Here is a 57,671-nt window from a genome sequence, read left to right on the forward strand (position 1 = left end):
ACGCGGGTGAGCAGCCCGCCGTCCACCACGAGGTTGACCCCGACGCAGAAGGAGCCGGTCCGCCCGAGGAGGAACGCCACCGCGGCGGCCACGTCCTCGGCGGTGCCGTAGCGGCCGATCGGCAGCTTGGCGAGGACCTCCTCGTACACCTCCGGGCGGCTGGTGCGGATGGTCTCCCAGGCACCGCCGGGGAAGTCGATCGGGCCGGGCGAGACGGTGTTGACGCGGATGCCCTTCGGCGCGAGGGAGTGCGCGAGGGCCGAGGCGTGCTGGACGACGGCCGCCTTGAGCGCGGAGTAGGAGTTCGCTCCGGCCGGGCGCGCGGTGTCGGAGGCGTTGGTGGTGCCGATGGCCACGACGGCGGCCCGGTCGGAGGCCTCCAGATGCGGAAGAGCCGCCTCTACAAGCCCCGCGAACGGGATCAGGTCGCCGCGCAGGCTGGCTTCCCAGGACTCGGGGCCCTTCACGTTGCCCGCCGACACGTTGGAGACCAGCAGGTCCAGGCCGCCGAGTTCGCCGGCCGCCCGCTCCACGAAACCCGCGAGGGCGGCCGGGTCGGTGACGTCGACCGGCTCCGCGAACACCGTGGCCCCCTCGCCGCGCAGTTCGGCGGCGGCCTTGGCCAGCCCTTCCTCGCCCCGGGCACACAGGGCCAGTGCGCAGCCCTCGGCCGCGAGGGTTCCGGCGATCGCCCGGCCGATGCCCCGGCTCGCGCCGGTCACCAGCGCCTTCGCGCCTGTCAGTCCCAGATCCATCGATGTCACTCCTTTGTGATTGCCGGAACGGTCCCGGTAGCTCGGTAGCTGAGCAGTGGTCCTTCAGTTGCCGGGAAGCTGCGAGAACGGCGCCCGGTCCGCCCGCGGCTCCGGTGGCAGCTTCAGCACCCGCTCGCCGATCAGGTTGCGCTGGATCTGGTCGGTGCCTCCGGCCAGTCGGTAGCCGGGGGCGCCGAGCAGGTGCTGTGTCCAGGCGTAGGTGCCCGGTTCGCCGGTGTCGGCGCTGATGCGCGCCCCCATCAGCTCGGCGGCGACCTGTCCCGTGCGGGTGAGCAGGTCGGAGGCCATGAGCTTGGTCAACGACGCCTCGGGGCCCGGCCGTCCGCCGGCCGCGCTCGTCCTGGCGACGCGGTCCACGGTGGCCGCGCGCAGGGCGGCCCGTACGTACAGGTCGGCGAGGCGCTGGCGGACCAGCGGGTCCGAGGTGCGGTCGAGGGAGCGGGCGAGCGCGAGCACGTCGGCAAAGGTGCCGCCCTTGCGGCGGTTGCCGCTGCCGGAGGCGGTCCGTTCGAAGGCGAGGGTGGTGGTGGCGACCTCCCAGCCCTGGCCCGGCCGTCCGATCCGGAGCCGGTCCGGGACGCGTACGCCGCTGAGGAACACCTCGTTGAAGGAGGCGCCGCCGCTCATCTGCCGGATGGGGCGCACCTCCACGCCCGGGGCGTCCATCGGGACCAGGAAGGCGGTGATGCCGGCCTGTTTGACGACGTCAGGGTCGGTGCGGGCGAGCAGCAGGCCGTAGTCGGCGAACTGGGCGCCCGAGGTCCACACCTTCTGGCCGTCGATCACCCACTCGCCCCCGTCGGTCTGCCGTGCGCGGGTGCGCAGGGCGGCGAGGTCGGATCCGGCACCCGGCTCGCTGAAGAGCTGGCAGGCCAGCAGGTCGGTGCGCAGGAACGCGCGTGCGTGGTCGTGGAGTTGCTCGGCCGTCCCGAACAGGGAGACGGCCATCGCGACCAGGCGCACGGTGACGCTGATCAGCTCGGTGGAGGGCGGCACCTCGAAGGCGGACTCCTCCTCGGCGAAGGCGGCCGCGTGGGCGGCGGTCAGGCCCGCGCCGCCCCTGTCCGTGGGGAGGGTCAGCGCCTGGTAGCCGGCGTCGAAGCGGGCCCGCTGGTAGGCGCGGCAGCGCTCCAGCAGCAGGCGTTCCTCGTCCTCGGGGAGGTTGTGGAACACGGCGAGATCGGCGTCTTCTCCGGCGGACTCCGGCGCCCGCGCCGGTTCGAGCACGTCGGCCAGCCACTGCCGCACCTGCGTGCGCCATGCGTCCGGATCGGGCTGGGGCATGACTCCTCCTCGGACACTTACCAGACGAAAGATTCAGTAACGGCGGCGGCAAAGTGTGCTTGCCAGACCCCTTGAGCATGCGGGAACACCTCCGCTTGAGATCAGAGTGTTCCGTACTTTCTTGATAAACGCTACAGTCTCCGCATCACCTCTCCCCTCGATTCGGGAGAGGACCCAGGAGCCGCCGGAGGAGCCATGTCGCTGCTGCCACTCGACCGTCGCGCCCAGGAGACACCCGAGGACCCCGCCCTGGTGGACGACCTGGGCGTGCTGTCCTGGTCCGGCCTCGCCGACCAGGTGGCGCGGGCGGCGGCGCGGCTGCTGGAGTTCGCGCCCGGCCTCGACGACCGGATCGCCGTCCTCGGGGACAACGCCATCCCGACGCTGGTGGCCCATCTGGCCGGCCTGCGCGCCGGCGTCGGGACCGTGGCCACGTCCCGGAACCTCACCTCGGGCGAACTCGTCGACCAGATCATCGACGCGGGCGTGACCGCGATCGTCACCGGTCCCGCCGGGGCGGGTGCCGCCCTGGACGCGGCCCGGGAACTGGGCCTGCCGCTGGTGACGCACGGAACGCCGGCCGCCGGGCACGCCTTCGACTGGGACCTGTGGCTGGCGGCCGCGCCGGCCGGAAGCGACGTCCCGTCGGACCGGCCCGCCCGCCCTCCGCTCGTCTACACCTCGGGCACCACCGGACGGGCGCGCGGCACCGAGGTGCGCTGGGTGAGCGGCCCGGTCGCCGACAGCGCCGCCTACCTCGCCGCGATGTCAGCCCGGCCCGGATTCCCGCCGGGACCGCACCTGGTGTGCGGCCCGCTCCAGCACAACGCGCCGCTGACCTCGCTGCGGCACCTGGCGGCCGGTCAGCCGGTGGTCGTCCTCGGCAGGTACGACGGGGAGACCTTCCTCAGCAGGGTGCAGAGGTGGCGGGTCTCCTCGACGGTGATGGTGCCCACCCACTTCCAGCGGTTGCTCGCCCTCCCGGAGGAGGTCCGCGCCCGGTACGACGTCTCCAGCCTGCGGCAGGTCTCCCACACCGGCTCCGCGTGTCCGCCGGACGTGAAACGGGCCATGATCGAGTGGTTCGGTCCGGTGCTGACCGAGTCGTACGGCGCCAGCGAGGCGGGGACGGTGGCCCGCATCAGCAGCGCCGAGTGGCTGGCCCACCCGGGCTCGGTCGGGCGCGTCCGGGCCCCGTTCGAGGTCCTGGTCACCGATGACGACGGCCGGCGGCTGCCGCCCGGCGAACGCGGACTGCTGGCCTTCCGGGCCCCCGACGACCAGGGGGTCCGCTACCACGCGGACCCGGACAAGACCAGGTCCGCCTATCTCTCCCCCGGCGTCTTCACGCTCGGCGACATCGGCTACGTCGACGAGGACGGCTACATCTTCATCACCGACCGGGCTGCGGACGTGGTGGTCTCCGGCGGCGTGAACCTGTACCCGGCCGAGAGCGAGGCGGTCCTGCGGCGGCACCCGGCGGTCGCCGAGGTCGCGGTCGTCGGCGTGCCCGACCCGGACTTCGGCGAGTCCCTGCGGGCGCTGGTCGTGGTGGCGGCGGACGAGCCGCCGGCCGATGAGCTGGACCGGTTCTGCCGCGAGCACCTCGCCGCCCACAAGTGCCCGAAGTCGTACGAATTCGTGCCGGAACTGCTGCGCAACGCGATGGGCAAGCTCGACAAACGCGCGATGCGCCGCCCGTACTGGCACTCCGAACGGACCATCGCCGGCTGAGCCGGGCCCACCCAGTAAGGACCACCACCCATGACCGAACTCCTCCTCATCCGGCACGGTCTTCCCCTGGCGGGCGTGTTCGACCCCAGGCTGTCACCGGAGGGCACCGCCCAGGCCGAGCGCCTCGCCGCCTGGCTCGTGCACGAGGACGTCGACGCCCTGTACTCCAGCCCGTACCGGCGTGCCCGCGAGACCGTGGCACCCCTGGAGCGCCTCACCGGCATGACCGCCACCGTCCTCGACGACCTGCGCGAGTGGGACACCGACGTGACTCAGCCCTACATGCCGCCGGAGCAGATCGGCGCGGACGATCCCCGGGCGGCGGCGCTCGCCGAGGGACGCTACGAGGACTTCGTACCCGAGCTGGACTGGGACGCCTTCCGCGCCCGTGCCGGGCGGGCCATGGACACCATCCTCGACGCCCATCCCGGCGGGCGGGTCGCGGTCGTGTGCCACGGCGGCATCACCAACACCTACCTGGCGACGGTGCTCGGCCTGCCCACGATGTTCTGGTTCCACCCCGACTACACGTCCGTCAGCCGGGTGCGGCGCATGCCCGGCGGCCGGATCGTCCTGCACTCGGTGAACGAGACGGCCCACATGGTCGCCGAACGCGCCGTCGACGCGGTCGCCTGACCCGCCCCACACCCCAGGAGGTCCCGGCATGCCCGGATCCGTCATCGTCGCCGGAGCAAGGACGCCCATCGGCAGGCTGGCGGGTGCCCTGAGCACCGTGTCCGCGGTCGACCTCGGCGCCCACGCCATCGGCGCGGCACTGGCCGCCGCCCGTCTGGACCCCGCGGCGGTGGAAGCCGTCGTCATGGGTCATGTCGTGCAGGCCGGGGCCGGCCCGAACCCGGCACGGCAGGCCGCGATCGGCGCCGGCATTCCGTTCTCCGTCCCCGCGAGCACCGTCAACAAGCTCTGTCTGTCCGGTCTGCACGCCATCGCCCTGGCCGACCTCATGATCGCCTCCGGCCGCCACGAGGTGGTCGTCGCCGGTGGCATGGAGTCCATGTCGGACGCCCCGCACCTGCTGCGCGGCGCTCGCAGCGGCTGGAAGTACGGCTCCGCCGCGGCGGAGGACGCCCTCGACCGCGACGCGCTGGTCTGCGCCTTCGACGGCGTCTCCATGGGCGCGGCCACCGAGCGCTACCAGCGGCCGTTCGCCCTGACCCGGGAGGAACAGGACGAGTACAGCGCGCTGTCCCATCAACGGGCCGCCCACGCCCAGGAGTCGGGCGCGCTGTCCGGCGAGATCGCCCCGGTCACCGTGGCGGGACGCCGGGGCGAGACGGTGGTGGACACCGACGAGGGCGTACGGCCGGGAAGCACCGTCGAGAGCCTGGGGCGCCTGAAACCGGCCTTCTCCGGCGCGGGCACCATCACCGCGGGCAACTCCTCACAGCTCTCGGACGGCGCCGCGGCCGTCGTCGTGATGAGCGCGGAGCGCGCCCGGCGCGAGGGCCTGACCCCGCTCGCCGAGATCGGCGCCTACGGCACGGTCGCCGGCCCCGACCCCTCGCTGCTCGTCCAGCCGGCCGGCGCGGTCCGCGACGCCCTGTCCCGGGACGGCCGGCTGAAGACCGCCGACCTGGACCTGTTCGAGATCAACGAGGCGTTCGCCGGAGTGGCCCTGGCTTCCGTACGGGAGCTGGACCTCTCTCTCGACAAGGTGAACGTCAACGGCGGAGCGATCGCGCTCGGGCACCCGGTCGGCATGACCGGAGCCCGTCTGGTGCTGACTCTCGCGGCCGAACTGCGGCGGCGCGGAGGCGGCAGCGGAGCGGCTGCCCTGTGCGGGGGCGGCGGCCAGGGCGACGCGCTGTTGCTGCATGTGCCGACCCAGGACTGAACCCGGAGCCGAACCATCATGAACGTCCAACTGACCTCGGTCGACACGACCCTTGCCGTGGCGGCCCGTACCCTCGCCGCCGACGGCGTCGTCTCCCTCACCCTGCGCCGCCCCGACGGCGGGGTGCTCCCCGCCTGGACACCGGGCGCCCACATCGACGTACTCCTGGCCGGCGCCGACGGCGAGAACGGAGATCTGATCCGTCAGTACTCCCTGTGCGGAGACCCGGCCGCACGCGACTCCTGGCAGATCGCCGTGCTGCGCGAGCCGCAGAGCCGCGGCGGCTCCGCGTACGTCCACGACCACCTGCGCGAAGGCGCCGCCGTGCGGGTCCGCGGGCCGCGGAACAACTTCCCGCTGCGGCCCGCCGCACGCCACCTGTTCATCGCCGGCGGCGTCGGTATCACGCCCATCCTCCCGATGGTGGAGGCCGCCGAGGCCGCGGGGGCCGACTGGCGTCTGCTGTACGGCGGGCGCACCCGTACCTCCATGGCGTTCCTGGACCGCCTGGCCCCGCACGGGGACCGGGTACTCGTCCGTCCGCAGGACGAGTACGGCCTGCTGGACCTGGCGGCCCACCTCGGCGTACCCGAGGAGGGCACGCTGGTGCACGCCTGCGGTCCCGAGCCCCTGTTGCAGGCGGTGCAGGAACACTGCGGCGACTGGCCTGCGGGCACGCTGGGCGTCGAACGGTTCGCCCCGGTACCGACGGCCGCGACCGGCCAGGCCGAGTCCTTCGAGGTGGAGCTCGCACGATCCGGTCTCACCCTCACCGTGCCCGCGGACCGCTCGGTCCTCGAAACCGTGGAGCAGGCCGGTGTCGCGGTCGACTTCTCCTGCCGGGAAGGCACGTGCGGTACCTGCGAGACCGACGTGCTCGACGGCAAGCCCGACCACCGCGACTCGCTGCTGACCGAGGACGAGCGGGCCGCCGGCGACACCATGCTCATCTGCGTCTCCCGCTCCTGCGGGACCCGCCTCGTCCTCGATCTGTGACGGCGATCACTCCCAGCAATTTACTAGGACGTCCTAGTATCTCTTCTGTCGGCAGTACCTCCGCCCGTCCGGGAAGGCCCCCCATGAGTGATCTGCACCGACCCGTGCACCCCGTCCGCCTGGTCACGGCCTCGGCTCTGTTCGACGGGCATGACGCGTCGATCAACATCATGCGGCGCATCTTCCAGTCCCAGGGCGCCGAGGTGATCCACCTCGGACACAACCGGTCGGTGCGGGAGGTCGTGGACGCCGCTCTGGAGGAGGACGCCCACGGTGTCGCCGTCTCGTCGTACCAGGGCGGGCACGTGGAGTACTTCGAGTACCTGGTCGAGTCGCTGCGCGAGCGGGGAGCCGACCACATCCGTGTGGTGGGCGGCGGAGGCGGCGTCATCGTGCCCGAGGAGATCGCCCGGCTGCGCGGCAGCGGGGTGACCATCTTCTCGCCCGAGGACGGGCAGCGGATGGGTCTGGCCGGCATGGTCAACTCGGTCGTGAAGGACTGCGACTTCGACCTCTGGGACGGCAAGCCGACCGACGCGTCCGCCGTGCTCGCCGGTGACCGGTTCGCGATCGCCCGCGCCATCACCGGCGCGGAACTGGGCAAGCTGCCCCCGGATCTCCTGGAGCGGCTGCGGGCCGCCGCCGCGGCACGGGTCATGCCGGTGCTCGGCATCACCGGCACGGGCGGCTCGGGCAAGTCCTCACTGACGGACGAACTGGTGCGCCGCTTCCGCCTCGACCAGCAGGACAAGCTGCGGATCGCCGTGATCGCGGTCGACCCGACCCGCCGCCGCGGCGGCGGGGCACTGCTCGGTGACCGGATCCGCATGAACTCCCTGGACGGCAGCCGGGTCTTCTTCCGCAGCCTGGCCACCCGTGGCAGCCGCGAGCTGCCCGAGCACCTGACCGACGTCATCGACGTGGTCAAGGCCGCGGGGTTCGACCTGGTGATCGTGGAGACGCCGGGCATCGGCCAGGGCGACGCGGCGATCGTGCCGTTCGTCGACACCTCGCTGTATGTGATGACACCGGAGTTCGGTGCCGCCTCGCAGCTGGAGAAGATCGACATGCTCGACTTCGCCGACGTCGTGGCGATCAACAAGTTCGAGCGGCGCGGCGCGCAGGACGCGCTGCGCGACGTGGGCCGCCAACTGGTCCGCAACCGTGAGGCGTTCGGCATGCGGCCCGAGGACATGCCGGTGTACGGCACGTCGGCGGCGACGTTCAACGACGACGGTGTCACCGCGCTCTACCAGCACCTGAAGACGGGCCTGGCCGAGAAGGGGCTGCCGCTGTCCGAGGGCGCGCTGGCGCCGGTCGGGGTACGCCACTCCTCCGGCATCCGGCAGGTGGTCCCCGCAGGCCGGGTGCGCTACCTCGCCGAGATCACCGACACGGTCCGCGCGTACCACGCCGAGACCGAGCGCCTGGCCGAGGCGACCAGGCGGGTGCAGTACCTGGAGGCGGTCAGGGAGGAACTCGCCGAGGCCGGCTCCGACGCGGCGAACGTGCAGGCGCTCCTCGACGACGCCCGCAGGCAGCTCCCGCACCAGATCACGGAGCAGATCGGGAACTGGCCCGCGGTCATCGCCTCCTACTCCGGGGACGAGCAGGTGGTGAAGGTCCGGGACAGGGAGATCCGCACCAAGCTGACCCGGGAGTCCCTGTCCGGCAACAAGGTCCCGCGCGTCGCCCTGCCCCGCCTCACCGACCACGGGGAGCTGGTGCGGTTCTGGCGCGGGGAGAACCTGCCCGGCTACTTCCCCTTCACGGCAGGGGTGTTCCCCTTCAAGCGCGACGGCGAGGACCCGGCGCGGATGTTCGCCGGTGAGGGCGATCCGTTCCGCACGAACCGGCGCTTCAAGCTGCTCTCCGAGGGCCAGCCGGCCACCCGCCTGTCCACCGCCTTCGACTCGGTCACGCTCTACGGCCGCGACCCGGACGAACGCCCCGACATCTACGGCAAGGTCGGCACCTCCGGGGTGTCGGTGGCCACGCTCGCGGACATGAAGGCCCTCTACGACGGCTTCGACCTGACCTCACCCACCACCTCGGTCTCCATGACCATCAACGGCCCCGCTCCGACGATCCTGGCGTTCTTCCTCAACACCGCCATCGACCAGCAGACGGAGAAGTTCCGAGCCACCGAGGGCCGTGACCCGTCCCCCGAGGAGACGGCCGAACTGCGGGCCCACGCGCTCGCGAACGTGCGCGGCACGGTGCAGGCCGACATCCTCAAGGAGGACCAGGGTCAGAACACCTGCCTGTTCTCCACCGAGTTCTCGCTGCGGATGATGGCCGACATCCAGGAGTGGTTCATCGCCCACAAGGTCCGCAACTTCTACTCCGTGTCCATATCCGGCTACCACATCGCCGAAGCCGGCGCGAACCCCATCAGCCAGCTCGCCTTCACCCTCGCCAACGGCTTCACCTACGTCGAGGCCTACCTCGCCCGGGGCATGCACATCGACGACTTCGCCCCGAACCTGTCGTTCTTCTTCTCCAACGGCATGGACCCCGAGTACTCCGTCCTCGGCCGGGTCGCCCGCCGGGTCTGGGCCGTCGCGATGAAGGAGAAGTACGGGGCCAACGAACGCAGTCAGAAGCTGAAGTACCACGTCCAGACCTCCGGACGCTCCCTGCACGCCCAGGAGATGGACTTCAACGACATCCGCACCACCCTCCAGGCCCTCACGGCCATCTACGACAACGCGAACTCGCTGCACACCAACGCCTACGACGAGGCCGTCACCACCCCGTCCGAGGAGTCGGTGCGGCGGGCGCTGGCGATCCAGCTCGTCATCAACCGCGAGTGGGGCCTGGCGATGAACGAGAACCCCCTCCAGGGGTCGTTCATCATCGACGAACTCACGGACCTGGTGGAGGAGGCCGTACTCCAGGAGTTCGAGCGGATCAGCGAGCGCGGTGGCGTGCTGGGCGCGATGGAGACCGGCTACCAGCGGGGCCGCATCCAGGACGAGTCGATGCTGTACGAGCAGCGCAAGCACGACGGCACCCTGCCCATCATCGGCGTCAACACCTTCCTCCGACCCGGGGGCGACAGCCGGCCTCAGGAGCTGGAACTCGCCCGGGCCACCGAGGAGGAGAAGCAGTCCCAGCTGGAGCGCGTGCGGGACTTCCACACCGGCCACCGCGACCAGGCCCACGACGCCCTGGCCGCGCTCAAGAACGCGGCGACGAACGGCGACAACGTCTTCGCCGTCCTCATGGACGCCACCCGGGTCTGCTCCCTCCAGCAGATCACCGAGGCCTTCTTCGAAGTGGGCGGCCAGTACCGCCGCAACGTCTGACCCAGCCCCGTAACCCCGGCAGCCACCCCGCAGCGACTCAGCAGATAGGACCTCAGATGGATCCCGTAACTCGTCTCGGCGTGGTCGGATGTGGCCTCATGGGCTCCGGCATCGCCGAAGTCGCGGCACGCAGCGGCATCGACGTCCGGGTCGCCGAGGCCACGCCGGACGCGCTGGAGGCAGGCCGCCGCCGGCTCACCGCCTCACTCGACCGAGGCCTGCGGCGCGGCAAGCTCAGCGAGGAGCAGCGGGACAAGGCCCTCGCCAGGCTTTCCTTCACCCACGACCTCAGCGACTTGGCCGACCGCCAGTTCGTCGTCGAGGCGGTCGCCGAGAACCGTGACATCAAGACGGATGTCCTGCGCACCCTGGACAAGGCGGTCGAAGACCCCGCGGCGGTCCTGGCCACCAACACCTCCTCGATCCCCATCGTCGATCTCGCCGTCGTCACCGAGCGGCCCGCGCAGGTCATCGGCATGCACTTCTTCAATCCCGTGCCGGTGCAGCAGCTGGTGGAGCTCATTCCCGCCCTCACCACCAGCGCGGACACCGTGCTGCGCACCCGCGGCTTCGCCGAGCAGCTGGGCAAACAGGCCATTCAGGCGCCCGACCGCTCCGGCTTCGTCGTCAACGCCCTCCTCGTGCCCTACCTGCTCAGCGCGGTACGGATGGTGGAGTCGGGCTCCGCACAGCCGGAGGACATCGACCGGGGCATGGAACTCGGATGCGCCCACCCCATGGGGCCGTTGCGGCTGCTCGACCTCATCGGCCTCGACACCGCCCAGGCCGTGGCCGAGTCGATGTACGAGGAGTTCAAGGAGCCGCTGTACGCACCGCCGGCCCTCCTGCGCCGCATGGTCGCCGCGGGTCACCTCGGCCGTAAGAGCGGCCGGGGCTTCCACGTCTACGACGCCTGAGCGCGCATGCCCACCTGGGGCGGAGCTCCAGGTGGCGTAACCGTCTAGGTACTCATCGCCTCGCGCACCAGCGCGGTGTCGACGAACTGCTCGAAGCGGACGACGAGCCCGCCGCGCACGACGAAGTGATGGGCGACGCGCACGGCGAGCGGCTTGCCGGTGGCCTTGTTGACGGCTGTGTAGCGGGCCAGGACGACGACGTTCTCGCCGTCGACGACGTAGGTGTCGTCGTGGGCGGCCCAGTCGTCCCACTCCTTGGCGAGTTCCTCGATGACGTGGGAGGTGACGCCGCTGGGAGTGCGGTACGTGCCCGCGAGCGGGAATCCGGCCATCTCGGTCCACTCCACGTCGGGGGCGAGGGTGGCGCGCAGAGCCTCCAGGTCACCGGCGGCGGAGGCCAGGTACTGACGGCGTACGACGTCGGCGGGGGCGGTGGAGGCGGCGAAGTCCGTCATGTCAGCCCCACTTCATCTCGCCCTTGGCGACCTTGGCGCCGATCCGGGCGGCGATCAGCATGCCGTGGTCCGGGTAGCGATTCACGAGCGCTTCGGTGAGCGCCGCGCCGTCGGCCGCCTTGTCCAGCTCCTCCTCGAAGGCGAGCAGGTAGTCACGAGTGGCGGTGATGGCGGAGGCGTCGGCCGCGGTGCCGGGCAGGCGGTGGCCGGGGACGACCAGCTCCGGGTCGAGGGAGGACATCTCGTCCAGCAGGTCGATCCAGGCCGCGCGGTCGCCCGGGGTGGCTGTGTCGGCGACCCAGACGTGCTCCTGCTGGAAGAGCAGGACACCGGCGAGGACCGCGCGGTGCTCGGCCTGCCACAGGTAGTGGCGGTCGGGCAGACCGGCCGGGCCGCCCTTGAGCTCGAAGCGGTGGCCCTCCAGGGTGAGGTCGCCGGTCAGCGGCTGGAGGCCGACCAGGCGGGTGGGCAGGTTCGGGCCGAGCGCGGCCCACGCCTTGAGCTTGCCCTCGTACGAGTGCTGGATGTGCTCGATGACGATCGGGGTGGCGACGAAGACGGCGTCCGGGAAGGCGTCGGCGAGGACCTCCGCGCCGAAGTAGAAGTCGGGGTCGCCGTGGCTGACGAAGACGGTGGTCAGCTTCTTGCCCGAGTCGAGGATCTCGGCGGCCAGCCGGTGGCCGTCGGCTCGGGTGAAGCCGGCGTCCACCAGCAGGGCTTCGTTCTCGCCGGTGACGAGCGTGGCGGTCTTGTTCTTGCTGCCGGCCGGGAAGTCGAGGTCGAGGACCTTGAAGTCGAGCGTGCTCATGTGAAGCCTCCTTGAGGGTGATGGATGGGCAGAAGACGGAGATCAGGCGGTAGCCAGGGCTGCGAGCCGCTGGTCGGCCTGGTCGGCGGCGCGGGGGAAGTCCTCCGCTGCCGCATACGACGCCTCGGGTTCCTGGAAGGCGGAGACCACGGCGTCGGCGTCGAGCCCGACCGCCTGGGCGACCGCACGGTAGGTGGCCGCCTCCGACAGACGGTGAGTGGCCGTCTCCGACAGGCTGAGGCCGTCGACGTAGAAGGCGTGCGGGACAGCCGCGGCGAGTTCCGGCGCGCGGTCGGGGGCGGCCCGGCGCAGGGCCGCGACACCGCGGGCGGCGGCCTCGCAGTCCGTCACGAAGGGGCCGTCGGCGTTCAGCCGCTCGTGCGCCTCCCCGGACTCGGTGCCGGTCAGCTCGGCGATCCGGGCGTTCGCGCCCTGGACGTAGCCGACCTCCCGGATCGGCACCCGGCGCGGCCCGGTGAACAGACCGCCGGAGATGCCGTCGAGCTTCATCGAATACCTCGGCAGGGATGTGTGCCCGCCGGTTGCGAGCAATTCACCTGATGAAACAGTAACTGACGCGTCAGGTATTTCCAGGGTCGCGTGAGGTGGGACACATGGGCGTCGACTGAGGGGACTGCACCCGCGTTGCCGTCGGGCCGCAGGTCAGGGCAGCCGGGGCAGCACGTCCCGAGCCGTATGACTGAGGATCCGCAGATTCTCGGCGAACCGATCACGGTCCGCGGCGGGGAGCGGCTCCACGAAGTACCGCTTGATGTTCTCCAGGTGCACCGAAGAAGCCCGTACGACCGTCTCCTCACCCAGCGGCGTCAACCGCACGAGCTTCCCGCGCCGGTCGCCGGGGGCTTCCGCGCGCGTCACGTAACCCGCCGTCTCCATGCGATCCACCAGCCGGGTGGCGCCGCCGGTGGTCAGCACCTGCTCCTGCGCGATGGCCCGCATCGAGAGCCCCGGCTCGCCCGCCCGGCCGAGGATCAGCAGCACCTCGAAGACCAGATGGCTAATGCCGCACTCCACCTCGAGAGCCCGGCCGAGGATGTACTCCAGCCGGTTGGCCGCCCCCTGCAACCGTCCGAACGCCAGGATGAGCTCGTGGTCGGCGGCCTCCTTCGCCGTCCTGATCTCCGCTTCCTCGCCCACGGCCTCGCCACCCCTCTCGTCGCCCCGGTACCACCGTACCGATCATGTCGGCACGACCAGTCGGATGCGGCGGCCTGCGGCACGGGACGAGCGGCCGGATCACGGAAGGCCGACGGGAGGAATCCTCAGCTCACCCCGACGACCTCATGCGGAAGGCCGGCCCGGGGACGCTCTCGATGTCCTTCGCCTGCACCGGGTGACCCCGTTCGCAGCGGATCTGGACGTCGACGCGCGCGCCACACTCGCGGTGCCGCGCCAGTACCGCCGGCCCCTCCGGGTCGGCGCGGTAACGGTCGCCCCACTGCAGCAGCCCCATCACGGCCGGCACCAGGTCCATACCCTTGGGAGTGATCACATACTTCGGCCGGCTCCGCGAACCGGGCTCCTTGTACGTCTCGGTCGCCAGGATCCCTTCCGCCACCAGCATCCGAAGCCGCGTCGCCAGAAGGTTACGAGGACAGCCCAGGACACGCTCGAAGTCACTGAACCGGGACGAGCCGTACCACACCTCACGCAGGATCAGGATGGTCCACTTCTCCCCCACGATCTCAAGGGTCCGCGCGATGGAGCAGTTGGACGTGTCCCGGTCGAGTCGGGGGTCCATGCCGGCGTCTTGGAGAACTTCGGTCCGCGCATCCATGGGAGCGATCCTAGCCGAGTTTGAGTTTAATTTTAGATACTCAGCCATCGCGCGATGACCGGCCACAAGGCCATCGCTCTTCACCCGCCGCGCCCCTGGCACCCACTACCGCTCAAGGAAGTCGAGGGCCTCCGTCACGAACTGCTCGTGGAACTGGAAGATGCCTCCGTGGCCGGCGTCGGGGTAGACGACCAGGTCGGCGTTCGGCAGTCGCCGGGCCAGTTCGAACGAGTTCTTCGTCGGCACCATCCTGTCACTCTCGCCGTTGGCGACCAGCACGGGCTGATGGATGACGGAGAGGTCCTGGGGCTCGGCGAGCCCCCAGCGGTGAATGGCCTTGAGCTGGGCGAAGTACGACGTGAGGGAGATCGCCTTGTCCCGGTCGTGCGTGCGCTCCTCGAGACGGGCCAGGAACTGCTTTCCTGCTCGGCGCCCGCCCTCGGTGCGGGTGAAGAAGAGGAACTGCTTCGGGTCCTGGAGGGTGAACAGGCCCCGGACGGTGTCGAGATGGGACAGTCGAGTCACGTTCTTGATGCCCTCGCCGCCGGCGGGGCCGGTGCCCGTGAGGATCAGCTTGCGGACGAGCTGCGGTTCGTCCTGCGCGATCACCTGGGCGATCATGCCGCCCATCGAGAAGCCGTGGATGTCGACGCGATCCAGCCCGAGTCCCCGGATGAAGGTGACAGCATCCCTCGCCATCTCCTCGACGGTCTTCGGCGTCGAGCCGCTGGACGCGCCGACGCCCCTGTTGTCGAAGGTGATGACGCGACGCCTGGCGGCGATGCCGTCGACGACCCGGGGGTCCCAGTTGTCGAGGACCGCGGCGAGGTGGGTGATGAAGACCACCGGGACGCCGGTCTTCGGGCCGAGGTCCCGGTAGGCGAAGGTCACTCCCCCGGCGGCGAGAGTGCGGGTGGGTGCCTTCTTGTACGACGTCACCACGTCGCCTCGTGCCCCTTGTGCGTCCTTCACGGCCGTGCCCTTCTGCATGAGGGTTCTGGACTGCGGGTGCAGTCAGTCAGTTCGGACGACGGCGGAAGGCCCGCAGGAATCGGAACCCGGTCAGGTTGAGTCCTTCAGCATCACGTCCACTATTGAATTATGGCCATAATTCAATGCTCTCCGCAAGGGATGCACCCCTCCCTCATGGGGCAGGCGCCGAAGTCGCCGCGCTGCCGACCGACCCTGCGCCCACCATGAGAAATGACGGACGGGCGAGCAGGACCTTCTCTTGCGACCCGCCCGGAAACCGCGGGGTGGGCGGGTCGGGCGGCTCCACGCCTGACACGATCGAAGCGATGGCCCACGACGCGGTGCGGTTCATCCGTGCCCTCGGCTTCGACCAGGTCGACCTGTTCGGCCTGTCGATGGGCGGCTTCATCGCACAGGTCATCGCGGAAGAAGAACCGCACCTTGTCCGCAAGGTCATCCTCGCGGGCACCGGCCCCGCCGGCGGCCACGGCATCGACAAGGTGCCGGCTCTCGCCATCCGGGCCACGATCAAGGGCACCCTGACCCGCCAGGGCCCGAAGCTCTCCCTCTTCTTCACCGGCACGGCGAGCGGCCGACGGGCAGGACACGCACTCCTGCAACGACTGGTGGAGCACAGGGACAACCGGGACAGGGACTTCTCGCTGCCGTCGTTCCGTACCCAGCTGAAGGCCGTCAAACGATGGGGCCGCCGGGCACCGTCAGACCTGTCGGCCATTCGCCGGCCTGTCCTCGTGGCAAACGGTGAGAACGACCGGATGGTACCCAGCCAGAACACGATCGACCTGGCCGCTCGCCTGCCCAAGAGCGAACTCGTCCCCCTCTACCCGGATGCCGGACACGGAGGGATCTTCCAGTACCACGAGGATTTCGTCGCAAGAGCGCTCGGGTTCCTCGAGTCCTGAGTCAGAACATCGTCTTGTCGTCGGCGAAGGTCTCCGGCAGGTCCTGCACGGCGTCCCCGTGCTCGACGATCTTCAGGTCACCCTCGGCGATGACCCGCTTCGGTGCCATGCGGACGAGACCGAGTCGAGGACGACGCCGATGACCCTGACGGCCTCGGATGCGGTGCGTCAGACGCCCTGCCCGGCATCCAGCAGGGCGAGGGCGTTGCTCACCCCCTGATCGAGGAGCGCGTTGGCGAGTTGGCTGTCGGTCAAGGCGCGGGCGAGTTGCAGCGTCCCGGCCATCAGACCGAGGAGGCTGAGCGCCTTCACACGTGCGGAGGCGGGGGCCTCGGGCGCCATGCGGTCGGCAATGCCGTCGATGAGGATCAGCACGCCGTCGGTGTACGCCTGCCTCGTTGTGTCGGCGCAGCGCCCGATCTCGTCGAGCAGAGCGGCGTTGGGGCAGCCGTCGCCGATGCTGTCGCGGTGCTGGGGTGACAGGTACCCGCGCACAATCTGCTCGAGTCCGGCCCGGCCGGGCGCGGCCCGCGCGACGACGCTCTCGGCCTGGGCCTTCAACTGGTCGGCGATTGCCGTGGTGACGAGGTCGTCCTTGGATTCGAAGTGAGCGTAGAAGGCCCCATTGGTCAGCCCCGCGTCCTTCATGAGCGTCGAGACCCCGGAGCCGTCGATACCGTCCTGCTTGAACCGACGGCCGGCCGTCTCGATGATGCGCCGCCTCGTCTCCGCCTTGTGCTCTTTTCCGTACCGCGCCACAGTGCACGCTCCTTCGCCGGCCGGAAGGACCGGTTGACCTTCACCGACTCCGCCAGCCTATGGTATTGCGAGCGTAATCCAAAGAGTCGACAGCGGCGACGGAGTCACGCCCGAGGGGCGGGCACCGGGAAGAGCATGCAGCTGCTGGTGGCATGCGCGAGGAGACGGTCCTTCGTGTCGACCAACTGGGCCTGGGCGAGCGCTGTTTGGCGGCCCTTGTTGACGACCGTGCCGATGGCGCGCACCGGGCCCGTGTCGACGGTGATCGGCCGGAGGAACTTCACGGTCAGATCGAGCGAGGTGTACGCCATGCCCTGCGGAAGGGTCGACTGGACGGCGCAGCCCGCCGCCGAGTCGAGCAGAGTGGCGAAGATGCCGCCATGGACGCTGCCGATCGGGTTGTAGTGCTCCTCGCCCGGTATCAACGAGAAGACCGCCCTGCCGGGCTCCACCTCGTCCAGGGAGAAGTCGACGGTGTGGCTGATCGGCGCCCTCGGCAGCCGCCCCGCCTGCACGTCGCGCAGGAAGTCGATGCCGGCCATGCGCCCGGCGGCCTCCGCCGAGATCGCGGGATCGTCCCAGTGATACGTACGCGTTCGCCCCACGGTCCAGCGTCCTTCCCTCGGACTGTCAGCTGACTTTTCCAGGTGAAGCTAGGCTTTTGCTCACCTGACTGTCAATGGTGAAGGCAGCTCCCTTACGATGGCGGGATGGAGTGGCTTGAGGCGAGCACGGAGAACTGCCCCGTCCAGCGCACGCTCGACGTGATCGGGGAGAAGTGGACGCTGCTGATCCTGCGTGACGCCGTCAACGGCGTGCGCCGCTTCGACGACTTCCACCGCCACATCGGCCTGTCGGAAGCCGTCCTCAGTGACCGCCTCCGCAAGCTGACCTCGGCCGGCATCCTGAAGACCGTCCCCTACCGGGAGCCCGGCAGCCGCTCCCGCAACGAATACCGCCTGACCCGCAAGGGCTGGGACCTCTGGCCCGTTCTGATGGCGCTGAGCCAGTGGGGCGAGGCATACGCCCTCGGCTCCGAGGGTCCTGTACTGGACGTCCGTCACACCGAGTGCGACGCCCCGGTCCGCGTCGTCGTCGAGTGCTCCGCCGAGCACTCGCCCCTCACTCCCCGTGAAGTCACCGCCCGGCTGGGAACAGGCGCCCGCGTCCGGTCGTGAGCCGTCGACCTCGCGATCGCCGTAGCTGCTCGCACGGTGATCAGGGGCGGGAAGACCGGCTGGTGGTTGGTCGCGATGTCGACGGGGAGGCCCGTCGGCTGGACTGCGACCTTGGCGCCGGCCGCCCGCAGCACGGCGAGCATGTCGTCGACGGCTGCGGCGACATCACTGTCGACCGGACCCGAGGGATCCTCGCCCGGAGGGCGACCCGAGAGTCGGCGAGCACGGCCGCTTGCGGAGGGCGACCCGAGAGTCGGCGGGCTTGACCGCGCGCGGCGGTGCGCACGCGTAGCTGAGCCCACCCTCATGGTCGGCCGTCCGGGCCGTCGCCTGCCGGACCGGGAGGAGGTCGTCGCAGCCGTCCACGACCTACTCACCGTCCCGATCCGGCAGACGCGCGGATCTCGCAACTGCCGTGCCCGTACCGCTCGGTCAGATCTCCGTCTTCTCCCGGACCCAGGCGCCGATCCGTGCGAGGGCGGCGTCGGCCTCCGGAACCCGGCCGGCGCCCTAGACGTACGCCGACATCCACGCCGAGGCCCCGCAAGGCTTCGACCCTCGCACCCAAGGGGTGACCCTGACCTCACCTGGGTTTACTTTTCCATACTCAGGCCGTAGCGTCGTGACCACCACATCAACCCGGCCGCACGCGAGAAACGGGCGCGCAGGGGGACCTGCGCGAAGAATCAGAGCGACCACCGGAACACCCACACAGAAAGGCGGCCGGCATGAAGGCATTCGTCGTCGAGAAGTACGGCAAGGACGGCGCCCGCGCCGCTGAGGTGCCCGAGCCCACGGTCGGAGACCGGGACGTCCTGGTCAGAGTGAGCGCCGCCAGTATCAACCCGCTGGACAAAATGGTCCGCAACGGGGAATTCAAGCAGTTGCTGAAGTACAAGCTTCCGTTCGTACTCGGGCACGATGTGGCCGGCGTGGTGACGCGGGTCGGCTCGGCCGTACGCGGCTTCGACGTCGGCGACGAGGTCTACGCCCGCCCGCGGGACTTGCGGATCGGAGGCTTCGCGGAGTTCATCGCGATCGACGTGGACGATGTCGCGCCCAAGCCGGCCTCCCTCACCCTCCAGGAGGCAGCCGCCGTGCCGCTGGTGGCCCTGGCCGCCTGGCAGGTCCTCGTCGACCGTGCCCAGGTGCAACCGGGTCACAAGGTACTCGTCCACGCCGGTGCCGGTGGCCTCGGCTCGACAGTCATCCAGCTCGCCAAGCACCTCGGCGCCACAGTGGCGACGACCACGAACACCGACACCGAGAAGCTGGCCAGGAGCCTCGGCGCCGACGTCGTCGTCGACTACACCAAGGAAGACTTCTCGAAGGTGCTGTCCGGCTACGACCTGGTGCTGGACTCCCTGGGCGGAGCGAACCTCAAGAAGTCACTGACCGTGCTGAAGCCCGGCGGCCTGGCCATCAGTGTCGTCGGCCCGCCGGACGCCGGCTTCGCCAAGCAGCTCGGCGCCCCGTCGTTCATGGGCTTGATCATGGCTACGCTCAGTCGCAAGGTCCGCAAGCAGGCCAAGGCGCTGGGCGTGCGCTACGAGTTCCTCTTCATGCGGGCCAACGGCTCCCAGTTGCGCGAGCTCGGCGCCCTGTACGACAGCGGGAAGCTCCGCCCGGTCATCGACAGCACCTTCCCGTTCGACCAGACGCTGGAGGCGATGGCGCATGTCGAGCAGGGCCGCACGAAGGCCGGCAAGGTCGTGGTCTCGATGGTGCCCGACAACGCCTGAGACCGCGTCGGCCACCGACCCTCCGTCCGGCACGGCCGGGTCGGGCGAGACGCACCGACGGCTCGCGGTTCTCGACGCTCACGGCGGACATGCTCAGGACGGCGATGTCCGTCCGCCGAGCGACGCACGTTGCCAGTCGGGATTGCGGTCCTTGTCGACCAGGGCCGCGCGGACGCCCTCCAGGAAGTCCGGAGTGCGGATGGTCGTGCGCGTGAGGGCGAGTTCGGCGCTGAGGCACTCGCGCAACGTGCGCTGCCTGCCCCGGGCCAGCAGGGCCTGAGTGATCTCCAGGCTGTGCGGCGAGGCGGACTCCAGGGCGGCCAGCGCCTCTCCCGCCCAGGGGGTGTCGACGTGGCGCAGGCGTTTCTCGATCTCGCCGAGGGTCGGCGCGCCGAACGCCCAGTCCACGTCCGCGCGTACCTCCGCCAGCCTGCTGTCCGCCACCGGGGAACGGCCGGCGAGGCGGTTCAGAACCACGTCCACCGGGTCGCCGGGGTTGTCGGCCAGGGCGTCCCCGACCGCGTCGAGCCCGTCCGCGGGGACGAAGTGTGTGGCCAGCCCCGTGTACAGGGCGTCGGCGGCGTCGAGCCGGTGCCCGGTCAGTCCGAGGTACATGCCGGTCGCGCCGGGCAACCGCGGCAGGAAGTAGCTGGCCCCGACGTCCGGGAAGAACCCGATGCCGGTCTCGGGCATCGCCAGCACCGCGCTCTCGGTGACGACCCGGAAACTGCCGTGGACGGACAGACCGAGACCGCCGCCCATGCACAGGCCGTCGATGAGCGACACGACCGGGACGGGGTATTCGGCGATCCGGGCGTTGAGCCGGTACTCGGAGGCGAAGAACCGCTCACTGGCCTCGGCGTCCCCGGCGAGGCTGTGCTCGCGGATCGTGCGAATGTCCCCACCGGCACAGAACGCCTTCGTGCTCGTACTGGCGAGCACCACAGCGGACAGCGGTGTCTCCTCCCACCCGGCGAGCACCCGGTCGATGGCGACCACCATGCCTGTCGTCAGGGCGTTGAGCGCCTTGGGCCGGTTCAAAAGGATGCGGCCGACGCCCCGGTGGACGTCGGCGAGAATCTCGACGGCAGCGGTATCAGTCATCGGTCGTCATCTCGTCTCCGCGCGGGCCTGCTGTCCTGGCCATCAGGTTCCTCACTCGCCGGGTGTCAGGCGTTGATCTGCGCGGAGAGGTCCTGGATCTCGTCCACGGTGGGTACGACGTGAGGGGTGGGCACCTCAAGATCCTCGCACAGGGCCTGTCGCGCCTACACGAGCCTATCGGCGGCCAAGGCATCCTCGCCCAGCTCGAAGCACCCAGCAGGGCGCCGGCGTCGGCGTCCTCCGGGCCTTCCTGTGACCGGCCCGCCGGTCTCAGCCATCCTGCTCGACCATGTCGGTCGGCATACGGTAGTTCTGTCGCCGTTCCGCACGCAGCCCCACCACCGTCCCTCGATGCCACAAAGGAGTGCGCGATGGGAACGTACGAGGACGTCTTCCGCGCCAGTACCGAGGACCCGGAGAGCTTCTGGCTGAAGGCGGCAGAAGCCATCGACTGGGACGTGACTCCCCAGCACGCCCTCGACTCCTCCGGCGCACCGTTCCACCGCTGGTTTCCCGACGGACGGCTCAACGTCTGTTTCAACGCGCTCGACCGGCACGTCGAAGCCGGCCGGGGCGAACAGCCCGCGCTCGTCCATGACTCCCCCGTCACCGACACCCGCCGCACCTATACCTACGCGCAGCTGAGGAACGAGGTGGCGGCCTTCGCCGGAGCGCTCGCGCAGCTCGGCGTGGGACACGGCGACCGGGTGGTCATCTACATGCCGATGGTCCCCGAGGCCGCCGTCGCGATGCTGGCCTGCGCACGGATCGGCGCGGTCCACTCGGTCGTCTTCGGCGGGTTCGCCCCGCGCGAACTCGCCCTCCGCATCGACGACGCCGCTCCCAAGGTGATCGTCTCCGCCTCCTGCGGCATCGAGGGCAAACGGGTCATCGCCTACAAGCCCCTGCTCGACCGGGCCATCGAACTCGCCGTCCACAAGCCGGACAAGAGCGTGATCCTGCAACGTCCGCAGGAGCCGGCCGCCCTGGGACCGGACGATCTCGACTGGGCCGAGCTGGTCGCCGCCGCGCCGTCTGCCGACTGCGTTCCCGTCGCCGCCACCGATCCCCTGTACATCCTCTACACGTCCGGAACGACCGGAAAGCCCAAGGGAGTCGTGCGTGACTGCGGCGGCTACGCGGTCGCCCTGCACTGGTCGATGGGTGCCGTGTACGACGTGGGCCCTGGCGAGACGATGTTCACCGGCTCCGACGTCGGCTGGGTCGTCGGGCACTCCTACATCGTCTACGCGCCCCTGCTGGCCGGCGCGACGACGGTCCTGTACGAGGGCAAGCCGGTCGGTACCCCGGACGCGGGCCAGTTCTGGCGCGTCGCCGCCGAGTACCGGGTCAAGACGATGTTCACGGCACCCACCGCCTTCCGGGCGATCAGGAAGGAGGACCCGAAGGGCGCGCTCACCGCAGGCTACGACCTCTCCCACCTGCGCTACCTCTTCCTCGCCGGCGAGCGCCTCGACCCCGAGACCTACCACTGGGCGAGCGCCCTGTTGGGCATCCCGGTGATCGACCACTGGTGGCAGACCGAGACCGGCTGGCCCATCGTCGCCAACCCGGTCGGCATCGAAGCCGCTCCCGTCAAGCCCGGCTCCCCGACCCGCCCGCTGCCGGGCTGGGACGTCCGCGTCCTCGACCCTTCGGGCGAGCCTGCGCCCGCGGGCGTCGACGGCGCGATCGTGGTGAAGCTCCCCCTGCCGCCCGGCGCCCTCCCCACGCTCTGGAACGACGACGACCGCTACGTCGCCTCCTACCTCTCCGCCTACGACGGCTACTACGTCACCGGCGACAGCGGCCACATCGACGACGACGGCTACGTATTCGTCATGGGCCGCACCGACGACGTCATCAACGTCGCCGGGCACCGGCTGTCCACCGGCAGCATGGAAGAAGCCCTGGCCGCCCACCCCGACGTCGCCGAATGCGCCGTCATCGGCGTGGCCGACGAACTCAAGGGCCAGATCCCGTGCGGCTTCGTCGTCCTGAAAGCGGGCAGCAACCGCGAACCGGGCGAGGTCGAGGCGGAACTCGTCCAGCTCGTGCGCGAGCGCATCGGCGCCATCGCCTCCCTCAAGGACGTCACGGTCGTGGCCGCCCTGCCCAAGACCCGCTCGGGCAAGATCCTGCGCAAGACCATGCGCGGCATCGCCGACGGCCGCGACGAACCCATTCCGTCCACTGTGGACGACCCAGACGTCATCGAGGTCCTGCGCCCTGTCCTCCGCCGCGCCGGTCACACCCCGTGAACGGCTGACAGCGCCCTGGCCGACGGTGGGCGAGCGCGTCCACCGGCCGGCAGCGGGCCAGGTCAGCCGGCCATGCGGTTGTTCTTGCGGATCTGCTTGTCGAACACTCCGGCGGGGACGAGGCGGCGTGCAGTGGTGACGCGTGAGGCCAGCGGGCCGGCGGTGTAGCGCAGCTTCGGCTTCCTGTCGGTGGCCGCGGTGACGATCACTTCGGCGACGACGGCGGGGTCGTCGCCTGCCTTCATCGCTTCCGCCATCACCTCGTCGAAGACGCGCCGCCGCTCCGCGTACAGGGACAGCGGGGTGTCGGGCTGCGCGGCATTGGTGTCGAAGCTGGTCCTGGTATAGGCGGGCTGGACGAGCAGGACCCGGACACCGTGCTCGCGGACCTCGTGGTCCAGCGACTCCGAGTAGCCCTCGACGGCGTGCTTCGACGCGACGTAGAGGGCCATGAAGGGCTGGGGAGCGACCCCGAGGACGGACGAGACGTTGATGACGCGTCCGCCGCCCTGGGCGCGCATGTGCGGCAGGACGGCCTTCGTCATACGGATCACACCCAGGACGTTGATGTTCAGGATGTTCTGGGCCTGGGCGATGGAGTTCTCCTCGACGGCGCCCGCCACGCCGACGCCCGCGTTGTTGACCAGGACGTCGATGCGTCCGAACCGGGCGATCACGTCTGCGACCGCGGCGGTAGCCGAGTCGTCGTCGGCCACATCGAGATCGAGGTACGTCACACCGGCGGGCGGGGTGAGTCCGGAGGTCTTGCGACCGGTTCCGATCACGTCGAAACCCGCCGCGACGAGGGCGCGGGCCGCTTCCTTGCCGATCCCCGATGAGGCACCTGTCACGAGCGCCACCGGCCGAGTTGTCGCCATTACGGACTCCCTTGTCATGAGCTTTGAATTATGATCGTATAGCTTACGTTCGTACGACCATATGCCCGCAGCCCGTCGATGGCAAGTGGCGGAAGCGGGCAGGCAAGCCCCGGCCTCATAGCCCCGGTCGTCTACGCGTCCGAGTCGGCTCAGCGAGGCACCGGATCTTCGGAGGCGGGCAGCGGTTCCATGGTCTTCGGGACCAGCGCGCGGATGGAGGGGGTGGCGACCATGGCGAGGGTTGCGAGGAGGATCAGCGCGGCCGCCGCGTAGAGGGTGGCATGGAGGCCGAGGAGGAGGACGGCCGGTCCGGCGGCGAACTGGGCGAGCGGGAGCGCGAGGTAGGAGCCGAGGTCGTCGTAGGCGTAGACGCGGGCCAGGCGGTCTTCGGGGATCTGCTCGTTGAGGGTCGAGTACCAGGCGACGCCGGCCTGCTCGACGCCCACGCCCGCCACGAAGTTGGCCACGACCAGCACCCAGGTGTACGGGGCGAGCGCGAGCAGCAGCGGGGTCATCGCCGTCAGGCCCATCAGCGCGCAGCCGACCAGGATCGCGCGCCGGGGCCGCCATCTCAGGGACAGTAAGCCGCCGGCGACCGCGCCGAGGGAACCCGCGGCTAGGGCCAGGCCCCAGCCGCTGCGGCCGATCCCGGTGGTGTCGGCGACGGCCGGGCCGAGGACGGTGAACGAGGCGGTGACGCCGGCGTTGAGGAAGCAGAAGGCCACCACGATCACCCACACCCAACTGCGGGAGGCGAACTCCTGCCAGCCGACGCGCAGTTCGTGCACCAGGCCGGGGCTGGGCGCGGGCGGTGCGACCTGGACGCGGACCAGCGCGAAGGACGCGGCGGCGAGCGCGAAGCTGAGCGCGTCGACGGCCAGGCCCCAGCCGGGGCCGACCGCGGCGACCAGTACGCCGCCCAGCGAGGCGCCCACGATCATCGCGCTGCTGCCCGCGATCCGGGAGAGCGCGAGGGCGGCGCGGCGGGACTCGGCCGGTACGGCCTGGGGCAGCAGGGCCTGGGCGGCGGGCTGATAGCAGGAACTTGACGCACCGTTGACCGCGGCGAGCACCATGAGCAGGGGGATGGCGGCGCTGTGGGTGAGGACCAGGGCGGCGACCCCCGCCTGGCTCACGGCGCTGACCACGCTGCTGCCGACCAGCAGCGGGCCGCGCGGCAACCGGTCCGCCAACACCCCGCCGAACAAGAGGAACAGGATGCTGGTGACGGAGTGGGCGCCGACCACCAACCCGAGTGAGCCGACCGAGCCAGTGGCGTCGAGCACGGCGAAGGCCAGGGCGATCGGCGCCACTCCGTTGCCGAGCTGGTTGGCCGTCGTACCGATGAAGAGGTGACGGAACGGGCGGTGACGCAGAGGCGTCAGGGCGGCAGACATGCGCCTGATCGTTGGGGCTGCCCGGCGCGCCCGTCAACGGGTTATAGGACGTCCGACTGTCGGAGCGCGCTGTGTCGTTCGACGGCTCCGCGCCGGGCTCGCCCCCGCTCAGGCCAGCAGGACGTCCTCGCCCGCCGTCACGGGGACGACCTGCTGGGCCGACGGTGCCTCGGCCTTCACCGGCGTCCCGAAGTCCGACAGCGTCAGTGTCGTCACGGCCTTCAAACCGCCGAAGTAGGACAGACGGGCCTGGACGGCGCGTCCCCTCCCGTCGACCCACACGTCCGCGTAGACGGGCATGTCGTCACCCAGCTTCTCGCGCAGGTCGTCCAGCCCCTGCTTCGTCTCCGCCGTCATCCGGAGCGTCGCGGTGGCGTGGTCGATCGTGCCCCGGTAATGCACCGCAGGGGCGTCGTTCACCTGCTCCTGGCCCTCGTTCGACACCTGTCGCATCGCCTTCATCTGACCGAGCAGGTGCTCGGGGTCGTTCAGCGGCGCCCGCAGGAAGTAGCGGGTCAGGGCCTCGCTCCGGACGGCCGCGGCCCACTTGCCCTCGCCCACCGCCCGCGAGCCCCGCACATAGACGGTGTCGCCGACGAAGACCTCCTCGACGGGGTCCATGCCACTGTCCTCGAGCTCCACCGTCAGCCGGCCCCTGTCACCCGCCAGGTCGAAGGCGCCGGCGATCGCGAACACGTACGTCGTGGGACTGCCGGCGGACCGCAGCTCGATCTTCTCGTCCACACGGGCGCTGTCCGCGCTCGTCCTCTCGATCGCGGCGCGCACGGCCGCCCCGTGATCCGCGGCCTTCTCCGTGCTCTCCCCCGAGTCATTGCCCGGACCGCCGGAACAGGCGGTGCAGAGCAGGAGGACAGCAGCGGAGAGGAGGAGGGCGCGGCGCATGGACTCTCCGAGGGATCGTTACTGCGGGAGGGTGGAGCCCGACAGGGCCTGGAGATCTTCCCACGAAACCGGTGACGGGGACCGAGGCGATGGGGCAGGCGGCCTCGGTCGTGGGCCCGGTCGACGAACTCACGGGCGCGAGCGGCGATCCGCAGCGGGAGCGCTGAGCGCGGCCACAGCACGCGCATCGACACGCCCACCGTCCACTGCCACACCTCAGCACCTGTTCACCGACCGAGTTCCCAACCCGCGGACCCGGCGAACGGGCAGGTGCCACGCCCCTGCGCCGTACGCCGCACCGGGCCCCTCTTGCCTCCGACGGGACGGCACCGTACGCTCACCGCTCGTACCGACTGGCCGGTATGTCAGGTGGATGTGTCGGTACGCGACCACGGCGGCCCGCACGGCCGCGCTGACCGCCGATCCCACGCGACCGTCGAAGGAGCCGCCGGAGATGAGCAGAATCAACCACCAGGTGCGTCTGGCCGCACGTCCCGTGGGAGAACCGCGGCCCACCGACTGGGAGCACGTCGAGGAGCCGGCCGGGGAGCCGGGCGACGGGGAATTCCTGGTGCAGGTGCTCTGCCTGTCGATCGACCCGGCGATGCGCGGCTGGATGAACGCGGGCCGGTCCTACATCCGTCCGGTGGAGATCGGCGAGGTGATGCGCGCCGGCGCGGTGGGACGGGTGATCGCCTCCCGGCATTCCGGGTTCGCGGTCGGTGACCATGTGTCGGGCTCGTTCGGCGTGCAGGAGTACTGCGTGTCGGACGGCCGCGACGTGACCAAGGTCGACCCGGAGGCCGCCCCCTTGCCGACCTACCTCGGCACTCTCGGCATGTCGGGCCTGACGGCCTACTTCGGCCTGATCGACATCGGGCGTCCCGAGCCCGGCCAGACCGTCGTCGTCTCCGGAGCGGCTGGGGCGGTCGGCAGCGTCGTCGGGCAGATCGCCAAGATCCTGGGCTGCCGGGTCATCGGCATCGCCGGTGGCGAGGCCAAGTGCCGGATGGTGGTCGACGAGTTCGGGTTCGACGCCGCGATCGACTACCGGAGCGAGGACATCCGCAAGGCGCTGCGCGAGCACGCCCCCGACGGCGTCGACGTGTACTTCGACAACGTCGGCGGCGACGTCCTGGACGCCGTGCTGCTGCGGCTGGCGCGCGGCGCCCGTGTCATCGTCTGCGGCGCGATCTCCCAGTACAACAGCACCGAGCCGCAGGGCCCCGCCAACTACCTGTCGCTGCTGGTCAACCGGGCCACGATGACGGGCATGGTGGTCTTCGACTACGCCGACCGCTACGCCGAGGGCATCGCACAGATGGCCGCGTGGCGGGAGGAGGGCCGGCTGAAGTCCCTTGAGGACGTGGTGTCCGGTGGAGTGGCGGACTTCCCCGACACCCTGATGCGCCTGTTCCGTGGTGAGAACCACGGCAAGCTCGTGCTGAAGATCGCGGACTGAGCGGCCCGGAGGGGAGGGAGCAAACCGATGAAGGCTCTGACCTACCACGGCCGTCACGACATCCGCTACGGCGATGTCCCCGACCCGGCCGTAACCGGCCCCACCGACGCGGTCGTCCAGGTGACCACAGCCGGCATCTGCGGCAGCGACCTGCACATCTACCAGGGCAACCCGTTCAGCCCGGAACTGGGCTACACACCGGGACACGAGTGTGTCGGCGTGGTCGTCGACGTCGGCGACCAGGTCACCCGCTTCAAGCCCGGCGACCGGGTCCTGGTGCCCGCCTCGGCCGGCTGCACCCAATGCCGGTCCTGCGCGGCCGGGTTCACCGCCCGCTGCGAGCGCGCCAAGTCCAGTACGGAGCTCTGCTACGGCGTGAGCCCCCAGCTCCCCGGCAGCCAGGCCCAGGCCCTCGCCGTGCCGTACGCCGACATCAACCTGGTGCAGCTGCCCGAGGGCATCTCCGACGAGGCGGCCGTCGTTCTGACGGACAACGCACCGACGGCCTGGTACGGCTGCCGCCGCGCCCGCATCCAGCCCGGCGAGACCGTCCTGGTCATCGGCCTCGGCCCGGTCGGCCTGATGGCCGCCCAGTCCGCCTTCGCGATGGGCGCCGCCCGTGTGCTCGGTGCGGACCTGGTCGCGGAGCGCCGCGCGTTCGCCGCCGGCCTGGGGGTCGAGCCGGTCGAGGGCGAGGATGCGAAGGCAGCCGTGCGGGAGATGACCGGCGGACGTGGACCGGACGCGGTGGTGGAGGCCGTGGGCTCGGACGCCACCATCGAGCTGGCCCTCAAGGCCGTCCGCCAGGCCGGCCGGGTCAGCGTCATCGGTGTCAGCCAGAACAAGGCCTTCCCCTTCCACATGGGACTGGCGCAGATCAAGGAACTCGAGTTCGCCATCGGGCTCTGCTCGATCCACTACGAACTTCCCGCCCTGATTGCCCTCGCCCAGTCCGGCCGGATCAAGCCGGAGGCCGTGGTGTCCCACCGCTTCCCCCTCTCCCAGGGCCCCGCGGCCTACGAACTCTTCGCCAACCGCTCCGACGGGGTCCGCAAGATCCTCCTCGATCCCACAGGCTGATCCTGTCCATGAGAGGGAAGGCCTGGCTTCCCTCTCATACAGGGCACTTCCTGGCGCGGGTGAACTGCCCGTGCGCGGCTGACGTCGTACGGTCTTGTCACCACGCATTTCGAGGAGACAGGAAGGCTGATGATCTTCATCACCGCCAAGTTCCGAGTCCGTCCCGAGCATGCCGACCGGTGGCCGGAGATCGCCGCCGACTTCACCGAAGCCACGCGCCGAGAGCCCGGCTGCCTCTGGTTCGACTGGTCACGAAGCCTGACGGACCCCACGGAGTACGTCCTGGTCGAGGCCTTCCGCGATGACGAGGCGGGCGCCGCTCACGTGCAGTCGGCGCACTTCAGGGCAGCGCAGCAGACCTTGCCGCCCCACCTGATCGAGACGCCCCGCATCGTGAACGCGAACGTTCCGCAGGACGACTGGTCGCTCTTGGGCGAGATGGCCGTTCACGAGCAGCGGTAGGACGGCCTCCGAGTTCTGTCCGTTGGGTGCGGCGACCGAGGGATCACATCAACTCCGAAATGTGACCTACTGCGGACTTACAGGCATTCCAACCAGTCGGTATGGTGCGCCGCCTGAAGCGTCCTTTCCCGTTCACCTCACGGATCCGAGCCGTAGTGGAAGGCCAGGCGATGACATACGCCGACGAGAACCGGTACCCACCCTCAGCACAGCCCTATGGGATCCCCCCTCGACACGAGACGTACGGACAGAGCCCGTGGCCGGAGTCGTACGGGCATGACGGCCCGCGATACGACTCGTACGGGCGACAAACCTCTTGGGACGCCTCTTGGGACGCCCCCTACGCGCACGAGACTCACCGAGACGACGCCGGCCTCGCCGCCCTCCGCTCGGCCTACCGCCTGCTCCGCCGGATCTCCACGCTCACCGCACTCGGCTCCTTCGTGGTGTACGTCGTGCTGTCCTGCTACGCGCCCGGTCTGATGGGATCCAAGGTCACCGGGGAGCTGAGCCTGGGCATGGCCCTGGGCATCCTCCAGCTCGTCGTCACCTTCGCGGCGGTCTTCTGGTACGGACGCAGCGCACAACGCTCTGTGGATCCGCTGGCCCGCGCCGTCAGGGAGCGGGCGGTCCCCGCCGCCGGGAGCGCGGGGACGGCGAGATGAACGACTTCAGCTCCGGGACACAGGCCCTCGTCCTGGTTCTGTTCACCACGCTGGTCACCGTCACGCTGCTGATGTGCGTCATGGCGGGACCGGACCGCGACGACCTGGCGAACTTCTACACCGGCTACCTGTCGCTCACCCCGCTCAAGAACGGCCTGGCGATCGCGGGCGACTACATCTCCGCCGCCACGGTGCTGAGCACCACCGGGATCATCGCGCTCTCCGGATACGACGGCTACGTCCTCGCGGTCAGCACCGCCCTGTCCCTGGTGCTGCTGATGTTCCTGCTGGCCGAACCCCTGCGCAACGCCGGCAGGTTCACCATGGGCGACGTCCTGGCCCGCAACATGTCCGGACGGGCCGTGCGTGTCGCGGCCTGTGTGGTGACACTCGCGGCGACGCTGCCCTTCCTGGTCGTCCAGCTCTCCGGAGCCGGTTCGCTGCTCACCTTCATCCTGGACATTCCGTACGCCGCGGGCGCCAGGACGGCGTGCATCGTCATCGTCGGCACTCTGATGATCATCTACGCGGCGATCGGCGGTATGCGGGGCACGGCGCTCATTCAGATGATCAAGATCGTGCTCCTGCTCGGCACCAGCATCGTCGTCGCCGCTCTCGTGCTCAACCGCTTCGACTGGAACCCCGGCGACATACTCAGGGCAGCCCAGCACGGCAGCGGCGCGGGCCCCGCCTACCTTCAGCAGGGCCTGCAACTCGGCACTTCCACCGGTGGCCGGCTGGACTTCGTCAGTCTCCAGATCACCGTCATCCTCGGCGTGGCCTGCCTGCCGCACATCACGATGCGCCTGTACTCCGCGAAGGACGTACCGGCCGTGCGTCGCTCCATGTCATGGGCGGTCGGCACGGTCACCACGTTCTGCCTGCTCGTGATCGTCATGGGTACGGGCGCGGCGGCCCTGGTGGGGTCGCAGCACATCACCGCGGCCGACCCGCACGGCAGAACATCGGTGCTCATGCTGTCCCAGGTGCTCGGCGGGGCCCCCGGCTCCGCGGGCGCGACGATCCTGTACTCGGCCGTGGCGGGCATGGTGTTCATCACCCTGCTGTCGTCGGTCGCGGGGATGACCCTGGCCGCGGCTTCGTCGCTCGCCCACGACCTGTTCGCCCACGCGGTGCGGCGGGGGCAGGCCGAGCCCCGTACCGAGATGACGGTGGCGGCGTGGACGAGCGTGGCCGTGGGGATCGTCGCCATCGGACTCGCCACCATGGTGCAGGACTGGGACGTCGGCGTGCTGACCACCGCGGCCATCTGCATCGGGGCATCGGCGGTGGCACCCGCGCTCACCTACTCCCTGTTCTGGCGGGGGTTCACGCGCACCGGCCTGCTCGCCACCCTCTACGGCGGCGCGGCCTGCGCGTTGCTGCTCATGGTCTTCTCCAGGGCCGTTTCGGGCACGCCGTCCGCCGTCTTCCCGAACGCCGACTTCGACCTGTTCCCCATGCAGTCCACCGGGCTGGTCTCCATCCCGTTCGGCTACCTCGCGGGCTGGCTGGGCAGCCGTCTGGACCACCGTCGCCGTGCCGCCGACAGCAGTGAGCAGCGGCGCCTGTACGAGGAGAGCGAGGCACGGCTTCTCGCCGCGGCCGAATGACCACGGCGGCGTGGGCGGGCCGGCTCCGGGCGGCCTCCCCGCGCCGGCCGCGGCCCTATGCGGTCAGACGGGCGTCCCGGTCAGCGGTTGTTCGGTCCACACGGTCTTACCCTCGCGGGTGTAGCGGGTACCCCAGCGTTCGGTCATCTGGGCCACCAGGAACAGGCCGCGCCCGCCCTCGTCGGTCGTACGGGCGCGGCGCAGGTGTGGTGAGGTGTGGCTGGTGTCGCTGACCTCGCACACCAGGCACTCCTCACGGATCAGACGCAGGGTCGCGGGGCCGCCGGCGTAGCGATAGACGTTGGTGACCAGTTCGCTGGCGATCAACTCCGTGGTGAACGCCAGGTGTTCCAAACCCCACTCGCTCAGCTTGGCCGAGGCCAACGCCCTGGCCCGGCCGGCGCTGGCAGGCTCCGGCGGCAGTCGCCAGGAGGCGACACTGTCCGGTGGCAGCACGCGGGTGCGGGCGATCAGCAGGACGACGTCGTCGCTGGGGCGCGAGGGCACAAGCGCGTCAACCACCGCTTGGCAGGTGCGCTCCAGCGCGCCCGCGGGGCGGGCGAGCGCTGCGCACAGCCTCGTCAGGCCGACGTCGGCATCGATGTGGCGCTCGCCGATGATTCCGTTGGTGTACAGGCACAGCAGGCTTCCCTCGGCCAGTTCGATGTCCCGGGCCTCGAACGGCAGACCGCCCAGGCCGAGCGGTGGCCCGGCGGGCAGGTCGAGCAGAGTCACCTGTCCGTCCGGAGCGGTCACCACCGGCGGCGGATGACCGGCGCGGGCCACGGAGCAGTGTCCGGAGACCGGGTCGTACACGGCGTACAGGCACGTGGCGCCGACGACCTGCTCACCCAGGGGCCGCTCGCCGACGGCTTCTTGTTCGGCCGCCAGCAGGTTGACCAGGTCGTCGAGGCGGGAGAGGACCTCGTCCGGTTCCAGGTCGAGGCTGGCGAGCGTGTGGACGGCGGTGCGCAGCCGGCCCATGGTGGCGGCGGCATGGATGCCGCGTCCCACCACGTCGCCGACGACGAGGGCGACCCGGGCCCCGGACAGGGGAATGACGTCGAACCAGTCGCCGCCCAGGCCCGGGCCTGCGCTGGCCGGCAGGTACCGCAGGGCCACCTCGACGGCCGACTGGTCCGGCACCGCCCGGGGCAGAAGGCTGCTCTGCAGGGTGAACGCGGTCTGCTGCTGTTGCGTGAAGCGCCGGGCGTTGTCGATGGCGACGGCGGCGCGCGAGGCGAGCTCCTGGGCGAGGGTGAGATCGTCGGTCTCGAAGGCATCGGGGCGGCGCGAGCGCCACAGGGTCATCACACCGAGCACCAGGCCACGCGCGGCGAGAGGTACCACGATCAGGGTGTGGGCGCCCAGGTCCGGAGCCTGGGCCCCCTGACGGCCGGCCGCCGAGACCCAGTCGGGCGGGAGAACCGGCTCCAGGACGGGCCGTCCCTCGGCCAGGCATCCGGCCTGCGGTGTGTCGGGCCCGAACTCCACGGGCTCGCCCTCGGGGTGGGGCGGTCCGGGTCGCTGGGCACCGACGCTGGAGGTCCCCAGGCGGACCACAGGCCCTGCCACGGCGCGCGTCGGTTCCTCACCGCGCGTCACCACCTGAAGCAGGTCCACCGAGGCATGGTCGGCGAGGTGGGGCACCATCACTTCGGCCAGTTCCCGGGCGGTCTCGGCCACGTCTAGCGTGGTTCCGATGCGGCTGCCCACCTGGTCGAGGAGCGCGAGCCGGCGCTGGGCCCGATGGCGGTCGGTGATGTCCTCGATCATCTCGGCCACACCCAGGACGCGGCCGGAGGGATCCTCCATCCGGAAGGACGAGACCAACGCGACCCGCTCTCGTGCCGGGTCCTGCTCCAGGCGAACGAACTGCTCGGAGTAGACCAGGGGTCTTCCGGTCTGCATCACCTGGCGTACACGGTCCACAGCCTTGCGGGCGTCGTCGGCGAGGAGCAGCCGGCCGGTGGACAGCCCCCGGAAGTCCGCCGCCGGGACGCCGCTGAACCGTTCGATGGCCCGGTTGACCCGGAGAATCCTCTGGTCGGGGCCGTGGATGACCAAGCCGATGGGGCACTGGCGGTACAGACCGTCGAGAACCGCGCGGTCCCTTTGCCATTCGAGGACGTCACTCGCGAGTGCCCCCGCGAGAAACCACTCACGGCCCCCGTCACCGCGTGACAGCTCATGGGCCCTGAGCCCCAGTTCCACGAGCTGCCCGTCGCGGTGGCGCAGTGTGAGCACGCCGAACCAGCCGCCGGCTCTCCTGCACTTCGCTGCGGCATCGGTGACGGCCGGCAGATCACGAGGATCGACAAGGACCTCGAACGCCGGACGACCGATCACGGCTGTGTCCGGATGGCCGAGCAGCTCCTGAGCCCGCCGGCTCCATCCGACCACTGTTCCCCGGTCGTCGAGCACCACCAGGGCGGCGATGTGCAGGGCGAACGGATCGTCGTGGCTTTCGCTGAGTTCCGTCATCGGCTTCTCCACCGCTGGACACCACCGTGTGCTCGGTCGCCGATGTTCTGCCGCGGGTCCTGACCGCGGCCGGTGACCGGCGTGACGGCGTCCGTGGCGTGGCTCGGTGTTCCCGAATGCATGCCGGCCTGCTGACCCTGTAAGCCTATTGAAACCCGGCGGAGGCCGCCGTTTTGTCCGGCGCGCGGCGCGGCGTGGCGGGTATGAGGGGTTACGGCAGGCCTGTGGCCCCTCATGACGAGCCGCTACGGGGCTGTCTCGATCGGGACGGCGACGGCCAGTCACCGTGCGTGGCATCAGTCAGTGTCGAGGCCGTCGATCAGGCGGTTGAGGAACCGGGTGAAGGTGGCCTCGGGGGTGAGGGGACGTCCGGGGGCGGAAAGGGCTTCGGCGAGCTCCGGGTGGCTGCCGTCGGCGGCGACAGCGGCGAGGTAGCGGCTCTCGGCCGCGGCCCGGTCCGGTGATCGTGAGACTGCGGCCTGCGCGATCTCATGGCCGACGTGCCCGGCTACGAAGGCGGTGAGCTGGGCGAAGACCTCCAGCTTCGCCGCGCCGTCCAGCCCGGTGGGCCGCAGGACGGCGAGCACGTGTTCCAGGAAGGCCAGTGTGTTGGGGCCCGGGACGCGACGGGTGGACAAGGCGGCGGGCAACCAGGGGTGGCGCAGCATGTGGGCGCGCTGCGAGTGCGCCACGGTCTTCAGATCGGCACGCCAGTCGCCGCTGGGTGGGTCCGTCACCGTGAGTTCCCCGCTGACGTGGTCGACCATCAGTTCCAGCAGCGTCTCCTTGTCGGGGGCGTAGCTGTAGAGCGACATGACGCCCGCTCCGACCTCGGCGGCCACCCGCCGCATGGTGACCACTTCAAGTCCTTCCGCGTCCGCCAGAGCGACGGCCGCCGCGGTGATCGCCTCCCGGCTGAAGGAGGGTCTGCGGCCCCTGCGGGGCTCGGCGGGACGCAGCCAGAGTTGTTCAGGATCGACGCCCACGGCACCGGGCTTCCCGTCACCGGGCACGGCCTCGCACTCCTTCCCGTCGGTTGTCGAGGTGGCTCTTGCCAAGTCCATCCAAGCATCCTCTATTCTCGTACATCGTACGGGAATAGAGGAGAGAACGATGCCATCACGCACGCCCGACGCCGCAACCGGACCGGCCTGGGTGCCACCCGCAGGAAAGCCGCCGCTGTCCTCCCGGATGATGAGGGCGACCTGGCGAGGTCTGCCGGCGAAACGGCACGAGGTCGGATGGGAGCCGGGGCTGGTGGTGCCGGCCGCCGACGGCAGCCCCCTGATCACTGACCACTACTTTCCGCGCGCCCAGGGCGACTTCCCCACCCTCCTGGTCCGCTCGCCGTATGGCCGAGGCCTGCCATGGTCACCCCAGTACGGCCTGCTCTTCGCCGAACAGGGCTTCCACGTGGTCCTGCAGAGCTGCCGCGGCACCGGCGGTTCGGGCGGCGTGTTCGACCTGTGGCGCAACGAGCCCGCCGACGGCCGGGCCACGGTCTCCTGGCTGCGCGAGCAACCCTGGTTCAACGGAACACTGGGGACCGTCGGCCCCAGTTACCTGGGCTACGTGCAATGGGCCCTCGCTCTGGACCCACCGCCGGAACTGAAGGCCATGGTGGTACAGGTGGGGCTGCACGATCCCTACGCACTGTTCCACGCGGACGGTGCGCTCCGCCTGGAGAACGCCCTCGTCGTCGGCGCGGGCATGCACTACCAGCACCAGGGCATGGCACCGTTCCTCAGGGCGATGCTGCGTCTGCAGCGCCGCCTGCGCGACGTCACCACCGCGCGGCCCCTGCGCGGTGCGTACGTGTCAGCCCTCGGGAGCGAAGTGCCCTGGCTGGACGACGTGATGACACACCCGGACGCGAAGGACGCCTACTGGCGCGGCGCGTCGTTGGCGGAGTCGGCGGAACGGCTGCGCGTGCCCACAGCTCTGATCACCGGATGGCACGACGCACTGGTCGACCAGACCTTCGAGCAGTACGACCGCCTGCGCCAGGCCGGGTGCGAGACCGCCCTGCTCGTCGGCCCCTGGACCCACACCTCGGCCCTGCAGCAAGGATGGCCAGAGGTGTTCGCCGAAAGCCTCGCCTGGCTGCGAGCCCACCTGTACGCCGATCCCTCCGGCCTGCGTCCCACCTCGGTGCGTGTGCACATCGGCGGCGAAAACACCTGGCGGGACCTCGACGACTGGCCGCCCGCCACGGCTGCCACCTCCTGGTATCCCGTCCACGGCGGGCATCTCACCCAGCAGACCCCCGCGGACTCCGCACCCGTGACGGCGTTCCGCTACGACCCCGCCGACCCCACCCCCTCCCTCGGCGGGCCACTGCTCTCCCGTACCGCCGGCCCCCGGGACAACGGCACCCTGGAGGCCCGAAACGACGTCCTGACATTCACCAGCCCACCCCTGACCGAGCCCATGGACATCCTGGGCCCCGTCTCCGCGCGGCTGAGCATCTCCACGGACACCGGGCACGCCGACGTCTTCACCCGCCTGTGCGACGTGGACCCACAAGGCCGCTCCGTCAACATCTGTGACGGGTTCGGCCGACTCCGGACGGCCGAACAGGCGCCCACGCACGTCACTGTGCCGATGAGTACCACCGCCCACCGCTTCCCCGTCGGCCACCGCATACGCTGGCAGATCAGCGCGGGCGCCCACCCGCGCTACGCCCGCAATCCCGGCACCGGTGAGTCACCGATGGACGCCACCACCTTCACACCGGTGCGCATCACACTCCACACGGACTCGGCACTGGCACTTCCCCACGGCTCCGGGCTCGCATGATGCGTCAGCTCTCCAGGAAGCGGTCGACGAGCCGGGCCGAACGCTCCGGCTCACTCCTCCACATCGTCAGCGGCTCTCGTCCGGGCCATTTCCAAGCCAGTTCAGAACTTGCGGCCTGGGTTGTGAACCCAGCTCGCTATCGTTCGTTCGAGTGCGCGTCAGCCCAGGTCAGTCCCTCTGTGCGCCCGTCGGCAGGGTGCGCAGCTGCATGGTGCTCGCCGAGCTGGTGCCGAAGGCGTAGTCCAGCAACTTGGCGGCGTCCGTGTAGCGGTACTGGTCGTTGAGGAGCACGCCGATGACCGTCTTCTCGTTGCGGGTCGCGGCGAAGACCAGGCAGGGCCCGGACGGCGTGTTGGTACCCGTCTTCACCCCGATCGCGCCGCTGTATGAACCCAGCAACTGGTTGGTGTTGTACCAGGTGTAGGTGCGGGTGCCGCCGGTGCTGGTCGTCGCGTACTGCACGGTCTTCGGCTTCTTCACGATGCCCGCGAACGTCGAGTACTTCATCGCGCTGCGCGCGAGCTTGGCGAGGTCGCGCGGCGTCGTGTAGTTCGTGTTCTGCGTCGAGTTGCCGTCGAACGAGTCGAAGTGCGTGTTGGTCAGGCCGAGGGTGTCCGCCTTGGCGTTCATCTTGCTGATGAACGACTTGGTCCGCGCAGAGACGGTCGTACCGGTGCCGAACGTGTCCGCGAGGGCCATCGCGGCGTCGCAGCCGGACGGCAGCAGCATCGCATGGAGCAACTGGCGGATGGTGACCTTGTCGCCGGTCTTGAGATCCGCGGTGCTCGCGCCCTTGGCAGTGACGTAGTCCCGGTAAGCCTGCTTGATGGTGACCTTCCGGTCGAGGTTCAGGTCGGGGGTGCTCAGCACGACCCGAGCCGTCATGATCTTGGTGGTGCTCGCCATGGGCCGCTTGGTGTCGGCGTACTTGCTGTAGAGCGTGGAGCCCGTCGCGCTGTTGAGCATGAACGCGCCCTTGGCGCTGACCGAGGGCGCGGTCGCCGCCTGCGCTGGCGCGGTCAGGGCGCCGCCCGCGAGCAGCGCGCCGGCGCCGACGACAGCTGCGGTTCTGCGGATACGTACGCCCTTGATGCCGGTTTTCACTATGAACGCTCCGAGTGTGCCAAATGCCAGATGGCAGTTGCGAAATGAAGCGGGGGGAGGCTCTAGGGAGACTCACGGGGGACACCGAAGGTTGCAGGGCGGGCGGAGGTAATACCCCGACGAGGCGGTCGGCGTCGCCGCACGCTTGAACGTGGACCGCATGCCGACGGCAGAGGGGCGCGCGCGGGCGTCGACCGGCGTCGTCGGCCATGTAGTACGCACGGCCCGGAGCGCAGGAGTGGCCGCTGGGACGTCAGGACGTCCTCTCACCGAAGAAGCCCGGCTTCTTTCAGGCGCAGAAAAGGGCGCCTGACCAGGGAAGATGCTCGTCGGGCGCCCTTTTCGAGTACTCCGTGCCTGCGCGGCCGAGGTCGACGCCGTCCGGTGCACTCCAGCCGGTCTCCGGTCCCGCGTACCCGTCCAGCAACGTAGAGGAAGACACCGCCCGACAGTCCGGGAAGCCGGTCTCAGCCGCCGCGCCGCACCCGGGCCGCTTTGCGGGCCTCCGCGAGCTTGCGGGCCTCGCTGCTCTTGCGGGACGGCCTGCCGCCGGAACCGCCCTCGGCGCCCTTGGTGCTGCCCAGCCCGCGGAACGGGGCGTTGTGGTTCTTGGGGCGCGGTACGGCCGGCCCGCCGTCGAGGAGCTTTCCGGAGGGGGCCTTGGCGCCGGTGATCCGGCTCAACTCCGCCTCCCCGGACCGCACTTTGGTGACCGTGGGGGCGACGTCGGCGTCGGTCATGACCTGGCTCGTCTCGCGGCGCTGTCCCGACAGGGCGAGTGTCACGACGATGCCGGAACGGCCGGCCCGTGCCGTGCGGCCCGCGCGGTGCAGGTAGTCCTTCGGGTCGGTGGCCGGGTCGACGTTGACCACGAGGTCGAGGTCGTCGATGTGCAGGCCGCGCGCGGCGACGTTCGTCGCCACCAGCGCGGTGACCTGTCCGTTCTTGAACTGGGCCAGTGTCCGCGTGCGCTGCGGCTGGGACTTCCCGCTGTGCAGTGCGGCGGCGGCCACACCGCTGGCGCGCAGATGCCGCGTGAGCTGGTCGACGCCGTGCTTGGTGTCCAGGAACAGCAGGACACGGCCGTCCCGCGCGGCGATCTCCGTGGTCACGGCGTACCGGTCCGGGCCGTGCACGACGAAGACGTGGTGCTCGATCGCGGAGACCGCGCTGGAGGAGGGGTCCACGGAGTGGACGGCGGGGTCGCGCAGGTAGCGCTGCACCAGCTCGTCGACGTCGCGGTCGAGGGTGGCGGAGAACAGCATCCGCTGCCCGTCGGGACGCACCTGGTCCAGAATCTCGGTGACCTGTGGCAGGAACCCCATGTCACACATCTGGTCGGCCTCGTCCAGGACCGTGATGCGCACCCGTCCCAGCCGGCAGCCCTTGCGCTCGATGAGGTCGTGCAACCGACCGGGCGTGGCGACGACGATCTCGGCGCCGTCCCGCAGCACGGCGGCCTGTCGTCCGATGGACACGCCGCCCACCACGGTCGCGAGCCGCAGCCGCAGCGCCTCGACGTACGGGGTGAGCGCCTCACCGACCTGCTGCGCCAGCTCCCTGGTAGGCACCAGAACGAGCGCCAGCGGCTCCTTCGGCTGTGCGCGCTGCCCGGCCGTCCGGGCGAGCATCCCCAAGCCGAAGGCGAGCGTCTTGCCGGATCCTGTGCGGCCCCGGCCCAGAACGTCCCGTCCCGCGAGCGCGTTCGGCAGCGCCGCCGCCTGGATGGGGAAGGGCACAGTCACACCGTGCTCATCGAGCGCCCGCAGAATCTCGGCCGGCAGCCCCAGCTGCGCGAAGGACGCCGCCGGGGGCGGCGCCGAAGCGGCGCCCGACGCCTCGGGCGCATCGTCCCGCTGCCGGGCATCGGCACGTGCTGATTCGCTCACAGAGAGCCTTCCTCCGAAGGGACCGTACCGAGGAAGGCGCGGCGGGGACGCAGCCACCAGCCAGAGACACCGAACGGACACCGACACAGCGACGCTGCAAACGCGTAACGCTAGCACGGGACACACCGCCCGGGCCCGTCGTGGTCGCGCCGCTCGCGTCGGGACAGTCCGCACAGGCCGGTCCGGCTGTCGTCCCTCGGCTGACACGCAGTGGCAGCAGACACACGAAGTTAACGTCCGGGACCCGGGTGTGAGACGCGTCCGCCCCACCATCGCCATACCTGTCAAGCGACAGGTATTCCTTGATCGACCGGAGGTGCCGCGATGGGTCGGCCCGAACTCGCCCCTGGGCAGAGCCCCGACGGTGGCGTCGCGACAAGCCCCGCCACCCTGGGCTACCAGCAGGAACTTCGCCGGGGGGTGGGCAGCTTCGCGTCATTCGCCGCCGGCTTCTCCTTCGTGTCGATCCTCACCACCGTCTTCCAGCTCTTCGGCCTCGGCTTCGGCCTCGGTGGGGCGGCGTTCTTCTGGACCTGGCCGCTGGTCTTCGCGGGCCAGATGCTGGTCGCGCTCTGTTTCGCCGAACTGGCGGCACGCTGGCCCATCTCCGGGGCGATCTACCAGTGGTCGAGCCGGCTGGCCGGGACCACGGCGGGCTGGTTCGTCGGCTGGATCATGATCATCGGCCAGATCCTCACCGTCGCGGCGGCCGCGATCGCGGTGCAGGCGGTGCTGCCGGGCATCTGGTCCGGCTTCCAGATCGTGGGCGGAGCGGGAGCCGACCCGTCGGTCGCCTCCCCGACGGGCGCTCAGAACGCGGTCCTTCTGGGCTGCCTCCTGCTGGTGCTCACCACGGTGGTGAACATCCTCGGCATCCGCCAGATGGCCGCCGCCACCAGCGTCGGCGTCGCGATCGAGATCGTCGGTGTGATCGCGCTGGTGCTGGTGCTCTTCTTCCTGCCCGAGCGGGGCCCGCAGGTGGTGGCCCACCACACCGGCTGGGCCGGCGACGGCGGCTACATCGGGGCGTTCCTCGCGTCCTCGCTGATGGCGGCCTACGTCATGGTCGGCTTCGACTCGGCGGGCGAACTCGCCGAGGAGACACACAATCCACGCCGGACCACTCCCCGGACCATCCTGCGGGCGCTGGTCCTCTCGGGCGTCGGCGGCGCGCTGCTGATCCTCTCGGGACTGATGGCGGCGAGCAGCCTGACCGACGGGAACCTGGCCACCGGCGGTCTGTCCTGGGTGCTCACCGACCGGCTCGGTGACGTCCTGGGCCGGTTGCTGCTGTGCTGCGTCGCGGTCGCGGTGTTCGCCTGCACGCTCGCCGTGCAGACCTCCGGCGCACGGATGATCTACTCCATGGCTCGCGAGGGCGCCCTGCCGTTCCACCGGCACCTCGGCAAGGTCTCGGCCCGTACCGGTACGCCGATCACCACATCGGTCGTGGTGGGCGTGGGCGCCGCGATCGCGCTCGTCGTCAACCTTCGCCAGACGGCGATCTTCACCGCCCTCGCCAGCCTCTGCATCGCCATGCTGTACCTGGCCTATCTGGGCGTGACGCTGCCGCAGTTGGTCGCCCGGATCCGGCACCGAGGCCTCCCGGAGGGCGTCGACGAGTCAGGCCGGCCGCTGTTCTCGCTGGGCCGCTGGGGGATGGCGGTCAACACGCTCGCCGTGCTCTACGGGGCCGGGATGACGGTCAACCTGATGTGGCCCCGGCCGGAGATCTACGACCTCACCGGCGGCACGTGGTGGCTGCGGTGGAGCGCCCTGCTCTTCATCGGGCTCACTCTCGCCGTCGCCGCCGCCTACTTCCTCGCCCGGCGGCTGCACCGCCACATCGAGTTGAGGCACGTGCCCCACACGCACGTCGAGCCTCCCGCGCAGGCCGAGGCCGTCACCGAGCCCGCCTGAGGGGTTGGACGGCCGTGCGCCGCAACCGGACGCACTGATGACGTACCGACGAAGGGATGACGGGACATCCATGACCACAGCCGACGAGCCGACGGCCATCGCACCGCACGACCAGTACCCCACCGGAGTCCGTGATCTGCACCTGACCGACAGTGTCCGAAGTGCCCGCGACGACGCCCGCGCCCAGGGCGGACAGACCGGCGCGTGGATGCCGTACCTCCCGGCGTCCGCCAGCCCGCACTGCCCGCCGGCGGTGGACCCGGCCGCCCTGGTATGGGCGGAGACGGTGGCACCCGGCGGTTACACCCACAAGGTCCTCGCCCGCGGCACCCGGCTGCGCTTCGACGACCCGACCGGTGACGCCTGCCCCCACCTGCTGCTCTTCAACGCCCTGGAACCGACGGAGCGGCTCAACGTCGCCGACACCCAGAAGATCCCGTGGCAGGCCTACCTCGGCGAGAACCATCCGCTGCTGTCCGGCGACGGCCGGGTCCTGGCCGTGGTCACCGGTGACTCCTCCGGCCGGCACGACGCCTTCTGCGGCACCACCACCGACGCCTGGAACGAACGCAAGTACGGTGATGCCCGCCCCCACGGGCCGTCCCCCTCCGGCCGCGCACTCTTCCTCAAGGCGGCCGCCAAGCACGGCCTGAGCCGCCGCGACCTGCCGCCCAGCCTCTCCTTCTTCCAGGGCGTGCGCGTCGAGGCGGACGGTGAACTCGCCTGGCGGGGCAGCGCCGGTCCGGGCACCCACGTCGAACTCCTCGCGGAAATGCCCTTGCTGGTGCTGGTCGCCAACGCCGCGCATCCGCTGGACCCGCGCCCCGGCTACGTCGTCGGGCCACTGCGCGTGCACGCCTGGCGCTCAGCCGCCACCGGCCCGGACGATCCGCGGTTCACCGCCACGCCCGAGCTGCACCGGGCCTACCTCAACACCGTCGACTACTGCGAAGCCCGGGGGCTGTGACATGGCGACCACTCAGACCGAGAGCACGTCGGCCACCTACCCGACCACCTCAGGCAGCACCGTCGCCTCCACCGTCCCGGTCGGCGCGGTGTACGCCGAGGGCTCCCCCCTGGACTGGGGGGCGAGCCTGGTCGAGGGCGCCGTCGTCCTGGACGAGGAGGTGGCCCCCAACGCGCCCTGGTCGACGGTGGTGGAGGAGGGACACGTCCTGACCATCGTCGACGTCGGCGGCAACCAGTCGGCCGACTGCCTGCTCTACAACGCCGACGACCCCGAGGAGCGCTACAGCGTCCCCGACACCCTGGCCTGGCAGGGCAACGCCTATGTGCGCACCGGCACCGTGCTGCGCAGCAGTGAGGGCCGCCCGCTGATGACCGTCGTCGCCAACGAGATCGACCGTCAGGACACCATCGGCGGTGCCTGCGGCAAGGAGTCCAACACCCTGCGCTACGGCCACCACGTACTGTTCCATCACGGCTGTCGCGAGAACTTCCTCGCCGAGGCGGGGCGGCGCGGTCTGGGGGCGCGGGACATCGTCTCCAACCTCAACTGGTTCATGAACGTGCCCGTCGAGGCGGACGGCGCCCTGGGCATCGTGGACGGCATGTCGGCGCCCGGCCGCCGGGTCGCGGTGCGCGCCGAGCTGGACGTCCTGGTGATGGTGTCCAACTGCCCGCAGATGAACAACCCGTGCAACGACTTCAACCCGACCCCGCTGCGGATGATCGTCGTGGACCCCGCGCGTGGCGGGGGCCCCGGTCCCGTCGCGGGTGGCCCGCGGTCCGCGCGCGCCCCGCGCACCCCGGGGGACGCCGCGTGAACCGCCCCACCGCTGTTCTCGTCGCCAACCGCGGTGAGATAGCCCGCCGTGTCATCCGCACCGCCCGGAAGCTGGGCCTGGGTACCGTCGCCGTCTTCTCCGACGCCGACCGGGCCGCCCCGCACGTCCGCGAGGCCGACCACGCCGTCCGCCTGGGTCCGGCGCCCGCCCGCGACTCGTATCTGCGCGGCGACGCGATCATCGAGGCCGCGCTCGCCCATGGCGCCGGAATCATCCACCCGGGCTACGGCTTCCTCTCCGAGAACACCGCCTTCGCCCGTGCCGTCGAGGAGGCCGGCCTGCGTTTCGCGGGCCCGACCGCCGAACAGATCACCGCCTTCGGCGAGAAGCACACCGCCCGCGCCCTGGCCCGGGCGGCCGGAGTCCCGCTGCTGGCCGGGACCGAGTTGCTCGGAAGCGCCGAGGAGGCCGTCGCCGCGGCCGAGTCGATCGGGCTGCCCGTCATGGTCAAGGCCACGGGCGGTGGTGGCGGCATCGGCATGCGGGCCTGCGCCACCGGCGAGGAGGTGCGCGAGGCCTTCGCCGGGGTGGCGGCGCTCGCCGAGTCCCATTTCGGGTCGGCCAGGGTGTTCCTGGAGCGTCTGGTACGGCCGGCCCGCCACGTCGAGGTGCAGGTCTTCGGCGACGGCACCGGCCGGATCGCCGTGTTCGGCGACCGCGACTGCTCGCTGCAGCGCCGCAACCAGAAGGTGATCGAGGAGGCCCCGGCCCCGGCCCTGCCCGACCGTGTCCGCCGACTGCTGCGGGACTCGTCGCGCCGGCTGCTCGCCTCTGTCGGCTACCGCGGCGCGGGGACCGTGGAGTTCGTCTACGACCCGTTCCACGAGGAGGCCGCCTTTCTGGAGGTCAACACCCGGCTCCAGGTCGAGCACCCGGTGACCGAGGAGGCCTACGGCGTCGACCTCGTCGCACTCATGCTCACCCTGGCCCGCGACGGCAGGGTCGACGACGCGGTGTTCGAGCGGGAGTGGACGCCCGCCGGACATGCCGTGGAGGCCCGTGTCTACGCCGAGGACCCCGGCAAGGACTCGGCTCCCTCCTCGGGCCTGATCACCCGGGCCGCCTTCCCCGGCCAGGGCGCCGACGAGATTCCCGGCGTCCGCGTCGACGGCTTCGCCGAGACCGGCCTGGAGGTCTCGCCGTACTACGACCCCATGCTCGCCAAGGTGATCGCCAAGGGCCCCGACCGCGACACCGCGTTCGACGTGCTCGGCCGGGCCCTGGCCGCCAGCCGGGTCGACGGCGTCGTCACCAACCTGGGCCTGCTGCGCTCGCTGACCGTGCGGGACGAGGTGCGCGAGGCGGCGCACAGCACCAGCACCCTCGCCACCACCGCCGACCCCGAGCCACGCGTCGACGTCCTGGTGCCGGGAGCGATGACCACCGTCCAGGACCTTCCCGGCCGGCTCGGCCACTGGCATGTCGGCGTGCCGCCGAGCGGGCCCTTCGACCCCGTCTCCTTCGCCGAGGCCAATTTGGCCGTCGGCAACCAGGCCGGGGCGCCCGGGCTCGAGGTCACCGCGGGCGGGCTGACCCTGCGCTTCTCCGCCGCCTGCGTGGTCGCCGTCACCGGCGCCCCCGTCCCGATCACGGTGGACGGCGCCGCGGCAGCCCTGTGGGAGCCGGTGCCGGTCCCGGCCGGCGGCACCCTGGTCCTCGGCGCCTGCCACGGTCCCGGCCTGCGCAGCTACGTGGCCGTCCGGGGCGGCGTCGACGTACCCGCATACCTGGGCAGCGCCTCGACGTTCACCCTCGGAGGCTTCGGCGGACACGGCGGTCGGGCACTGCTCGCCGGGGACGTCCTGCGGCCCGGGGCCGCCGCGACCGCCGGTGGCGGGCCGACCCCGCCCGAACGCCGGCCGGCGATCACCCCGCACTGGCGGATCGGTGTCACCGAAGGCCCGCACGCGGCGCCCGAGTTCTTCACCCGCGAGGACATCGACACCCTCTACGCCACCGACTACCGGGTGCACCACAACTCGGCCCGCACCGGTATCCGCCTGGTCGGGCCCCGACCCCAGTGGGCCCGTCAGGACGGCGGCGAGGCAGGGCTGCACCCCTCCAACATCCACGACACGCCGTACGCGGTGGGCGCCCTCGACTTCACCGGCGACACGCCGATCATCCTGGGCCCCGACGGGCCGTCCCTGGGCGGTTTCGTCTGCCCCGCGGTGGTCGCCAGCGGGGATCTGTGGAAACTCGGTCAGCTCCGCCCTGGAGACACCGTCCGCTTCGTACCGGTAAGGGAAGCCGAGGCGGCCGCCCTGGATGCCCGCCGTGCCTCGCCCACGCTGATCAGCGCGGGCGGAGACGGCGACGACGGCGTACTCGGCCGTCTGGAGGCCACCGACGACCGCCCTTGCGTCACCTATCGCCGGGCCGGCGACGACAACGTCCTCGTCGAGTACGGCCCCATGGTGCTCGATCTCGGGCTGCGGATGCGCGTGCATGCCTTGCAGGAGGCCTTCGCCGCGCACGCGCCCGACGGCATCGTCGACGTCACCCCGGGCATCCGCTCCCTGCAGATCCACACCGACACCCGGCGGCTGAAGCCCCGCGACCTCACCGTCCTGCTGCGTGAGCTGGAGGACGAGGTCGCGCCCACGCACGAGCTGGTGGTCCCTTCCCGCACGGTGCGGCTTCCACTGAGCTGGGACGATCCGGCGACCCGGCTCGCCATCGAGCGCTACATGGCGGGGGTGCGCGACGACGCCCCGTGGTGCCCGTGGAACATCGAGTTCATCCGCCGCGTCAACGGCCTGGAGACCGCCGACGACGTCTACCGCACCGTCTTCGACGCCTCTTACCTGGTGCTCGGCCTCGGCGACGTCTATCTCGGCGCCCCCGTCGCCACCCCGCTCGACCCGCGGCACCGCCTGGTGACCACCAAGTACAACCCGGCACGCACCTGGACGGCGGAGAACTCCGTGGGCATCGGCGGCGCCTATCTGTGCGTCTACGGCATGGAGGGTCCCGGCGGCTATCAGTTCGTCGGCCGCACGGTGCAGATCTGGAACCGGTTCCGCAAGGGCGGGCTGTTCGAGGACTCGCCGTGGGCGCTGCGCTTCTTCGACCGCATCGAGTGGTACCCCGTCACCGCGGAGGAGCTGCTCGAACTGCGCGCCGAGACCGACGCCGGCCGCGGCGCCTTCCGGACCGAGGAGGGGTCTTTCTCGATCGCCGAGTACAACGCCTTCCTCTCCGCCGAGGCCGATTCGATCGCCGCCTTCCGGAAGCGGCAGGGCGCCGCGTTCGAGGCCGAGAAGGATCGCTGGCGGGCCACGGGCGAGTTCGACCGGAACGACGATCCCGGACCTGCGGCCGCGAGTGCCGTGGCGGTCGCCGTCCCGGACGGCGCGGTCCCGGTCACCGCGCCGTTCACCGCCACCGTCTGGCAGACCGTCGCCGAGCCCGGCGCCGTCGTCGCCGAGGGTGACCCGATCCTCTCCCTGGAGGCGATGAAGATGGAGTCGAAGGTGAGCGCCCCCGCCGCGGGCACCCTGCTGGAGATCTACGTCAAGCCCGGTGAACAGGTCGCCGCCGGCCAGGTCCTCGCGGCGGTGAGGGCATGAGCGCCGTGCCGACGACCGCACGCGTCGAGGCCGCGTACGACCGCATCGAGAGCGCCGGCCGTCCCGAGATCTGGATCCACCTCAGGCCCCGCGACGAGGTGCTCGCCGAGGCCGCCGGGATCGACCCGGCGCTGCCCCTGGCCGGCCTGGTCGCGGCCGTGAAGGACAACATCGACGTGGCCGGCCTGCCCACGACCGCGGGCGCCCCGTCGTACGCCTACCTGCCGCCGGCCGACGCGCCCGCGGTGGCGCGACTGCGCGCGGCCGGCGCGGTGGTGCTCGGGAAGACCAATCTGGACCAGTTCGCCACCGGCCTGGTCGGCACCCGCAGCCCCTACGGCGCGGTGCGCAACGCCTGGGACACGACCCGCATCTCCGGCGGCTCGTCCTCCGGCTCCGCCGTCGCGGTCGCGTTGGGCATCGCCGACATCGCGCTCGGCACCGACACGGCCGGCTCCGGACGGGTGCCCGCCGCCCTCAACGGCATCGTCGGGGTCAAGCCGACCAAGGGTCTGGTGCCCGTGACCGGGGTGGTTCCCGCGTGCCACGCCCTCGACTGCGTGACCGTCTTCGCGCGCGACCTGCGGCTCGCCCGCGTCACCGCGGAGATCGTCGAGGGCCCCGACCCGGCCGACCCGCTCTGCCGCACCGGCCCCCAGCTCCCGCCGCCACCCGCGCGCCCCAAGGTCGCCGTCCCGGGGCCACAGCACCTGGAGGGCATGGCCGACGGCTGGCGTGAGGCATTCGACGCCGCGGTCGCCCGCCTCGCGAGCACCGGGACGGAGATCGTCGAGGCCGACATCACGCCGCTGCTGGAGGCGGCGCAACTGCTGTACGGCGGCGCGTTCGTCGCCGCGCGGTACGCCGCCGTGGGCGAGCACCTGGAGAAGCACCGCGACCTGATCGGTACGGATCTCGACCCCACCGTCGCCTCCATCGTGCTGGCCGGGCGGGAGAAGACCGCCGCCGACTGGGCCGCCGATACCGCCCGCCTCGCCGCCCTCGGCGCCGCCGGACGCGCGGCCCTCGACGGCTGCGCCGCGCTCCTGACCCCGACCACCACCTGGCACCCCACCCTCGACGAGGTGGCGGCCGATCCGGTCGGCGCCAACGCCCGGATGGGGCGCTTCACCAACTTCGCCAACCTGCTGGACCACGCCTCGCTCGCCGTCCCCGCCGGGTTCGTGGACGGCCTGCCGTTCGGCGTCATGTTCACCGGCCCGGCGTTCTCCGACCGCGCCCTCGCCGCCCTCGCCGAGCGGTTCGCCAACCCGGGGCTCGACCTGTTCGTGGTCGGCGCCCACCTCACGGGGCAGCCCCTCAACGCCCAGTTGGTGCAGGCGGGCGGCACACTGGTGGGCCCGGCGCGCACCGCAGGCGGCTACCGGCTGTACGCCCTGGCCACCGAACCGCCCAAGCCGGGCCTGGTCCGGGCACCCGAGGGCGGGCCGGGCGCCGGCACCGGGCCGGGCCGGGCCGCAGGATCGGACGGCGGGGCGGGAAGAGGCATCGAGGGTGAGATCTGGCGGCTGCCGGCTTCGGGGTTCGGGGCGTTCACCACCGCCGTTCCCGCGCCGATGACCATCGGTACCGTCGAGCTGGCCGACGGACGACAGGTCAGCGGCTTCCTCGTGGAGCCGTACGCCGTCGAGGGCGCGCCCGACATCACTCGCTTCGGCGGCTGGCGGGCCTATCAGGCGTCCGTATGACCGTCAGGCGACAGGGCCGCGCCCCCGGTCGCTCCGCGGGGGCCGCGTTACGAGCGCTGCCCAAGGACGTGCGGTGGCACGGCGAGCAACATTCAAGTCCGCCACCGAGGTGGCAGGATGGAAATATGTCGATCACGCGTCCCCGCCAAGGCAGACCCCGGCACGCGCCGCCGTCCGACCCTGACGCCTCCGCCCGGGAACAGATCCTCGACGCCGCGGGCGCGCTCTTCGCCGAACGCGGGATCGCCAGCACGAGCACCCGGATGATCGCCGAACGGGTGGGCATCAGGCAGGCCTCCCTTTACTACCACTTCGCCACCAAGGAAGAGATCCTCGCCGAGCTGCTGGCCACTTCCGTGCGGCCCAGTCTCCATATGGTGGAGCGGATCCAGGCACTGGTGCCCGAGCGGGCGACTCCGGCCGCGGCGCTCTACGCGGTGGCCGCGATGGATGTACGCACCCTCTGCCGCACTCCGTACAACATCGGCACGCTCTATCTGCTGCCGGAGGTGCGGGCCGAGCGTTTCGACGCCTTCCGAGCCGAGCGGGGCCGCCTGCAGGAGAGCTACGGCACTCTCGGCGCCCAGGCGGCGGCCGAGGGCGTCGCCGGCAGCGTGCCGGCCGACCGGATCGGCGAACTGCTGATCCAGTTGGTCGAGGTCGTCATTCAGATACGGCGTTCTCGTGAGCCGGAAGCGGCCGACACCGATGTCATCGCGTCGTCGTGCCTGCGGCTGTGCGGGCTCGGCGAGTCTGAGGTGGCCGCCGCCAGGGACGAGTCACGGGTCCTGCTGAGCCGAGTTCCCCCTTGGTAGACCGCGCCGTACGCCGACGCCGTCGAGCTTTGTTCCTCTTGTTCTTCCTTCCGGGCATCGCCATGTCGTCCTGGGTGACGCGCACCCCCGATGTCCGCGATCAACTGGGCTTGTCCACCGGTCAGATGGGGCTGGTCCTGTTCGGTCTGTCCATCGGTTCCATGATCGGCATCCTGTGTTCCGGCCGTTTCGTGTCCCGGTTCGGCACCCGGCCGGTCATCGCGCTCGGCACGCTCCTGATCATCACGGGCACGGTCGTCATCGGTACGGGCAGCGCCGTGCGGTCGGCACCCCTGGTCACCGCGGGACTGTGCCTGTTCGGCGCGGGCATGGGCGGGGGCGAAGTGGCGGTCAACGTGGACGGCGCCGACGTGGAGCGCATCACCGGGACCGCGGTGCTGCCCACGCTGCACGGTTGCTTCAGCCTGGGCACGGTCATCGGGGGGTCGGCCGGAATGGCGGCCACCGCCGTCGCGTTCCCCGTCCACTGGCATCTGACCGTGATCGCCCTGGTCGCCACGGGGATGCTGGTCCACGCCCTTCGTGCCGTTCCCGCCGGTATCGGCATCAGCACCGCGCCGTCGACGCCGGGGCCGGGGCCGGTTTCGGGGCAACCATCCAAGCCGCAGGTGTGGAAGGACCGGAAACTGCTGCTGATCGGCGCCATCGTGCTGGCCATGGCGCTGGCCGAGGGCGCCGCCAACGACTGGCTGCCGCTGCTCATGGTCGACGGCCACGGCCTTGACGCCGCGATGGGCTCGCTCGTCTTCGTGGGGTTCGCGGCGGCGATGACCCTGGGCCGTTTCAGCGGCAGCTTCTTCCTCAGTCGTTTCGGGCGGGCCGCTGTCGTGCGCGCGAGCGCCGTCTCCGGTGCCGTCGGACTCCTCCTGGTCATCTTCTCCGACAACGCCGTCATAGCGGCAACAGCCGTACTGTTTTGGGGGCTTGGAGCCTCCCTCGGTTTCCCGGTGGCTCTGTCGGCGGCGGGGGACTCAGGTCCCGACCAGACCGCCCGCGTCTCGCTGGTCGCCGTCATCGGCTACGTCGCCTTCCTCGTGGGGCCGCCCGCCCTCGGGTTCCTGGGCGACCACTACGGGCTGCGCTCGGCCATGGTGGTGGTCCTGGTGTTCGTGGCCGCCGCCATCCTCATCGCTCCCGCCGCCGACACCCGTGACCGCGCCGCCGCCACGGTGGACCCGGCCCAGCGCACGCGCCCCAGCACAACTCCCGCAGGACAACACCAAGGAGACCGCTCATGAGCCCGCAGGAAGCGTCCGGCACGATCGGCGTCCTCCTCCCCCGCGACATCCCCCAAGCCGACGTCATCGCCTTCGCGCAGGAAGCAGACGCCTACGGCTTCGACGAACTGTGGGTCGTCGAAGACCTCGGCTACCGCGGAGGGCTTGTCCAGGCCGCCACCGTGCTGGCCTGCACCCGCCGGATCCGCGTCGGAGTCGGGCTGCTGCCCGCCGCGGCCCGCAACGTCGCCTTCGCCGCGATGGAAGTGGCCACTCTCGCCCAACTCCACCCGGGCCGCCTCGACATCGCGGTCGGACACGGCATGCCCGACTGGATGCGCAGCGTCGGAGCCTGGCCGGCCAGCCCTCTGACATTGCTGGGCGAGTACATCCACACGCTCAAGACACTGCTGGCAGGTCGGCCGGCCGATACGGACGGCCGCTACATCCGGCTCGACGGACTACGCCTGGACCCATCGGCGCTGCCCGAGCACGCCCCCGACATCTTCGCCGGCGTTCGCGGCCCCAAGTCGCTCGCCCTCGCCGGTGAAGTGGCCGACGGCACCCTGCTCGCCGAGCCGGTATCACCCGAGTACGTCCGCCAAGCCCTCACCAGCATCAACCCGCGGCGCCCGCACCGGATCACCGCCTACAACATCACCGTCGTCGACGACGACCCGCACAACGCCCTCTCCGCGGCACGGCCCGCCCTGCAACCCCTGGGCGATCCCGACTGGGCGCCCCACATCGTCCCCCTCGGCTTCCATGACGAGCTCGCCGCGCTGCGCCACACCAGCAAGAGCGCCCAGGAGTTCGCTCAGGCGATACCCGAGGAGTGGGCACAACGGTTGACCCTGACGGGCACCCCCGACCAGGTCCGTGCCCGCGTACAAGACCTCTTCGAGTCAGGCGTCACAACCACCGTGCTCGGCCCGGTCGGCCCCGACTACCGGTCCGCGCTCGCCAGTCTGGCCGAGATCCTCTGACAAAGCCGCAGCTTTGTCGTGAGGGGCGGGCGGGATGCTCACGCTGGTCGTCAGTGCCGGGGACGGCCTCGTTGGTGCTCCGAGCCGACACCCTGACAGCCACAGCCTTCGCGGACGGGTCGGACACCACGGCGGCATCCGACCGTGAACCCGATGGGCGTTCTGTCGTGGCGGTCCCGATGCCCTCCCCCGCGACCGCTCCCCCACTCCCCGCCAGCCTCAAACGCATCGTCACCGCAGCCTCATCGTCACCCCCAGCCTCATCGGCACCACCATCGAGGGGTACGACCTCATTCGGCCAAAAACCAGGACCTGCGGTTTCCGGCATGCGGACACGAAGGCTCAGGCCTCGATGCCCGCGGTTCCCCGATCCTGCGCGTTGGAGGACCTCAGCGCGAGGGCCGCGATGTCGTCGTCGAGCCTTCCGCCGCTGTGCTGCAGCAGAGCCCGGTGCAGCTGGTCGAGCAGCTCGCGGGGCTGCTCCAGGCCCCGCCGCCGCATCCAGTCCGGCAGCGGGAAGAATTCGCCCGCGTGGTCCCGGGCCTCCGATACGCCGTCCGTGTAGAGCAGCAGCTGGTCCCCCGGGGCGAAAGCGACGACGTCGACCCAGTAACGGTCACCGATGAGCGCTGCGAGGTTGAGAGGCGGGGAGGCGATGGTCGGGACCAGGACCCGGACCTTTCCGTGATGCGCGATCAGCGGCGGGGGATGCCCGCAGTTGAGAAGTCGTACGTAGCCGCCGTCGTGCGGGATCTCGGCGAGGAGTGCAGTGGCGAAGTGCTCGGGCTGGTCCTGGGCCGGAAACGCAGCGCTGTGGCGCGTGACGGCGGTCTCGAGACGGTGGATGATGCCCTGCAGGTCGGGCTCGTCGTAAGCGGCCTCTCTGAAGCAACTGATCACCGCCGAGGCCGCCCCCACCGCGGACAGGCCCTTGCCCCGTACGTCGCCGATGAGCAGCCGGACCCCGTGCGGTGTACCGATCGCCTCGTAGAAGTCACCGCCGATCCGGGCCTGCTCCTGGGCCGCCAGGTACAGCGACTCGATCTCGATGCCCTCGATGCGGCGTGGCAGCGGGCGCAGCAGCACCTTCTGGGCCGCGTCGGCGACGAGCCGGATCTGGAAGAGCATTTCCTCACGCTGGAGTCGGACATGACTCCCGTATGCGGCTGCCAGGGTGACGGCGACGATCGCGGCCGCCGAGTACTGCGTCCCCAGATCGGTGTAGAAGAAGCTGAGGACGATCATGAGCAGCAGGCAGAACGCCCCCAACAGGATCGTGGGGAGCACGGGCCACATCGCGGCGGCAAGGGCGGGTGCGGCGGGCAGAAGGCGGCTGAAGGCGATCTCCCTGGGCGTGGAGAACGCCAGGCCGGCGATGAGGGCGGTCAGGATGAGGGGTGACAGCCGGGCAGCTTCCCATCGGCCGCTGTAGGCGGGGCGACGGCGCCACAGCCGTGCAGACATGATCACAAAATGCATAATATCGGCCTAATCGGACATCCGGCGCGGAAGGATCATGCGCTGCACGCGAGAAATGCGCACCGGACGGCCACGCCCGGAGGAGCCGAGGCGATGCAGCGCATGCCGCCCGGGCATCCGAGGTCAGCCGGGCGCGGGTCGGCCGAACCCTGGCCCCTCGGGATCACCGATGCTAAAAAGGTCGCATGGCGAATCCTTTCGCCCGTTTTCGACACCTATCAGCCAAGCGCCTCCTCAGCAAGGGCACGCGGAGCGTGGCCGGGCAGGTGCTGGTTTTCCAGGTCGCTCTGGTGGTGCTGCTCGTGGCCTGCGGCGTCTTCGCCCTCATCCTGCAGTCGGAGCGGGACTCCAGCGCCGAGGCCAGGCGACGCTCCACGGCCGTGGCACAGACCTACGCGCACTCACCAGGCGTCCTGGCGGCATTGCAGACCCCGGATCCGAGCAAGATTCTCCAGCCGCTCACCGAGGCGGCACGCCGGGCCGCCGGCGTCGATTTCATCGTGGTCATGGACACCGACGGCATCCGGTACACGCACCCCCTGCCGGACCGAATCGGAAAGCGGTTCGTGGGCGAGATCGGGCCGCCGCTGGCGGGAAAGGTCTACGTGGAGAGCGTCGACGGCCCGCTCGGTCGCGAGGTGCAGGCCACGGTCCCGATCGAGAACGCCGACAGCCGTGTGGTGGCCCTGGTCTCGGCCGGGATGAAGGTCGAGAACGTCGAAAGTCAGTTGGCCCGGCAACTACCGATCATCCTGGGCGCCGGGGCCGCAGCGCTCGCGCTGTCCATCGGTGTGACGGCACTGGTGGGCAAGCGGCTGCGACGCCAGACACACAGCCTGGCCCCGGACGAGATGACCCTGATGTACGAGCACCACGACACGGTGCTCCACTCCGTTCGGGAAGGGGTACTGATCGTGGCCGCAGACGGGCAGCTGATGCTGGCGAACGACGAGGCCAGACGCCTGCTGGAGCTGCCCCCCGACGTCGAGGGGCAGCCCGTCTCGGAGCTGCCGGGCCTCGATCCCGAGACGAAGGCGCTGCTCGCCTCCGGGCGTGAGGCCACCGACGAGGTGCACCTCGCGGGCGAGCGGCTGCTCGCGGTCAACCAACGGCCCACGGACTTCGGAGGAGGCCCTGAGGGGACGGTGGTGACCCTGCGCGACTCCACCGAGCTGCAGGCGGTGACCGGCAGGGCGGAGGTGGCACGGGAGCGGCTCAGGCTGCTGTACGACGCGGGACTCCGCATCGGTACCACTCTGGACGTGCTGCGCACCGCCGACGAGTTGGCGCAGGTCCCGATTCCTCGCTTCGCGGACTTCGTCACCGTGGACCTGGCCGATGCCGTCCTGCACGGCGAGGAGCCGGCCCTCACGGCGACGGACATGCGACGCGCGGCCGTGTGCGGCGTTCAGGACGACCATCCGCTCTCCGAACAGGGCCGGCTCTTCGACTACCTTCCCGCCACGCCCCAGGCGCGCGGCTACGGCAGCGGCCGGTCCCAGTTGGTGAGCGATCTGCCGGCCGCCACGGGCTGGCGCGTGCAGGACCCCGAGCGCGCCAAGGCGATCATCGACCACGGCATCCACTCGCTCATCAGCGCCCCCATCCAGGCCCGTGGCGTCGTGCTGGGCATGGCCAATTTCTGGCGCGCGCAGCAGCATGAGCCCTTCGACGAAGAGGATCTGTCGCTGGCGGAGGAGCTGGTGGCCCGTGCCGCGATAAGCATCGACAATGCCCGCCGTTACACCCGCGAGCACGCTCTGGCAGTCACCCTCCAGCGCAGCCTGCTGCCACAGGCCATGCCGGAGCAGAACGCCCTCGACATCGCCTACCGCTACCTCCCCGCCCAGTCGGGCGTAGGCGGAGACTGGTTCGACGTGATCCCCCTGCCGGGGAGCCGGGTGGCACTGGCCGTCGGCGATGTGGTCGGCCACGGCCTGCACGCCGCCGCCACGATGGGACGGCTGCGAACCGCGGTGCACAACTTCTCCGCCCTCGATCTGCCACCCGACGAACTGCTGAGCCATCTGGACGACCTGGTCGGGCGCATCGACCAGAACGAGACGGCGGAGAGCGCAGCGGGCGTCGTGGGCGCCACCTGCCTGTACGGGATCTACGACCCCGTGACGCGCCACTACGTCATGGCGCGTGCGGGGCATCTGGCGCCCGCGCTGGTCCAGCCTGACGGAACCGTCACCTTCCCGGACGTGCCGGCCGGTCCGCCCCTGGGCCTCGGCGGCATGCCGTTCCAGACCGCGGAGCTGTACCTCGCGGAGGGAACCCAGCTCGTCCTGTACACCGACGGACTCATCGAGGACCGCAGACGCGACCTGGACGTGGGAATGGAAATCCTGCGCGACGCGCTGACGGGCCACTCCGGCCGGCCGCCCGAGGAGACCTGCCAGGACGTGCTGGACCGCCTGCTCCCCGATCGTCCCAAGGACGACGTCGCCCTGCTCGTCGCCCGCACTCGGGTACTGCCGCGCGACCGCATCGCCGACTGGGATGTACCAGCGGACCCGGCCGCCGTCTCGGGTATGCGCGACGCTGTGTCCCGAAGGCTCGAAGCCTGGGGCCTGTCAGAGTTCGGCTTCACCATGGAGCTGATCCTGAGCGAGCTCATCACCAACGCCATCCGCTACAGTGCCGGGCCGATCCACGTGCGGCTGATCCGCGACCGCACGCTGATCTGCGAGGTGGCCGACGGCAGCAGCACCTCACCGCATCTGCGGTACGCCGCGACGACGGACGAGGGAGGCCGGGGCCTGTTCCTGGTGTCGCAGATGGCTGAGCGCTGGGGCACCCGGTACACCCCGCAGGGCAAGGTGATCTGGGCCGAACAGGCCCTGCCAGAGGCCAGCCGGCAGCCCGTCCCGACAGCGGCCGACTGGGACACACCCCCGGACGAAGAGGCAGCCGACCCGCAGACCCTGACATGAGGGCGGCGGCGATCAGGTGATGACGTGTGGCCCTCCGCGCGGCAGGTCGCGCAGAGGGCCACGGTGCGAGCGTCACTGCTCCCGGGAGCCCTGACCGTCACATGTCGACGAGCCCGCTGGGCGGACTGTCACGGCGCCATCTCGTACGCCCCGGACAGTGCCTCCACACGCTCCCAGACCCGTCCCGAACGCGCTTCGTCGACGACGGGGCGCCGGACGGCACCGAGCGCCCAGCGCTGCTGATCCACCGTGGCGGAGTCCTTGCCGTGCAGTTCGACGGCGAAGGCCGAGAAGTCGCGGACGAGCACGGAGAACAGCTCGTCGAGCACATCCTCGTCCAGGTCCGTCAGGCGGGCCTGCTCCAGGATCAGCTGCCCGTGCACCACCAGCGCGAACAGCTGGCCGACGGCGAGAAGAAGATCGAGGTCGCGGCTCTGCTCCTCGTCCGGGGCTGCGGTGGCGACGAACTCGCACAGGGCGTCGGCCTGCTCCCGGAAGCGGGCGACGTTCGGCACACCGGCGTATGCGTCGTAGGCGGGACGCCAGTCATGGAAGCGTACGGCGCCGAGGCCACGGGCCGGTCCCTGCTCGAAGAGGAACGTGTCGTCGGCCGCGTCGAGGCGGGTCGGTACGGCCGCGAACTCGGCCGGGTGCAGGAGGTGGTTGCGCATGAACTTGAGGATCAGCGCGAGGTTGACGTGGACCGTGCCTTCGAGCTTGGGCAGCCCCCGGATCTCGACGGCTGCCTGGGCGAAATAGGTGTCCTTCTCGAAGCCCTTGGCGGCGATCACGTCCCACATCAGGTCGATGACCTTCTCGCCCTCCGTGGTCACCTTCATCTTCGTCATCGGGTTGAAGAGCAGGTAACGGCGGTCGTCCGGCGAGGCGGAGCGGAAGTAGTCGACGGCGCGGTCGCTGAACAGCTTCATGCCGACCAGGCGGACGTACGCGTCGGCCAGCTCGCGGCGCACGTGCGGGAAGGCGGTGACGGGGCGGCCGTACAGGATGCGGTTGTGCGCGTGGGTCACCGCCTCGTACATCGCGTGCTCGCAGATGCCGATCGAGGCGGTGCAGAGGTTGAACTTGCCGACGTTGACGGTGTTGAGGGCGGCGTCGAAGGCGGCGCGGCCCGTGTGCAGGACGTCCTCCGGGCCCACCGGGTAGTCCTCGAGGCGGAACTCGCTGACGTACTTCGAGGAGTCCACGACGTTCTTGACGAGGTGATAGGCCGGGTGGCGGCTGTCGACGGCGAAGAAGACGTAGCCGTCCGGGCCCTCGATGTCGGCGCGTCGGCCGAAGACCGAGACGAGCCCGGCGGCATTGCCGTTGCCGATGTAGTACTTGGAACCCGTCGCCCTGAAGCCGCCGTTGCCGTCCGGCGTCAGCAGCATGTCGGTGGAGTAGATGTCGGCGCCATGGGTCTTCTCGGAGAGGCCGAAGGCGAACACCTCACCCTGCGCGAGGAGTTCCGCCGCGCGGGTACGCGCTGCGGCGTTGTCGCTCTGCCAGACCGGCCCGAGACCGAGGATGGTCACCTGCCATGCGTACCAGTAGTCGAGACCGTAGAACCCGAAGATCTCGTTGAGGGCGGCGATC

The 57,671-nt window shown here is 70.6% G+C and carries 44 protein-coding genes and 1 pseudogene (2 of these 45 cut by a window edge); 25 read left to right on the forward strand and 20 right to left on the reverse strand.

What is annotated here, in order from left to right; translation table 11 throughout:
* Both ABFX81_RS19780 and ABFX81_RS19785 read right to left on the reverse strand, forming a co-directional pair.
* Positions 1-755, reverse strand: partial view of an SDR family NAD(P)-dependent oxidoreductase gene (locus tag ABFX81_RS19780; RefSeq protein WP_086847906.1) — the 5' portion only. It extends 10 nt beyond the left edge of the window; the window shows 755 of its 765 coding nt (coding positions 1-755); it begins with the start codon at positions 753-755; its stop codon lies off the left edge, out of view.
* 63 nt (positions 756-818) lie between these two features.
* Positions 819-2,060 carry an acyl-CoA dehydrogenase family protein gene (locus tag ABFX81_RS19785; RefSeq protein ID WP_086847908.1) on the reverse strand — a complete coding sequence of 414 codons (1,242 nt, stop codon included), beginning with the start codon at positions 2,058-2,060 and terminating at the stop codon, positions 819-821.
* Positions 2,061-2,255: 195 nt separating this feature from the next.
* Here ABFX81_RS19785 and ABFX81_RS19790 point away from each other — a divergent pair, with 195 nt between their 5' ends.
* From ABFX81_RS19790 to ABFX81_RS19815, 6 genes are all read left to right on the forward strand, one after another.
* The gene (locus ABFX81_RS19790; RefSeq protein WP_086847909.1) at positions 2,256-3,794 is read left to right on the forward strand and encodes an AMP-binding protein; all 1,539 of its coding nucleotides are present in this window, start codon (positions 2,256-2,258) and stop codon (positions 3,792-3,794) included.
* A 30-nt stretch (positions 3,795-3,824) separates the two neighbouring features.
* The gene (locus ABFX81_RS19795) at positions 3,825-4,430 is read left to right on the forward strand and encodes a histidine phosphatase family protein (RefSeq protein ID WP_086847911.1); all 606 of its coding nucleotides are present in this window, start codon (positions 3,825-3,827) and stop codon (positions 4,428-4,430) included.
* A gap of 28 nt (positions 4,431-4,458) precedes the next feature.
* On the forward strand, positions 4,459-5,649 hold the full coding sequence (locus tag ABFX81_RS19800; RefSeq protein WP_346138413.1) for an acetyl-CoA C-acyltransferase: 1,191 nt from the start codon (positions 4,459-4,461) through the stop codon (positions 5,647-5,649).
* Between the two features lie 18 nt (positions 5,650-5,667).
* Entirely contained in the window at positions 5,668-6,645 is a 978-nt protein-coding gene (locus ABFX81_RS19805; RefSeq protein WP_086855431.1) for a 2Fe-2S iron-sulfur cluster-binding protein, read from the forward strand.
* Between the two features lie 83 nt (positions 6,646-6,728).
* On the forward strand, positions 6,729-9,956 hold the full coding sequence (gene icmF, locus ABFX81_RS19810) for a fused isobutyryl-CoA mutase/GTPase IcmF (protein ID WP_346138414.1): 3,228 nt from the start codon (positions 6,729-6,731) through the stop codon (positions 9,954-9,956).
* 56 nt (positions 9,957-10,012) lie between these two features.
* Positions 10,013-10,873, forward strand: a complete 861-nt coding sequence (locus ABFX81_RS19815) for a 3-hydroxybutyryl-CoA dehydrogenase (RefSeq protein ID WP_086855425.1) — start codon at positions 10,013-10,015, stop codon at positions 10,871-10,873.
* 44 nt (positions 10,874-10,917) lie between these two features.
* On the opposite strand, the gene ABFX81_RS19820 is transcribed toward ABFX81_RS19815, so the two are convergent.
* From ABFX81_RS19820 to ABFX81_RS19845, 6 genes and pseudogenes are all read right to left on the reverse strand, one after another.
* Positions 10,918-11,328, reverse strand: a complete 411-nt coding sequence (locus ABFX81_RS19820) for a nuclear transport factor 2 family protein (RefSeq protein ID WP_086855426.1) — start codon at positions 11,326-11,328, stop codon at positions 10,918-10,920.
* Between the two features lies 1 nt (position 11,329).
* Positions 11,330-12,136 carry an MBL fold metallo-hydrolase gene (locus tag ABFX81_RS19825; protein WP_086855427.1) on the reverse strand — a complete coding sequence of 269 codons (807 nt, stop codon included), beginning with the start codon at positions 12,134-12,136 and terminating at the stop codon, positions 11,330-11,332.
* 42 nt (positions 12,137-12,178) lie between these two features.
* A pseudogene (locus tag ABFX81_RS19830) lies at positions 12,179-12,670 on the reverse strand (hypothetical protein); the annotation flags it as partial.
* Positions 12,671-12,799: 129 nt separating this feature from the next.
* Complete coding sequence (locus tag ABFX81_RS19835) at positions 12,800-13,294, reverse strand: MarR family transcriptional regulator (RefSeq protein WP_086855428.1); 495 nt, start codon at positions 13,292-13,294, stop codon at positions 12,800-12,802.
* A gap of 130 nt (positions 13,295-13,424) precedes the next feature.
* Positions 13,425-13,898: a winged helix-turn-helix transcriptional regulator gene (locus tag ABFX81_RS19840; RefSeq protein WP_086855430.1), complete on the reverse strand. Its 474-nt coding sequence runs from the start codon at positions 13,896-13,898 to the stop codon at positions 13,425-13,427.
* A 141-nt stretch (positions 13,899-14,039) separates the two neighbouring features.
* Entirely contained in the window at positions 14,040-14,924 is an 885-nt protein-coding gene (locus ABFX81_RS19845; protein WP_086855429.1) for an alpha/beta fold hydrolase, read from the reverse strand.
* Positions 14,925-15,130: 206 nt separating this feature from the next.
* On the opposite strand from ABFX81_RS19845, the gene ABFX81_RS19850 reads away from it, so the two are divergent.
* Positions 15,131-15,829 carry an alpha/beta fold hydrolase gene (locus tag ABFX81_RS19850; protein ID WP_346138415.1) on the forward strand — a complete coding sequence of 233 codons (699 nt, stop codon included), beginning with the start codon at positions 15,131-15,133 and terminating at the stop codon, positions 15,827-15,829.
* A gap of 168 nt (positions 15,830-15,997) precedes the next feature.
* On the opposite strand, the gene ABFX81_RS19855 is transcribed toward ABFX81_RS19850, so the two are convergent.
* Together ABFX81_RS19855 and ABFX81_RS19860 are read right to left on the reverse strand one after the other, a co-directional pair.
* Positions 15,998-16,588, reverse strand: a complete 591-nt coding sequence (locus ABFX81_RS19855; protein WP_086853980.1) for a TetR family transcriptional regulator — start codon at positions 16,586-16,588, stop codon at positions 15,998-16,000.
* 104 nt (positions 16,589-16,692) lie between these two features.
* Complete coding sequence (locus ABFX81_RS19860) at positions 16,693-17,193, reverse strand: hotdog fold thioesterase (protein ID WP_086853982.1); 501 nt, start codon at positions 17,191-17,193, stop codon at positions 16,693-16,695.
* Positions 17,194-17,298: 105 nt separating this feature from the next.
* Here ABFX81_RS19860 and ABFX81_RS19865 point away from each other — a divergent pair, with 105 nt between their 5' ends.
* A complete protein-coding gene (locus tag ABFX81_RS19865) occupies positions 17,299-17,766 on the forward strand; it encodes a winged helix-turn-helix transcriptional regulator (protein ID WP_086853984.1) in 468 nt (155 codons plus the stop codon).
* Positions 17,767-18,494: 728 nt separating this feature from the next.
* Complete coding sequence (locus tag ABFX81_RS19870) at positions 18,495-19,508, forward strand: zinc-binding dehydrogenase (protein ID WP_086853986.1); 1,014 nt, start codon at positions 18,495-18,497, stop codon at positions 19,506-19,508.
* Between the two features lie 93 nt (positions 19,509-19,601).
* On the opposite strand, the gene ABFX81_RS19875 is transcribed toward ABFX81_RS19870, so the two are convergent.
* On the reverse strand, positions 19,602-20,612 hold the full coding sequence (locus tag ABFX81_RS19875; RefSeq protein ID WP_086853987.1) for a 3-hydroxyisobutyryl-CoA hydrolase: 1,011 nt from the start codon (positions 20,610-20,612) through the stop codon (positions 19,602-19,604).
* A 371-nt stretch (positions 20,613-20,983) separates the two neighbouring features.
* Here ABFX81_RS19875 and ABFX81_RS19880 point away from each other — a divergent pair, with 371 nt between their 5' ends.
* Positions 20,984-22,873, forward strand: a complete 1,890-nt coding sequence (locus tag ABFX81_RS19880) for an AMP-binding protein (protein ID WP_086853989.1) — start codon at positions 20,984-20,986, stop codon at positions 22,871-22,873.
* Positions 22,874-22,935: 62 nt separating this feature from the next.
* Here the strand turns inward: ABFX81_RS19880 and ABFX81_RS19885 are convergent, their stop codons facing one another.
* The 3 genes from ABFX81_RS19885 to ABFX81_RS19895 all read right to left on the reverse strand — a co-directional run bounded on the left by ABFX81_RS19885 (position 22,936) and on the right by ABFX81_RS19895 (position 26,051).
* Positions 22,936-23,751 (reverse strand): oxidoreductase, encoded by an 816-nt coding sequence (locus ABFX81_RS19885; protein WP_086853991.1) that lies wholly within the window; start codon positions 23,749-23,751, stop codon positions 22,936-22,938.
* A gap of 149 nt (positions 23,752-23,900) precedes the next feature.
* A complete protein-coding gene (locus tag ABFX81_RS19890; protein WP_086853993.1) occupies positions 23,901-25,148 on the reverse strand; it encodes an MFS transporter in 1,248 nt (415 codons plus the stop codon).
* A gap of 108 nt (positions 25,149-25,256) precedes the next feature.
* Positions 25,257-26,051: an SCO4651 family lipoprotein gene (locus tag ABFX81_RS19895; RefSeq protein WP_086854853.1), complete on the reverse strand. Its 795-nt coding sequence runs from the start codon at positions 26,049-26,051 to the stop codon at positions 25,257-25,259.
* Positions 26,052-26,505: 454 nt separating this feature from the next.
* On the opposite strand from ABFX81_RS19895, the gene ABFX81_RS19900 reads away from it, so the two are divergent.
* From ABFX81_RS19900 to ABFX81_RS19920, 5 genes are all read left to right on the forward strand, one after another.
* Positions 26,506-27,513: an NADP-dependent oxidoreductase gene (locus ABFX81_RS19900; protein WP_346138416.1), complete on the forward strand. Its 1,008-nt coding sequence runs from the start codon at positions 26,506-26,508 to the stop codon at positions 27,511-27,513.
* A gap of 27 nt (positions 27,514-27,540) precedes the next feature.
* Positions 27,541-28,593 (forward strand): alcohol dehydrogenase catalytic domain-containing protein, encoded by a 1,053-nt coding sequence (locus ABFX81_RS19905; protein WP_086850082.1) that lies wholly within the window; start codon positions 27,541-27,543, stop codon positions 28,591-28,593.
* Positions 28,594-28,722: 129 nt separating this feature from the next.
* Entirely contained in the window at positions 28,723-29,055 is a 333-nt protein-coding gene (locus ABFX81_RS19910; RefSeq protein WP_086850085.1) for an antibiotic biosynthesis monooxygenase, read from the forward strand.
* Positions 29,056-29,225: 170 nt separating this feature from the next.
* Positions 29,226-29,720: a DUF485 domain-containing protein gene (locus ABFX81_RS19915; protein ID WP_086850087.1), complete on the forward strand. Its 495-nt coding sequence runs from the start codon at positions 29,226-29,228 to the stop codon at positions 29,718-29,720.
* Entirely contained in the window at positions 29,717-31,333 is a 1,617-nt protein-coding gene (locus ABFX81_RS19920; RefSeq protein ID WP_086850090.1) for a sodium:solute symporter family transporter, read from the forward strand. The genes ABFX81_RS19915 and ABFX81_RS19920 overlap by 4 nt, the downstream gene beginning before the upstream one ends.
* 63 nt (positions 31,334-31,396) lie before the next feature.
* Here the strand turns inward: ABFX81_RS19920 and ABFX81_RS19925 are convergent, their stop codons facing one another.
* Together ABFX81_RS19925 and ABFX81_RS19930 are read right to left on the reverse strand one after the other, a co-directional pair.
* Complete coding sequence (locus ABFX81_RS19925) at positions 31,397-33,817, reverse strand: SpoIIE family protein phosphatase (RefSeq protein WP_086850092.1); 2,421 nt, start codon at positions 33,815-33,817, stop codon at positions 31,397-31,399.
* Between the two features lie 296 nt (positions 33,818-34,113).
* Positions 34,114-34,881 (reverse strand): TetR/AcrR family transcriptional regulator C-terminal domain-containing protein, encoded by a 768-nt coding sequence (locus tag ABFX81_RS19930; protein WP_346138417.1) that lies wholly within the window; start codon positions 34,879-34,881, stop codon positions 34,114-34,116.
* A gap of 49 nt (positions 34,882-34,930) precedes the next feature.
* On the opposite strand from ABFX81_RS19930, the gene ABFX81_RS19935 reads away from it, so the two are divergent.
* Complete coding sequence (locus tag ABFX81_RS19935) at positions 34,931-36,616, forward strand: CocE/NonD family hydrolase (protein WP_428837198.1); 1,686 nt, start codon at positions 34,931-34,933, stop codon at positions 36,614-36,616.
* A 168-nt stretch (positions 36,617-36,784) separates the two neighbouring features.
* On the opposite strand, the gene ABFX81_RS19940 is transcribed toward ABFX81_RS19935, so the two are convergent.
* Positions 36,785-37,720, reverse strand: a complete 936-nt coding sequence (locus tag ABFX81_RS19940; RefSeq protein WP_346138418.1) for a D-alanyl-D-alanine carboxypeptidase family protein — start codon at positions 37,718-37,720, stop codon at positions 36,785-36,787.
* 467 nt (positions 37,721-38,187) lie between these two features.
* On the reverse strand, positions 38,188-39,609 hold the full coding sequence (locus ABFX81_RS19945) for a DEAD/DEAH box helicase (protein ID WP_086848066.1): 1,422 nt from the start codon (positions 39,607-39,609) through the stop codon (positions 38,188-38,190).
* Between the two features lie 324 nt (positions 39,610-39,933).
* Here ABFX81_RS19945 and ABFX81_RS19950 point away from each other — a divergent pair, with 324 nt between their 5' ends.
* The 8 genes from ABFX81_RS19950 to ABFX81_RS19985 all read left to right on the forward strand — a co-directional run bounded on the left by ABFX81_RS19950 (position 39,934) and on the right by ABFX81_RS19985 (position 51,657).
* Positions 39,934-41,529, forward strand: coding sequence for an amino acid permease (locus ABFX81_RS19950; protein WP_086848067.1), 1,596 nt, complete (start codon positions 39,934-39,936; stop codon positions 41,527-41,529).
* Positions 41,530-41,599: 70 nt separating this feature from the next.
* Complete coding sequence (locus ABFX81_RS19955; protein ID WP_086848068.1) at positions 41,600-42,496, forward strand: urea amidolyase associated protein UAAP1; 897 nt, start codon at positions 41,600-41,602, stop codon at positions 42,494-42,496.
* 1 nt (position 42,497) lies between these two features.
* Complete coding sequence (locus tag ABFX81_RS19960) at positions 42,498-43,316, forward strand: urea amidolyase associated protein UAAP2 (protein WP_086848069.1); 819 nt, start codon at positions 42,498-42,500, stop codon at positions 43,314-43,316.
* Entirely contained in the window at positions 43,313-46,909 is a 3,597-nt protein-coding gene (uca, locus tag ABFX81_RS19965; RefSeq protein WP_086848070.1) for an urea carboxylase, read from the forward strand. The genes ABFX81_RS19960 and uca overlap by 4 nt, the downstream gene beginning before the upstream one ends.
* Complete coding sequence (locus tag ABFX81_RS19970; RefSeq protein WP_346138419.1) at positions 46,906-48,618, forward strand: allophanate hydrolase; 1,713 nt, start codon at positions 46,906-46,908, stop codon at positions 48,616-48,618. The genes uca and ABFX81_RS19970 overlap by 4 nt, the downstream gene beginning before the upstream one ends.
* Before the next feature lie 125 nt (positions 48,619-48,743).
* Positions 48,744-49,433, forward strand: coding sequence for a TetR family transcriptional regulator (locus ABFX81_RS19975; RefSeq protein ID WP_086848071.1), 690 nt, complete (start codon positions 48,744-48,746; stop codon positions 49,431-49,433).
* Positions 49,427-50,692 (forward strand): MFS transporter, encoded by a 1,266-nt coding sequence (locus tag ABFX81_RS19980; protein WP_086848072.1) that lies wholly within the window; start codon positions 49,427-49,429, stop codon positions 50,690-50,692. The genes ABFX81_RS19975 and ABFX81_RS19980 overlap by 7 nt, the downstream gene beginning before the upstream one ends.
* Positions 50,689-51,657 carry an LLM class flavin-dependent oxidoreductase gene (locus ABFX81_RS19985; RefSeq protein WP_086848073.1) on the forward strand — a complete coding sequence of 323 codons (969 nt, stop codon included), beginning with the start codon at positions 50,689-50,691 and terminating at the stop codon, positions 51,655-51,657. Before ABFX81_RS19980 ends, ABFX81_RS19985 begins: the two co-directional genes overlap by 4 nt.
* Positions 51,658-51,999: 342 nt before the next feature.
* On the opposite strand, the gene ABFX81_RS19990 is transcribed toward ABFX81_RS19985, so the two are convergent.
* Positions 52,000-53,121, reverse strand: coding sequence for a PP2C family protein-serine/threonine phosphatase (locus ABFX81_RS19990; RefSeq protein WP_346138420.1), 1,122 nt, complete (start codon positions 53,119-53,121; stop codon positions 52,000-52,002).
* Between the two features lie 200 nt (positions 53,122-53,321).
* Here ABFX81_RS19990 and ABFX81_RS19995 point away from each other — a divergent pair, with 200 nt between their 5' ends.
* Positions 53,322-56,075: a SpoIIE family protein phosphatase gene (locus ABFX81_RS19995; protein ID WP_346138421.1), complete on the forward strand. Its 2,754-nt coding sequence runs from the start codon at positions 53,322-53,324 to the stop codon at positions 56,073-56,075.
* Between the two features lie 128 nt (positions 56,076-56,203).
* Here the strand turns inward: ABFX81_RS19995 and ABFX81_RS20000 are convergent, their stop codons facing one another.
* On the reverse strand, positions 56,204-57,671 hold the 3' portion of the coding sequence (locus tag ABFX81_RS20000) for an acyl-CoA dehydrogenase family protein (protein WP_346138422.1). It continues 251 nt past the right edge of the window; the window shows 1,468 of its 1,719 coding nt (coding positions 252-1,719); its start codon lies beyond the right edge, outside the window; it ends in the stop codon at positions 56,204-56,206.

Source organism: Streptomyces coeruleofuscus, assembly GCF_039532725.1.
GTDB lineage: Bacteria > Actinomycetota > Actinomycetes > Streptomycetales > Streptomycetaceae > Streptomyces > Streptomyces coeruleofuscus.

Bases quoted from the DNA above. Each gene is read 5' to 3' on its own strand.
- ABFX81_RS19920 (WP_086850090.1), top strand. From the start codon at position 29,717: ATGAACGACTTCAGCTCCGGGACACAGGCCCTCGTCCTGGTTCTGTTC.
- ABFX81_RS19800 (WP_346138413.1), top strand. From the start codon at position 4,459: ATGCCCGGATCCGTCATCGTCGCCGGAGCAAGGACGCCCATCGGCAGG.
- ABFX81_RS19875 (WP_086853987.1), bottom strand. From the start codon at position 20,612: ATGACTGATACCGCTGCCGTCGAGATTCTCGCCGACGTCCACCGGGGC.
- ABFX81_RS19815 (WP_086855425.1), top strand. From the start codon at position 10,013: ATGGATCCCGTAACTCGTCTCGGCGTGGTCGGATGTGGCCTCATGGGC.
- ABFX81_RS19880 (WP_086853989.1), top strand. From the start codon at position 20,984: ATGGGAACGTACGAGGACGTCTTCCGCGCCAGTACCGAGGACCCGGAG.
- ABFX81_RS19870 (WP_086853986.1), top strand. From the start codon at position 18,495: ATGAAGGCATTCGTCGTCGAGAAGTACGGCAAGGACGGCGCCCGCGCC.
- ABFX81_RS19890 (WP_086853993.1), bottom strand. From the start codon at position 25,148: ATGTCTGCCGCCCTGACGCCTCTGCGTCACCGCCCGTTCCGTCACCTC.
- ABFX81_RS19840 (WP_086855430.1), bottom strand. From the start codon at position 13,898: ATGGACCCCCGACTCGACCGGGACACGTCCAACTGCTCCATCGCGCGG.
- ABFX81_RS19900 (WP_346138416.1), top strand. From the start codon at position 26,506: ATGAGCAGAATCAACCACCAGGTGCGTCTGGCCGCACGTCCCGTGGGA.
- ABFX81_RS19805 (WP_086855431.1), top strand. From the start codon at position 5,668: ATGAACGTCCAACTGACCTCGGTCGACACGACCCTTGCCGTGGCGGCC.
- ABFX81_RS19910 (WP_086850085.1), top strand. From the start codon at position 28,723: ATGATCTTCATCACCGCCAAGTTCCGAGTCCGTCCCGAGCATGCCGAC.
- ABFX81_RS19895 (WP_086854853.1), bottom strand. From the start codon at position 26,051: ATGCGCCGCGCCCTCCTCCTCTCCGCTGCTGTCCTCCTGCTCTGCACC.
- ABFX81_RS19790 (WP_086847909.1), top strand. From the start codon at position 2,256: ATGTCGCTGCTGCCACTCGACCGTCGCGCCCAGGAGACACCCGAGGAC.
- ABFX81_RS19845 (WP_086855429.1), bottom strand. From the start codon at position 14,924: ATGCAGAAGGGCACGGCCGTGAAGGACGCACAAGGGGCACGAGGCGAC.
- ABFX81_RS19985 (WP_086848073.1), top strand. From the start codon at position 50,689: ATGAGCCCGCAGGAAGCGTCCGGCACGATCGGCGTCCTCCTCCCCCGC.
- ABFX81_RS19930 (WP_346138417.1), bottom strand. From the start codon at position 34,881: ATGGACTTGGCAAGAGCCACCTCGACAACCGACGGGAAGGAGTGCGAG.
- ABFX81_RS19950 (WP_086848067.1), top strand. From the start codon at position 39,934: ATGGGTCGGCCCGAACTCGCCCCTGGGCAGAGCCCCGACGGTGGCGTC.
- ABFX81_RS19970 (WP_346138419.1), top strand. From the start codon at position 46,906: ATGAGCGCCGTGCCGACGACCGCACGCGTCGAGGCCGCGTACGACCGC.
- ABFX81_RS19990 (WP_346138420.1), bottom strand. From the start codon at position 53,121: ATGTCTGCACGGCTGTGGCGCCGTCGCCCCGCCTACAGCGGCCGATGG.
- ABFX81_RS19785 (WP_086847908.1), bottom strand. From the start codon at position 2,060: ATGCCCCAGCCCGATCCGGACGCATGGCGCACGCAGGTGCGGCAGTGG.
- ABFX81_RS19795 (WP_086847911.1), top strand. From the start codon at position 3,825: ATGACCGAACTCCTCCTCATCCGGCACGGTCTTCCCCTGGCGGGCGTG.
- ABFX81_RS19825 (WP_086855427.1), bottom strand. From the start codon at position 12,136: ATGAGCACGCTCGACTTCAAGGTCCTCGACCTCGACTTCCCGGCCGGC.
- ABFX81_RS19975 (WP_086848071.1), top strand. From the start codon at position 48,744: ATGTCGATCACGCGTCCCCGCCAAGGCAGACCCCGGCACGCGCCGCCG.
- ABFX81_RS19850 (WP_346138415.1), top strand. From the start codon at position 15,131: ATGAGAAATGACGGACGGGCGAGCAGGACCTTCTCTTGCGACCCGCCC.
- icmF (WP_346138414.1), top strand. From the start codon at position 6,729: ATGAGTGATCTGCACCGACCCGTGCACCCCGTCCGCCTGGTCACGGCC.
- ABFX81_RS19935 (WP_428837198.1), top strand. From the start codon at position 34,931: ATGCCATCACGCACGCCCGACGCCGCAACCGGACCGGCCTGGGTGCCA.
- ABFX81_RS19925 (WP_086850092.1), bottom strand. From the start codon at position 33,817: ATGACGGAACTCAGCGAAAGCCACGACGATCCGTTCGCCCTGCACATC.
- ABFX81_RS19820 (WP_086855426.1), bottom strand. From the start codon at position 11,328: ATGACGGACTTCGCCGCCTCCACCGCCCCCGCCGACGTCGTACGCCGT.
- ABFX81_RS19955 (WP_086848068.1), top strand. From the start codon at position 41,600: ATGACCACAGCCGACGAGCCGACGGCCATCGCACCGCACGACCAGTAC.
- ABFX81_RS19905 (WP_086850082.1), top strand. From the start codon at position 27,541: ATGAAGGCTCTGACCTACCACGGCCGTCACGACATCCGCTACGGCGAT.
- ABFX81_RS19995 (WP_346138421.1), top strand. From the start codon at position 53,322: ATGGCGAATCCTTTCGCCCGTTTTCGACACCTATCAGCCAAGCGCCTC.
- ABFX81_RS19960 (WP_086848069.1), top strand. From the start codon at position 42,498: ATGGCGACCACTCAGACCGAGAGCACGTCGGCCACCTACCCGACCACC.
- ABFX81_RS19865 (WP_086853984.1), top strand. From the start codon at position 17,299: ATGGAGTGGCTTGAGGCGAGCACGGAGAACTGCCCCGTCCAGCGCACG.
- ABFX81_RS19915 (WP_086850087.1), top strand. From the start codon at position 29,226: ATGACATACGCCGACGAGAACCGGTACCCACCCTCAGCACAGCCCTAT.
- ABFX81_RS19885 (WP_086853991.1), bottom strand. From the start codon at position 23,751: ATGGCGACAACTCGGCCGGTGGCGCTCGTGACAGGTGCCTCATCGGGG.